A 57,671-nucleotide genomic window follows, 5' to 3' on the forward strand; every position below is an offset into this window, starting at 1 on the left:
TCAATAACCACTTTTAATAACTAACTTTGAAAACGCTTTTACAGCTCTCGCTGCTATCGTTCGCCAGCTAATCGCCTGGTCACTTTGCCACGGAATTAGGTGGTCAACATCCCCGGAATATCAACTAAAGCGCTTAAATCAATGATTTAGGCGCTTTTTCTTTTTCCAAAGAAACGGTTAGTATCTGGTTAGCATCTGAGACCACAAAATATGCTCACCAAAAACCTTATAATAATCTGTATTAAAAGTGTTTAAATCATTAAACATCTTGACCGAAAATGACGGAACTAACACTTTTGTTTCACTTTTTAAATCATGTGTCATTAGAACCAACATGAATTTGCTTTTCTACCTGAAAAAATGATCAGGTTACAAAAACGATAGGCCTGGACTTTTTTTATTTCCTAAAGCATATGGAAAAAATTCAAGTTGAAGTTAGCAACGATTACGCTAATACTAATTACGGTAAATTGTCACACTTATTGGGCCCAACAACATTTGACAGATCCGAGCATAATGAATGTATAAAGGCTAGCAATATGAAAAGCAGAATAGAAACATCTAACTACTATTCGGCTGGCTTGAGTTCGTGGCGCTCAAATTCACTTATAAAGTAAGTAACATCGCTCCTGTTTGATTAGCAAGGGTAAGTGAAAGACGAATGCTTTATAAATGATTCAAGTTTACTTCGTCTGCTGCGATACGTCCCTAATCAAAAACTGTTCAAATTCGTTATCCAGATCTATGCAACTTTGAACAAGCTTTTCAGCGATTGTTCTTACTTGCTCATTTTCTTCTCCTAATATGGTCAATACTTCCGCTAATCCCATAATGTTCGCCAAAGGACGCCGGATATCATGGGATTGTTGTTGAGCGATGTTGCTTAACGTTTTAGTTAAAAAGCGGATATGTTCTGCACGGGACTCGAAAGCTGTAATATCGTAACCGACGCCGATCACGCCATCTATGTTGCCGTGAGCATCAAAATGTGCTTTGTATTCCCAGTAGGTAATAATATATCCGCCTTTACCGTCCAACTTTCTGAGTGTAGCATTAAAAGTTTGATCGGGTTGTCCTACACATTTATTGTAAGTGATATAACTTAACTCATAATCATCTGGGTGCAGGGCAAGTGCAGCCGACCGGATCTCGGAATGGTTATAGAATGAACTGTGCCGACTGATAAAATGATCATTCATGTAGACATAGTTGGCGCTACTATCAACTTTGACAAGGTAAAAATTTTTGGAGTCAGCTAATAACTGAACTGCCTTTTCATAAGATAAATTTTTAAAATCCATGTAGTATAAGCAATAGAGATTGCTCTTCGAGCATTCAAAACAGACAATAATACAATTTTATCGCTAATCAATTTGATAAGAAAGACGTCATTGTATTATTAAAGGCTAATAGCGCTGAATACTATAGATTATATGTTATGCAACATTACCTTCTGTGGGATCATCGAGCATAAGGGCATGAGCAGGTAAAATGTACTTCCCTCGTTCTCTTTACTGGTAAACCCAATCTGACCACCTTGAATCTCCGTGAATTCTTTGCAAAGTACCAGCCCTAAACCTGCACCTTTTTCTTTCCCTGTCCCGAAGGTGGACTTTGCCGATAAAGAGAACAATCCCGGTTGCTTGAATAGTGGTATACCAGCCCCGGTATCTGTTATTGATAACAGGCAGTTGTCCTCCTTGATTTGTACATCGAAAGAGATTTTCCCACCGGGGTAAGTAAATTTAATCGCGTTGATCGCTAGATTACGGATGACGAGCTGGAGCATGTCCCTGTCGCCTAAAATGCAGATGTGATCACTAAGCTTATAGATGAACTCTATTCCTTTTTCCTCTGCTATGCCCTTCACTAGTTTAAGTGTTTGGTCAAGGGTGTCATACAATCGTAAGTTGGACAATTTGACTTTGACAACTTCCATTTGTCCTTTTGTCCAGGCCAACACATTGGTCAGCAGATAAGCAGTATCCTTCGTGCGGTTCAGCAGTTGCTTCTGGATGCTTAGGCGCTCAGATTCTTCCAGGTTATAATCAGCGAGCAGTTCTAAAAAGCCCTGGATGGATGTTAATGGTTCTTTGAGGTCATGTGCCAGTATCGATAGCAATCGATCCTTAGTTTGATTGCTCTGTTCCAGTGCGGTCTCCTTACGCGAAGATTCGTCTTTCTCGCGGTAAAAAGCATTGCGGATATAGCTAGTGATCAACATTATCATCGCAGCAATGACGATATAAGTGTAACCAAAATCAATCAGTCGGCTTGTAGGCTCAGCATAGGTATTGATTATCTGGTTGGGATAAGTATCCTCATAATACAACAAACCAAAAATTGTTATCACATTCAGCGGTAGCCAGATCCAGTACTGCCAAGCGGGAACAGTAGCCAAAGAAATTAAAAACGATAAAATGAAGATAGCATAGGTAGGACCTGAAATACCAGAATTGTAATAGTAGTTGATAACCAGCAGGGCAATATTGAGCAGTTGAAAAATGACCAAACAGATGTCGTATTTGCCTTTAAACCTGGATAAATAATAAAGTATGCAGACTAGGATAAAGACAAAGAACATCAGTATAGCCAATGCCGGCATATCCATTACATAGTTATATAGCGTATTAGACCCAAGTCCAAGTAACACGACTATGCAAACAGCATGAAAGATCCGGGATTCCAGTGTAGATGCTTCTGGATTACCAACCAAGTGAATCCAGTATTCTTTTAATCGGTGTATCATACTGTTTACCAGATCTGATGAAAAATGATAATGAGCTATTCATTTCACGTTTATTTAAGATTGAATCGTTTGATATAATTTTGATTGTAGTATTGCGCGACCATTTGTTTCAAACTGAGTTTCCTCTTTTTGAAACTTGATGCTGAAAGTGCTTCCAACCTCAGGTATACTATCTGCTTCAATTTGAGCACCCAGAGATTCAAGCTGTGTTTTAACCAGATACAACCCAACCCCTCTTGCGCCGGGATAGTTGTGAAAAGTGGTGTACAAATTAAATAGTTTGGAGCCATATTTTTCCAGGTCTATGCCTCGGCCGTTGTCCTTAAGTTCCAGTACCGTTCGTCCATCGTCGTTTATGTAAGAGTTGATCGTAAGCTGTAGCTGTTTATGGGTATTGCGGTATCGGATTGCGTTGGACACTAATTGTTCTATAATACTTTGCAGGTATACCTTAGAAAAATACACCTGCGGTATGCCTAAGTTACAGGATATTTGGATGTTAATACCATCAAATTGGGTACTTATCGCCCGTAACGATTCGCTGATCTCATAATAAAGGTTTAATATTTCCTGCTCCATAACTTGATCACGGGCTTGGATGACATCTGCCAGATCATCTAAGGTAGTAGTTAAAGCTTTAGTTACTTGTCTCGTCATAAAGAGAAGATCAAGGTTTCCTTTATCGAGGTTTTCCGTACTCACCATATCGGTTAAAGCAGATAAGTTACTGGTATGATTGCGTATGTTATGTGACAGTACGTAACTGAAGTTTTTAAGCTGCTGCTTTTTTTCTTTCGTTACTGTTAATGCTGAAGTTAAGGCAAGTTCATGACTCTTGTAACGGTCAATGTCCATAAGTATCCCTCTGAGTTTAATTACTTCACCGGTTTCATTCTTAACAGGTTCACCGGTATGCCTGACCCAAACCATTTTTCCGCCTTGTGTCAAGGTTTGTACTTCGAGGTCCCATTTTTCACCAGCTGTGATTGCTCTATTCATAGCCTGCTCCAAACTTTCTGTATAAGGGTCTGGATAATACGAAGCGATGTCATCCTCATATATATTACGGTCATAGGGAAGTTCCAGGATATCATAAACGGTTTTTGACCAGGTGCGTTTCCCGGAAACCAAATCTAGTTCCCATCCACCTACACAAGCAATTCTACCGGCCTCGGACAAAAGAAACTCATTAGCCGCTAACCGTTCTTCAGTAACCTTCCGTTTATCAATCTCTGCTTCCAGGTCGGTTAAGGAGCGCAGCCGTAAGATAGAAGGGAATACCCGGTATATCTGATATACCGTGGCTAAGGATATTACCGCGGTTGCTAAACGCAGGAGTGCACTGAAGCGGTATGCTGGCCACCAAAAAATAAGTGCATCGGCAAAGTGTGTTAAGCCGCAAAGCATAATAAAACCTATAAAGAATAAAAATATGCGATGAAAGGGAATATCCGGCCTCTTTCTAAGTAAGCGGTAAAGGAGAAAAGGAATGGCAAAGTAAGCCGCCCAAATAGCGATATCAGAGACAATATAAAGCCAGCCATGAAAGTCTGTCCAGTTCCCGCAATGCCACCGGGCAGGGAAATCAGCAGTACTAAATATCTTATTAAAGAAATCAAGTATTTGATTACTTATAGCAATATGGGGCGGGGCAGCAACAGCAGGTATTGGCTGTCCACACATTGGGCCACAGGAAGATGGGAAGTTTAGAGATGACGCGGTATTTGCCTGTATCGTAGCGTCACCGGCGATAGGAGTTGTTAACATATGTTGTGATGAAGGGAGTGCTTGAATACCCCCTTCGTGTAATTAGGGGTAGATACGTGTTTAAACTTCTTTAAGTTACGTTATGTGAAAATAAACAAACAGGTTGTATTCTTACTTGATAAATTCAAGCTTAGAATTGATAATATTAGCCTTAACAATGAAATAATATTTTCCGGATTTTTTTTATTTGTAAATTATTCGGGAAGGTTGCGAGGCATTAAGTTTTCTAATCAACGGCTGTATGTGAAGCTGTTTGTTTTCCATACTTGGGATAAATGATACATCAAATTCAAATAGCTGAATTTAAGTTCGTGTAGTATTTTTTAATAAATTAGAGCTCTTATAAACCCTGTAATGCAAGAAACTATACTTCCTAAATTAGAAGCCTCAAGAAAAGAACTTTTAGATCTTGGGATGCGCAACACTTTACTTAATTATAAGAGTCCAAAAGCAAGAGGCCTTCATATTGTACAAGAGCAGTCTAGTAGCATATTTAATATTCTTGTACGGCAAAATAAAGCCATGACATTTCTTGGTCGTCCGGGAAAAGAAGAGGATGAAACATTGTTTGAACTTCCTGCACTTAGCGAACCGGAATTGCAGGATGCTTATAATGATACCCGGCTTCAGACCAATGATACAGAACAAAAGCTGCAAACCAAAATACTCAATACCTACTATTTCGCAAAAACTAGTATTGAAGAGCAGGGATTGAACATATTGTACCTTTCGATGGGAATGCTCAATTGGTTTGAAAAGGGGAATACGGAAGAATGCAGGTTAGCACCTCTGATTTTAGTACCAGTAACTTTGGAGCGTTCAAGTGCAAACGAGCGCTTTCGCTTACGCTACTCAGGAGCGGAGATAGGAGCCAATTTGTCCTTACAGGCTAAAATGATGGTCGATTTTAACATTACCATTCCGGATCTTCCCGAGCAGGAAGAACTGGACCTTAGCAGCTACATAAATGATATAGCGCACCGCATAGGGCATCAGGAGAATTGGAAAGTAGATACAGATGCAATAGAGCTAGGCTTTTTTTCATTTGGTAAGTTCATGATTTATCACGATCTGGACAGCACTAAATGGCCCGATGCAAAAAAGCCATATAATAATACTATCCTTCAATCGCTATTCGGTGGCGGGTTTATGGAACCGCAGCCTTCAGTTGGAGAAGACCACTATCTGGATACTGAGACTAATGCTAATGAACTATTACATGTAGTTGATGCAGACAGCTCACAGGTAATTGCAATGCTTGCTGTACATGAGGGGCGAAATATGGTTATCCAGGGACCTCCCGGTACCGGCAAATCTCAGACCATAACTAACCTTATTGCTAATGCTGTGGGAAATGGTAAAAAAGTATTGTTTGTAGCTGAGAAAATGGCGGCGTTAGAAGTGGTGAAACGAAGGCTTGACAATATTAATCTTGGCGAAGCATGCTTAGAATTGCATAGCCATAAAGCAAATAAGCGAGAACTTCATGATGGGCTTAAGAAAGTCCTTGAACTGGGAAAACCCACATTAGCGCATCTTGAAGAAGAAGTAAAAATTTTAGGTTCCCTGATCAATGAATTGAATACATATTGCAGTGAAGTTAACTCCCAAATAGCACAGAGTGGACATTCAGCGCAGGAGGTAATTGGAGAACTGCTCAAAATATCAGGATCCTATAAAAATTATAAATTCCCACGATTGCTAATTGAGGATCTTTCTGCCTGGACTGTTTCTAAGATGAAAACAGCGGAGTTATTGTCCGAGCAAATACAGACGAGGCTTACAAAGATAGGCCAGCCGGAAAAGCTTTTATTTCATGGTACTTCTTTAACTATTTTTTTACCAAGGGACGAAGAAATTACAAAAGAATATTTAACTGCGGCTATTAATAGCACAACGGATTTGCTCAAATCAGGAGAGGATATAGCAGCCTCTCTGTTACTTCCTCTTCCTATAGATATAGCATCTATTGTAAAAGTAGCTGAAATAGCAACATTAGCTTCAAAAAATCCGGGTACTGCCTCAATGGCTATTAATGACAGTGCCTGGCTTAATCATCAGGCAGATATTAAAGACCTATTTGAAGCAGGTATCCGCCTATCTGAATTACGCCAAAAATACGACCCGCTGTTTATCCCCGAAGCATGGGAACAGAATGTGCTCGAAATACGGCAAAATTTAGTAGCCCATGGAGGAAAGTGGTATAAGTTTTTAATAGGCGATTATAAAAAGAGCGTTAAACAACTGGCTGGTTTGCTAAATACATCTATGCCAGATGACCTGGATAATAAACTGGTGTATGTTACAGCTTTAATGGACGGAAAGCGCTTAGCTGCTTCAATACAATCTTTAGAGCCTCTTGCACAAAGGCTTTTTGGAAACCAATGGCAAAAGTTACGCAGTAACTGGCAGGTACTTAAAGATGCATCGGTCTATCTGCAATCGGTACATCAGGCAATCCAACAGGAAAAAATACCAACGGCTTTTCTTTCTTATCTTGATAAAAATGATTCTACGGAAATAGCTGGTAAAAATGCAGTCTTATTAAAAGAAAATCTAACTAAGCAACACGAAATTATAGCAACACTTTTAAATAAGATGGGCTATAATGATCCGCTTTTTACAAATAACTCATTATTGGAACAACTCACTGTACTACAAAAATGGTTTACCGACTTACCTGAGATTCATGAGGCTGTATCATGGAATGTACTCAAAGAAAATATTGTGAAACAAGGTGCCAATTACCTTTTAACGGCGATAGAGGGTTGGCCGGACGCATCTCTTCATTTACAAACAGCGCTCAAAAAAACATGGTATGACTATCTTATAGAACAGGCTATGGTCAATAACCCTGCCTTAAGAAAATTTGAGCGTTCCAGCCATGAAGAAGTGATAGAGAAATTTAAAAAGCTGGATATCCTAAACCAATATTACAACAGGGCAAAAGTTGCACTCAAGCATTGGGAGGGCGTCCCTAAGCAAGAAGGTGGCGGCCAGATCAATATCCTCAGGAGTGAATTTAACCGTAAAGCCAGGCACATGCCTATACGAAGGTTAATGCAGGAAGCAGGATTGGCCATACAGGCGATTAAGCCGGTTATCATGATGAGCCCGATGTCTATCGCTAACTTTCTCCCTCCAGATAGTATTGAGTTTGACCTTGTGATATTCGATGAAGCGAGCCAGGTACGCCCGGTTGATGCATTAGGAGCAATATTAAGAGGCAAACAAATTGTTGTTGTAGGCGATACAAAACAAATGCCGCCAACCAGTTTCTTTGATAAGATGAACACCGAGACTGATGATGAGGAAAATGTAACGGCAGACATGCAAAGCATTTTAGGAATGTGTGATGCGCAAGGAACTCCTCAGCGCATGTTGCGCTGGCATTACCGCAGCAGGCACGAATCTTTAATCAGCTTGTCTAACCAGGAATTCTATGAGAACAAACTGGTAATTTTTCCAAGCCCGGGCTCCAAATACAGAATGGGGCTTATCTTTCACCATCTCCCGGATACATATTATGATAAAGGTAAAACACGGACTAACCCTAAAGAAGCAGAAAAAGTAGCTGATGCCGTTATTGAACATGCACTGCAGTATCCAAAGCTTAGCTTGGGCGTGGTTGCCTTTAGCACTGCCCAAATGCAGGCCATACAAAATGCTCTTGAAATAAGGAGAAGGATGAACCCTGATGTTGAAAATTTCTTCAGGAGCCATACTGATGAACCATTTTTTGTAAAAAATCTTGAGAACGTGCAGGGTGATGAAAGGGATGTAATCTTTATAAGTATAGGCTATGGAAGGTTAGAAGATGGGAAAGTCCCGATGAGTTTTGGCCCTTTAAATAATGAGGGCGGTGAACGCAGGTTAAACGTACTCATAACGAGGGCAAAAAGCCGTTGCGAGGTGTTTACCAATATAACAGCTAGCGACATTACACCGGGACCTAATGCTAAATTTGGTATTCGCTCCCTTAAAAGCTTCCTATACTTTGCAGAGCATGGCAAGTTTGAAAGCGACAAAGAAGTTATTGAGGTAAAACATCAACCCTTTGAACAGGTTGTTGCAGATAGCCTTCGAAATGAAGGATATACTGTAAGGGAAAAAATAGGATCTGCAGGTTTTTATATTGATTTAACAATTGTAGATAATAATAACCCAGGAAGGTATTTGTTAGGGATAAGCTGCGATGGTAAATCGTATGCTTCGGCGAAATCAGCGCGTGACCGTGATCGCCTTAGAAATGCAGTACTGGAGGGTATGGGCTGGAAATTGTACAATGTTTGGAGTACCGATTGGTTCCGAAACCCTTCAAAAGAGTTACGCTTATTAATAGCTACTATTGAAAAAGCCAAAGTAGAGGTAGAGCACAATGATGCTATTGAAGAGGAAATGCAGGAAGAGCTAAAAAGCCTTATACGCGAAGCTCCACAAGAAATAACGATATTATTGCCTACTTATCAGTCTGCAATACTATCAAAAGAAATAGCCGGAGGTGAATTGCATTTGTTTCCTTTAGGAAAATTAAGCAAGTGGATTGAAGACGTAGTAAAGGTGGAAAGCCCTGTGCATTTTGAAGAAATGGCACGAAGGATAGCTGATTCAAATGGCATATCAAAAATAGGCAGCCGGGTACGCGCCACACTTGTAGAAGCCTGTGACTATGCTGCCAAAATGGGCATTATTGTAAAGAAAGGAGATTTCTTATGGTATCCAGAAATGCAGGTTCCTTATATAAGAGAAAGAAGCTCCCTGCCGTCCAGTGCTCGTAAAATTAGCCTTATATCTCCTGAAGAAATTAATTTAGCCATTAAAAAAGTGGTAGAAAATTCAATAGCCATACAAGCAGACAATGCAGTGCCTCTCATTGCTAAACTATTCGGATTTGGCAGGGTGACTGAAGACATGCGCAAATATCTTATTGAATCAATCGACAATGCGTTAATTAACAAGATTATAGTCAAAGAAAATGATTTTTTGAAATGTGTTTAGCGTATCTGATTAAAGAAATTCAGCAACAACAGTCACAGTTAATCAACGGCTTAAAATCTATACTATGCAGTTGTTGATCTGGGCGTTGGAACTATTGTAAACTTAATGCGAGTAATTTGGAAATCACTTTTTTCTCAAAAATTAAAATATTGAAAATAAAGGTTTTAAATGGATGGTTTGCTGTTTCGTCCGCTCCGCTAAAAGGGTGTCAAAACCTACCCAGCGCATTTAAATCATAAATTTAGGTTCTTTTTTTATACCATAAGCGCCCGTTTCATACCAAGAAAAATGATAGGGAAAATTCTAAAGGTTTTAGGTCATCTTCTGGACAAACAAAGCAAAAGCAGACAGCAATAGCTTCGTTTCCCTGTACGCAAAGGGTTACTGTAGAAGGTAAAAGAGGCGAAATACCTCTTAAAAAGAATTTGAATCTCGAAAATGGAACGCACGTACCGGTTTTATGAAAGGCAGCGGTGGCAAAGTGCGGGTTACTACATTTATATTAACGAGGTGGGCAACGAATTATGATCCGTTGGTAAGTAAAGTGCACATCACAGGAACAAGCATTTGGACTGTGATGAAAATAATAATTGCCATGTTAGCAAATGACGAAGCCCTAAAGCTTGCCATTACCAATTTTACTGAAAATAACCCCTGTGAACAGGAAAAAACTGGTAAAACTACGTGCATTTTAACCATCGAAAATATTGCTAAAACCATTTAGTAGGTCTATATTTGTTAGACGTTATAAAACCTTCCAGATGTTTTTCATAAATTCTAACAGATATATATTAGGAGCCGACATTGGCGGATCGCACATTACTGCTGCCATAATAGATGGCAAGGAGCATAAAATTGTTGATGACACAATAGTTAGAATGCCTGTTGATCCTTCTGCTGTTTCAAGCGTTATTTTAGATACGTGGGCGGAAGCCATAACACAAGTTTTACACAAAGCGGCTGATGCCAAACCTGGGTTTTTAGCGTTCGCCATGCCCGGTCCATTCAATTATAGAGACGGCATTTCATTGATTAAGGGTTTACATAAATATGATCTTTTGTATGGCATAAATGTAAAAGACTATTTGAGTGAACACTTGAATTTACCGCCTCATTGTATTGGGTTGGTTAATGATGCACAAGCTTTTTTAGAAGGTGAGATCAGAGTAAATGGCTATGATAAATTAAAAAAAACTTTAGGTGTTACACTTGGTACTGGTTTGGGTACAGCCATTAGTTATAACGGCAACACTAACGATATGAATTTTGCAATGTTGCCATTTTTAAATGGATTTGCCGAAGAATATCTATCTACCAGGTGGTTTGTGAGTAAATATAACCAGCTATCAGGTCAAACAGTGAGTAATGTTAAAGATATGCTGATGCAGGAACAGTACACTGTTATAGATGCTGTATTTGAAGAATTTACTCACAATTTCTCACAATTTCTTGTTTCTGTGATTAACCAGGAAAGTATAGAGGTTGTAATTATTGGCGGCAACATTGCTAAAGCTGAAGATAGATTTTTGACCACCTTAAAAAATGATCTGAACAAAAATGGTGTACTTACCAAACCGTGTAACATACTTATAGCTAATGTAGGCGAGTTATCGGCCATGATAGGTGCTGCCTTACAACTTAACGAGAATATTATTTAAACAAAATGATTAGTCAAAAACCTGCTTTCACCGAGAAGAAGTTTGTTATCCTTATAACCTTTGCTACCGCATTGTTCTTGCTTTGGGGCCTTCTGCATGCAATGAGTGATGTATTAAACAAACATTTTCAAAACGTGCTAAATTTATCTAAATCCAAATCGGGCCTTATACAGTTATCTGTGTTTGGCGCATACTTTCTAATGAGCGTACCAGCTGGTATGTTCATGAAGCGCTTTGGTTACAAGTATGGTATCCTGTTTGGGTTGGCGCTGTTTGCATGCGGTACATTCTTATTTGTTCCGGCGGCTAATGCCCAATCGTTTACTTATTTCCGAATCGCTTTATTTATATTGGGCTGTGGTATGGCCACGCTCGAAACGGTTGCACATCCTTTTGTTGCTTCATTGGGCGACCAGCGCACCAGCGATCAGCGTCTTAACTTTGCCCAATCATTTAACGCCGTTGGCACTATTATAGGTCCGTTTTTAGGGTCATACTTTCTACTTAAATCGGCAAGCACCGTAACAAGCAGCACTAGCCTCGATTCGGTCAAAACATTGTACATCTGCATTGGGTGCTGCATACTTTTTATTGCGGTATGCTTTGCATTCATTAAAGTGCCCGACTTAACCGACCCGCACGCCGTAACCCCAGCCGATAGCCAGGAAGCGTTGAATATAGATACCGAAAAAGAGCAGGGATTAATTCAACACCGTCATTTTATAGCAGCCGTAGTGGCCCAGTTTTTCAATGTTGCCGCACAGGCAGGTACCTGGGCTTACTTCATTAATTACGGTGTAGATGTAATGCATTATAATGATGAAAAAGCGGCAAACTTTATGGTACTTTTTATGGCATTTATGGCATTTGGACGTTTTGTAGGAACTTACTTAATGAAGTTTATTGCCCCCAATGTGTTACTGGCCATATTTTCTGTTGGAAGTATTTTGGCTTGCCTTGTTGTTGCTCAAAGTTGGGGTTGGGTATCTTATGGTGCGCTTTTCATGGTTAACTTCTTTTTTAGCATCATGTTTCCAACCATATTTAGCCTGGGATTAAAGAACCTTGGCAAACACACGCAGCAGGCGTCCTCATTTATCTCTATGGGTGTTGTTGGTGGCGCTGTATTTCCATTAATTATGGGGTTAGTAGCTAACAAAAATGTAGCGCATGCCTATTACCTACCCATCATCTGTTACAGCGTTATATTATTATTTGCCATCCGCTTTTACAAAGTGAGGCATCAGGCATAAGCACATAATTAACGTGCAATTCCGTAGGATTACAAGATCTGTAGAGTTGTTAACATAAGTAACCAAAAAGGGCCGAACTAATTAGTTCGGCCCTTTTTGGTATGGTAATTTGTGAAGTTAATTGATAGGATCGGGCGCCGAAGGGTGAGCCGGATCATATACCGCAACACCTACACGTGAGTCGGCACAGCCATAGTATAAGAACCATTTTTTCTTGAAATACACCATACCTTCAATAAATACGGTTCCGGCCGGATACTGTCCGCTTTTTTCAAAACTTTCCATAGGCCTCAAAAATGGTACATCTAACCGTGTAATAAACTTTGACGGGTCGGCTTTGTTAAACAAGGCTTGGCCGGCGCAATATGTATTTGAATTAAATCGCTTATCGCCATCGTCGCCAGCTTTATTTTTGCCGTTATAAAATAAAACAATGCCTTTCGAGGTGAGTAAGGCAGGTGGACCGCATTCTGTTAATTCACTATCGAAGTATCCTTTCCGTGGCGAAAAGAGTTCTTTGAGAGAACCGTCGTTGTTCACCACCGGCAACCAGTCTACCAGGTTCGTAGAGGTAGCCGCGTATACATGCAGTTCGCCCCAATACATCCAGTACTTGCCATTAATTTTGGTAACCACTTGTTTGCCGTTTACTACCTTAGTTAATATCGATGCCGATTTATGTGGTACGTTTACAAATTTACCTTGATAAGCATCTTCAAAAATAGGCCCATGCTTAGTCCACTTTTTTAAATCTTTAGATGTAGCAACACCTAAACGGGGCACATCACGGTTCCATTGTGTGTAAAACACCACGTAAGTACCATTGACTGTTACAGCAAGGCGCGGGTCTTCGCAGCCACCAGGCCATTCGTATTTCTTCTGATTATCATTAGCCGGATAAAAAACAGGTTTGGTGCTACGGTTAAAATGATAACCGTCTGCGCTGGAAGCATAACCTAAACGTGAGGTACGAAAACCTATGCCGATACCATAACGGTCTTCTGCACGGTATAACACCACTACTTTGTTCTTGTATAGAGCTGCCCCGGGGTTAAACGTATCATTAGCTTCCCAGGCCACCTGCTTTTGCTGAATAGGGTCGTAAAAGGTAGCTGTGGTATCGGGCTTGATGATGGGGTTAAGCCCGACGGGACGCTTAAAGCCACCCATAGCCCATTTAGGCAGTTTATTTTCCTGTGCATAAACCCCTGCCGGAATTAGCAAAGCAAGAACTGCTATTTTAACGAATATTATGATTTTTTTCATAGCGTTTAATGCATACAAGCATGCCTGCTTTTAAATAAAAAGCCCATACCAGTAGGCCTAAACAAAAACGTTCACAGGCTACCGGTATGGGGTTAATAGTTTTAATATAGCCAGCGATTATGGTTGCTCAGTGGTGTAAATAGACAACACTTCTGCATCGGTTAAAGCACGGCTGTAATAACGGATATCATCCATCGCACCTCTGAAGTACGACTGCCCTTTTAAACTTTTTGGTAAATTTTGACCAATCACCAAATTAACAGGCGTAGGCAATGTTACAGGCGTGCCGGTTACAGCAGCCGTTTTTACCAATTTATCGTTTACATAAAACTTCATCGTTCCGTTTATATAAGATACGCCAATGTATGTCCAAACATCTTGAGGAACAACACCAGGATTGCTATCTACATCACGATAACCGTCGTCAACGTGAAGGGTTAAAAACATGAAGTTGCTGCCCTGTAACTGGAACTTGAATCCGTTGTAAGAGTTTAAAGCGATCATATAGTTGTCCGGGTTAGTTTCACGGCGTTTCACCCACATGGTAATAGTAAACTCTTTCGGGTTAAGATCAGTAGTATAAGGTATTTCAATGTTAGAACCGTTTGCAAAATCGAACGCGCTGTTGGCCGCGTTGTAACGGTCGGCAACCAATTTAGGCAAAGTATTACCATCGGTGGTTGAGTTGATATAACCCGTCATTAGTATACCATTATGGCCATGACCGGATACGTCGTTTGCGTTACCTGTAAAGTCCCATTTAGCAATCAGGTTATCCGAAGATACATCCTGAATCTGTCTTGATTTAAAAACACCTAAAGCCCGGTTCAAATTGGCGGTTGCGTTATCAACTTCACGCTGACTGTATTGCGTAGCGTTTTTTGTTGCTGTAGCTAAATCAATTGCTTTCTTAAGGTCCGCACGCGAACCTACCGAATATAATCCAGCTCTTTTACCTTCAGTTGAGTTAGTGTACAAAGCAGTTGCTGCATCAATGGCTGTGCTGATCGTAGCCTTATCCGAGGCGGCCGGTTGCTGCGTATTAGCATCTTTTTTGCAGGAACTAATACAGCTAAGCAATACAATTAATATTGCCCATGTGCAAGAATATTTGATGTATGTTTTCATTACTTAAACTTTAATATGGGTTATAAACCTTTGTTTGTAGAGCGTTCGCTTGCAGGAATAGGGAAAAACCTGTTATTGTTATAATTGAAATTAGGCTTATCGCGCAGTGCGTTGCTGGCATAAGTACTACCATACCGTATAATGTCAAAATAACGCTGAAACTCCAGTGCAAGCTCTGAGCGCCTTTCACGACGTATAATATCACGCAGCTGTGTTTGGCTGGTTGTAGTTACATCCGGTAACAAGCCTGCCGGAACCGTGCCTGCGCCAGTTAGTGTATTATCATACAAATAGCTTTCCCTTGCTCTTTTTCTTACTTTGTTTAACGGAATTAATGCAGCCGTGCTATTTCCACTCTCATTAAGCGCTTCTGCTTCAATCAGCAAAACATCGGCAAAGCGTATGGCCTCTACATTAAGGTTACCATCTCCGCGGGTTGCGGCAGGAATTTCTGTAAGCGGCTGTATTTGCTTCTTGGTCACATAACCTGTTGATGTCCAGCTGGGATCGAATGGAGTGCCAAAAAATGATTGACCTGCTCTGCCCACGGTATAATCAAGCCTTGGATCAACTACGCCTGAGGCTGTTTTCTCAAAATTATCAACCAGACTTTGAGTGGGTAAAAAGAACCCGTAACCATTTAATGCACCACGTGGTGCAAAAGACTGGTTCAAGCCATTGCCTTGCTTTGGGTTTAACCCTGCAGTGTGCAGTATAGAAAATATAGCTTCCGTGTTATTTTTAGTGGTGGCACTAAAATTATCTGTAAATTTTGGAGTAAGCGAATAAATACCAAGCGCTTCTACCTGTTGTGCAGTGGCTGCGGCTTGTGCGTACTTTTGTTCAAAAAGATAGCTTTTAGCCAGTAATGCAAGAGCTGCACCTTTAGTAACCCGGCCTAAATCGGCACCCGACCAAGTACTGGGCAGTGCTGCTGAGGCCTCCGTACAGTCTTTCTCAATTTGTGCAAAAATCTGAGTCTGAGGTACTATTGGTGATTGTGTATTATCGGCTGTGGCAACGTTTAACCTCAGGGGTATATTACCGTAGCAATTAGTAAGTATAAAATAATAATACGCCCGTAAAAACTTAGCCTGAGCGGTAATAAGTGTTCTGCTGGCTTCGGGGATAGCGGTGTTGGCATTAGCAAGTCCGTTGAGCACAAAGTTGGCCTTTAATACGCCATCGTAATATCTGGCCCACACACCTTCAACAGCCGAATTGTTGTTTAATATGTTAAACACATCAATTTGATCATAATCGGCCTGGTCGCCCGGTAAGCCACCTTTAACGGCATCGTCCGAAGATACGTCACCCAACACCCATATCGGATTTCCAGTGCCGCTTACAAAAGTAAGGGGTACATAGGCTGCGTTAACTGCTGCATTGGCATTGGCAACCGAAGTAAAGTATTTGTCTTGAGGATAATCGCCAAGAACCGGTTGATCGAGTATTTTTTTACAACTCGCTGCAGAAAGCAGTATTCCTGCTGATAAAGCGATGTATATATATTTTTTTAGCATAATTGTTAAATTTAGAGGCAATTAAAAATTAGCGTTTATACCAAAGGTGATGGTGCGCGCCGATGGATAGGTACCAAAGTCTATACCTACAGCTCTTACACCATCGCCCAATGAATTGTTGTTAACGGCAATTTCTGGGTCTATACCGGTGTACTTGGTTACAGTAAACACGTTTTGTACGCTGGCAAACACCCGCATGTTAGATATTTTAAAACGGTTAATGAGCTTAGAGTTAAAGGTATAACCTGCCTGCACATTTTTAAGTCTCAAATAAGATCCGCTTTCTAAAAAGCGGGTAGAGGGCTGCTTATTGTTAACCGCACCGTTCCATGACAAACGCGGAAATTCGTTAGTGCTGCCTTCGCCGGTCCAGCTTTGTGTGGCTATACGCTCGGTAATGTTAAACGCACGGTAGAAGCCTTCAATATCTGTATTAATCTGGTTGTAAATTTTATTGCCGTTCACACCCTGAAAAAACAAGCTTACATCAAACCCACTATATGAAAAATTAGTAGTTAATCCGTAAGTGAATTTAGGAATAGGGCTGCCTACATAGCTGCGATCATTAAAATCTATAATTCCGTCAGGTACACCGTTCGGGCCGCTAATGTCTTTAAACATAACATCGCCGGGCTGTATGCCAGGGCCTTGGTAAGCATGAGTAAACACCTGTTGGGCATTTTGGAAGATCCCCTCTTGCTGTAAAAGGAAAAAAGAGCCTATAGGCTGGCCTACTCCAGTTTGTGTGGCATAATAATTATTATCGATACGGCCACCAACCAGCGGACTGCCGCCTGCTAATGAAGTTACCCGGTTTTTAATTGTTGCAAAGTTGCCAAGTACCTCATACTTAAATTTATTCATGCTGCCCCTATAACTAAGCTCAAATTCAAACCCCTCATTGCGCACACCGCCCGAATTAACATTGGCACTGCTTACGCCGCCTGCACTGGTAGGTAGCTGCGGTGGCAACAATAGGCCCTTGGTGTTTTTGCGGTAATAGTCTGCCGAAAACGATAACTTATTATTAAATAAACCTAAATCTAAGCCAATATCTGCTTGTGTCTGGGTTTCCCATTTTACCATAGGGTTGCCTAACAATACTATAGAGTTTCCCTGATTGCTTGCACCGTTAAAGGGATAAAAATTAACCTGGCGTACTAACGTAGCATAATCATAGTCGCCAATTGACTGATTACCCAGAGAGCCAAGGCCTGCACGCAATTTTAACAGCGATATTGGTTTTACATTTTTCAAGAACTCTTCCCGATCAATGCGCCAGCCTACTGAACCACCATAAAAATTACCGTAGCGGTCAGATGGGTCTAAGCGTGAGGAGCCGTCGCGTCTTACATTAAAGGCAGCTAAGTATTTATCTGAAAAGGTATAGTTAACCCTTGCAAAAAGTGAACTTAATGCCCAGTGGGTTTGACCACCACCGTTTTGTTGTATTCCTAATCCGTTACCTAAGTATTGAAACTCGCTGCTTTGATTCGGATAGTTAGTACGCGAGCCGCCTAACGAGGTAGAGTTGCTTTTTATAATTTCGGTACCTGCTAAAAATGTAAACACATGTTTTTTAGCCAGGGTTAAATTATAAGTAGCTGTGTTTGTCCAGTTATAATCAAAGTAGTTATTATTTGATTGCGCCAGGCTGTTTGGCGAGTTTAAAAAGCGATCAATACCCCAGGTAGCAAAAAATTGCTTGTAATCAACTATGCGGAAATTGGTTCCGAAATCGGTACGTATCTTTAAGTTTTTAATCGGATTAATTTCCAGGTAAACGTTTCCTAATAAGGAGTAGGTGTTAAAATTGCGGTCATAATTGTCTGCAAAGCCTACCGGGTTAAGTCCGTCTCCAAAAAATTCAGGGTTTGTAGGGATGTCTACAAATTGCCCGTTGGCATTGTAAACGGGTGTAGCCGGTGTTCTGAACAAGGCATAACGCAGAACGCTTGCACCAGGGTTACCATCGCCAAAACCATCGCCCGATGTACCTACCTGCCTGTTTTTCGAATAGCCTAAATTCATATTCACGCCTACCGTAAATATCTTAGATATGTTACTGTTTATAGCCGTGCGTAAGTTAAGACGATCGAAAGAAGAGTTTTTGATCAATCCATTTTGTTTAAAATAGTTGGCCGATACAATATAAGTAGTGTTTTCGCCGCCGCCACTTAACGAAACCTGCGCATTGGTAATAGGAGCAGGCTTTAACACCTCGCGCTGCCAGTCAACATCGGGCAACGCACCAATTATGTTGGCCGGAATAGCTGCACGACCATCGTTAGCTGCGGCAGTATTGTATGCGACTACGTATTGTTGTGTATTAGCCATCTTAACAAGGTGTTGCGAAGTTTGCACACCAGTGTACGCATTTACATTGATTTTTGGCGTACCAGTCTTGCCTTTTTTAGTGGTTACAAGAACCACCCCGCTAGCCGCACGGGCACCATATATAGCAGCCGAGGCGGCATCCTTGAGTACGCTAATGCTTTCAATGTCGTTTGGCGAAATTTGATTGATACCATTTGGTGTAGGCACCCCATCAATTACATATAAGGGATTGTTGTCACCAATGGTTCCAATTCCCCTTATGCGTACACTGATAGCATCGCCGGGTGCACCGGTTTGTTGGGTAACCGCCACGCCTGCAGCTTTACCTTGCAAAATCTGATCGGCCCCGCCAACAGGCAGGTTGGCAATATCGCTGCTTTTTACAACGGCCACTGCGCCGGTAAGGTCAACCTTGCGTTGCGTTCCATAACCTACTACCACTACATCGTTAAGCGATGTAGTAGATGCAACAAGATTGATGGTCATTTCCTTACTAAAATCGGCGGGAATACTCACCGGATCGTAACCAACGTACTTAATATCAAGTATTGCACCGTCCGGGGCGTTAATACGGAAAATACCGTTAACATCGGTAGTGGCACCACCGGTGCCGCCTTTTACCTGTACCGTAGCACCAATAATGTTTTCTTTGGTTTGGCTGTCTATTATCCGGCCGGTAACCGGTTTAGTTTGTGCCTGGCTGCGTAGCGCCAAACAGCACATGAAAAGAAAACAGCCTATGGCTATCCTCCATTCCTTTTTAAGTGTAAAAATCATCATAAGCAAATTTTAATGAAGTAAAGTGAATTATAGGGTTATTCAGATTAATAGTGATAAAGTTTATCCTGAATTGGTAAAAGGCGTTATTAAGTAACCCGCAGGTTGTCCTGATGAATTATAATAGGTAATCATATGTTGTATAATTGGTAAGTCAAACCTATGAAAACTAAACGGTTTTAGCAAAATGTAAAAAAAAAACTCTAAAGTTTTTTTGACGACGATTGCCTGATGATTAATTCGGGCTTCAAAATGATTTCAACAGGTGTAATTTGCTGATCGCCTTTGGCGTTAAGGTTCTTAAAAAGTGTTTCAATCAAGTGTTCCGAAAGTTCTTTCATGGGTTGCGCAACGGCACTGATAGGTGGATTAAAGACTTTAAAGAAAGCATGATCGTCAAAAGCAACTACACCTATTTGTTCTCCAATTACAAGCTGTTTTTGTTGAAGTGCTTCAAAGCCTCTTAATGCTAAATAATTGGTGGCAAAAAGTATAGCATCAATATTCTTGTTTTGTGTTAAGTAATCTATAATTTGTTGCACCAGTTTTTGGGGCTTTGCGCTAAACTCTACCTCAAGCAAATGCGGTATAAGTCCAGCGTCATCAATTGCTGCCTGGTAGCCTCTTAGCCGGTCGGCCATTTGTGTTTGCCCAGAATCCAGCGTTACAAAGGCAATATGCTTGTACTGTTGCTTTGCCAGGTGTTCTATGGCAGTTTTTGCACCATTATAGTTATCAATACCCACATAATTTGTTTTCAATTGCGGGAAATAACGGTCAAATAACACTGTAGGCAGGCCCTCGCTTAACAAGGAACTCACTTCATGTTCAATATCTTTAGGTGGAGTAACAATATAGCCATCTACATTACGCCCCCTCAGCATTCTTATAAGCTCTATCGTTTTTTTGGTATTGTTCTCTGTGCTGCAATAAATTATTTTATAACCTTTTTTATATGCTTTTTCTTCTATAAGGCGTGCTACACTCGCAAAAAAAACGTCTGCAATATCTTCTACCACCAAGCCTATAATTCTTGACTTACCTGTACGCAAACTTTGCCCAACGGTGTTAGGGTTATAATTCTTTTCTTTTACATAATCCAACACCCGCTGTGATAGCTTATCGCTAATACGCATCTCTTTTGCCTTACCGTTTAAAATGAATGATATTGTAGTAATTGAAATATTCAATTCCCGGGCAATATCATTCATAGAGATTTTTTTACTCATATTGGCTTATTAAGTAGATTTGTTATAGGCCTCAAATATACTTTGTTTAATGTTGTTTTTATGACAGTATGAATACGGTGTGTTTTATGTTTTAAACAACAAAAAGCCTGTCAGTATCTAATATGACTCTCTTAATTGGTAAACCTGATATGACTCGGAATCAGGAGATAGCCCTTTTATAAAATTCAATGTTTTGAGTGTAGACAGGCAAAGTGGAAAAACATAAATAGCACCTTCCTTTTAAAAAGCAGGCTGGTTAATTTGGTACAATAATTCATCCCTGCGAAATTATGGGATATACAGTAGCTTTCAGGAGCCGAGCGCTGTCCTCTACGTATAAAGCGGTAGAGTTGTATTGAGCATTGAGTAGCAAATCATTCAAACTCCCCCTCTCCCTCCCGAGGGAGGGAGAAAACTTGCTTTTCTCTATCTTTAATATCTGACAGACCATAACCCATGCCAACGCCTGCTGCGTAGGCCAGCAAATCGCTCCATAGAAAGCCCTGCCCTAAAATGAGCCTGCCGGGTAGTGTGCGGCGAAAACTGTTGATCCACGGTGCCTGGTATAGCTGGCTAAACTCAATAGCAAAGCAAAACAGCAGGCTTATAAGTGCTACTTGTTTTAATGGAGACGTAATCAATATGGCTCTTACAAGCAGGTAAACCATCAGTGCCCACAGCACATCACCTACCCATTGAGGAATAGCCGGTATCTGGCGCGACAGTAACCCTAAGGCAATTACTACAAATACGGCAATAAGGTATGGCAGGCGGGCTTTGAACATGCTTATAGTTGTTGGGTTAATTAGTTGCTACTTGTCTTTAAGTACAGAAACCTGCACCAAGATAGAAATTCTGTCAATTCTTTAATCCTGTCAATTCCGGTTCATGACTTTATGCATTAGGCTTACTACCTGCCCCTAAAACTAATCTAAACGCAAAAAAATACCAAATCCGAATTCAAAAAACTACTTTTGCAAACTTTATATACTTGGTATTATGCTTAGAACTCATACTTGTGGCGAATTAAATATCAGCCATTTAGGCCAAACCGTAACGTTATGCGGCTGGGTACAAAAATCGCGCGATTTGGGCGGAACCACGTTTATTGACGTGCGCGACCGCTATGGTTTAACACAATTGGTACTTAATACCGATACCGACGCCACGCTGCGCGAAGCCGGCCGCAACCTGGGCCGCGAGTTTGTAATTAAGGTAACGGGCAAGGTGTTAGAGCGTTCTAACAAGAACACTAAAATTCCTACCGGCGAGGTAGAAATAGCCGTCGAGGCTTTAACTATATTGAACGAAGCTAAAATACCTCCTTTCCTGATTGAGGATGAAACCGATGGCGGCGAGGAACTGCGTGCCAAATACCGTTACCTCGATCTGCGTCGTAATCCTATCCGCAACAACCTCATTATGCGTTCTAAAATAGCGCAGGAGATCCGTAAATATTTAGATGCCCAGAATTTTATTGAGGTAGAAACCCCGGTGCTTATAAAATCGACCCCAGAGGGTGCACGCGATTTTGTGGTGCCAAGCCGCATGAACCCGGGCGAATTTTACGCGCTGCCACAATCGCCACAAACTTTTAAGCAACTGCTGATGGTGAGCGGTTTCGACCGTTATTTCCAGATCGTTAAATGTTTCCGTGATGAAGATTTGCGTGCCGACCGCCAGCCGGAGTTTACGCAAATAGACTGCGAAATGTCGTTCATTGAGCAGGAAGATATCCTGAACATTTTCGAGGGCATGGCCCGCCACTTATTCAACACCGTAAAAGGTATTGAACTGGGCGATTTCCCACGTATGGATTATGCCGATGCCATGCGCCTGTACGGTTCTGATAAACCAGATATCCGTTTCGGGATGGAGTTTGTTGAACTGAACGACCTGGTTAAAGGCAAGAACTTTGGTGTGTTTGATAACGCTGAGCTGGTTATTGGCATTAACGCCAAAGGCAGCGCCGGCTATACCCGCAAACAGTTAGATGAACTGACCGAGTGGTTAAAACGTCCGCAAATTGGCGCTACCGGTTTAATTTATATGCGCCATAATGATGATGGCACCTTAAAATCATCGGTTGATAAGTTTTACAACGAAGAAGAGCTTCAAAAGTGGTCGGCTGCATTTGATACCAAGCCAGGCGATTTAATATTGATCCTGGCCGGACAAACCGACAAGGTGCGCAAGCAAATGAACGAGTTGCGCCTGGAAATGGGCACCCGCCTGGGCCTGCGCAGTAAAGATAAGTTTGCTCCGCTTTGGGTGGTAGATTTTCCACTCTTGGAGTTTGATGAAGAAAGCAACCGCTGGCATGCCATGCACCACCCTTTTACTTCGCCAAAACCCGAGGATATTGCCAAACTGGATACCGAGCCGGGCAGCGTACGCGCCAATGCTTACGATATGGTCATTAACGGTATCGAAGTAGGCGGTGGTTCTATCCGTATCCACGACCGTGAGGTGCAATCGTTGATGTTCAAACATTTGGGCTTTAGTCCGGAGGAAGCGCAAAAACAATTTGGCTTCTTATTAGATGCCTTTGAATTTGGTGCACCACCACATGGCGGTATTGCCTTAGGCTTCGACAGGTTGTGCTCTATTTTTGCCGGACTGGATTCAATCCGCGACGTGATCGCCTTCCCTAAAAATAACTCAGGTCGCGATGTCATGATCGATTCGCCATCTACCATCGCCGATGCACAGATGAAGGAATTAAATATAAAAACAACCGTATAATTCGTATAAATATGAAGAAATTACTAATGATATGCGGTTTTTTAGTGCTGGTAGCGTCGGCCTGTAAGAAAGATTCGTCGGACGATTACCCTGCACAGCAAGCCATTGTAGATGACACCCAAATACAGGCTTACATTGCCGCCAATAAAATAGTGGCTACTAAAGACCCATCGGGCGTATACTATTCTGTGCTTACACCCGGAACCGGGGCTTACCCAACCGTAAACTCTACGCTAACGGTTAATTACAGGGGAGAGTTTATCAACGGCAACGTGTTCGATAGCGGCAACCTCAGCAATTTTAACCTGAATGGCGTTATCAAAGGCTGGTATTACGGTGTTCCGCACATTAACACTGGCGGTCGTATACTGCTTATGATACCTTCTGGATTAGCCTACGGCCAACAGGGTCAGGGTACCATACCAGCCAATACTGTACTTGTATTTACCATCGATCTGCTTAGCTTTAAGTAGTAACAACATCTTTATAAAGTATCAAATGGCACCCGCCCTAAACAGAGCTTACTGGCTTTGTTTAGGGGCGGGTGTTTTTATGACAGGGTGATTTTAATTCCACTTGTTTATCAACTGGTTATGTTAAATTCGCATACATCATCAATTAAAAAGAAATGGTACAACTGCGTAATATAAATACGGTTAGTCCTGTGGAGATTCAGCAATTGGCTAACAATTATGCTGTTAAAAAGAACTTGCGCGATTTCTTTCCTTTTCCGTATGCTGTTGAAGATGCCGTAAGCTTTGTTGAATCAGCAGTAACGGGCTCCATGGGTCATGTATTTGCGCTCTACCTCGAAGAGACTTTTATTGGCATTGGTAGTTTGATTCCGAAGATGTATGAACACCGTATCAATGCCGAAATTGGCTACTGGATAGGAGAACCGTACTGGGGAAAAGGATATGCCACAGCAGCGGTTAAACAACTGACCCGGTTTGCATTTGAGGAACTTGGTCTTCTCCGCATATATGCAGGCGTATATGACTACAATAACGCCTCTATGCGGGTATTGGAAAAAGCCGGCTTTCAAAAGGAAGCAATAATGCACTCTTCCGTTATCAAGGAAGGTAAACTTCATGATGAACATGTATACAGCATCAGGAAAGTATAAAAAGCAACACAGGCAATAATGTAATTTCAAGCTTTGGCATTACCGCTTAATTATTCCCCCAAAAATCCGTATTTTTGCACCTCTTAATTTTTGTGGAAAACACTGATGTACAAGGAATATAAACAGCTCAATTTATCGCAGATAGGCAAAGACGTACTGGAGTTTTGGAAAGAAAACAGCATTTTCGAAAAAAGCATCAGCAGTCGCCCGGCCAGTAACCCTTATACTTTTTACGAAGGACCGCCATCGGCCAATGGTATGCCCGGCATTCACCACGTAATGGCGCGTTCGGTTAAAGATATTTTTTGCCGTTATAAAACGCTAAAGGGTTACCAGGTTAAGCGTAAAGGCGGCTGGGATACCCACGGCTTGCCAATTGAACTGGCGGTCGAAAAATCTTTAGGCATCACTAAAGACGATATTGGCAAAAAGATTTCCATTGAAGACTACAACGCTGCCTGCCGTAAGGAGGTTATGCGCTATACCGACATCTGGAACGACCTTACCCTGAAAATGGGCTACTGGGTTGATTTAGAGAACCCGTACGTAACTTACGAAAACGAGTATATTGAGACCCTATGGTGGATCCTGAAACAACTGCACGATAAAGACCTGCTGTACAAAGGCTATACGGTGCAGCCTTATTCACCAAAATCGGGCACGGGCTTAAGCTCGCACGAATTGAACCAGCCGGGTACCTATAAAATGGTGAAAGATACCACCATTACCGCCCAGTTTAAGGTAAAGCGCGATCAGGATTCTGAATTTTTGTTCAACGGTATAAATACCGATGTATTTATCCTGGCCTGGACCACAACCCCTTGGACTTTACCATCAAACTGCGCCCTGGCAGTAGGTGAAAACATTAATTACGCACAAATTAACACCTTTAACCCTTACACCTACAAACCTGTAAGCGTAGTATTAGCCAAAGATTTAATAGGCAAATACTTTAAAGCCGATGGTGAAAATGCATCGTTCGATGATTATAAAGACGGTGATAAAATAATACCCTGGAAAATACAGGCCGAAGTTAAAGGCGCACAGCTTTTAGGCCTGCACTACTACCAGCTGATGCCTTATGTAACCAATGAGGACCTTGAGAAAAACGCTTTCCGCGTTATCCCGGCCGATTTTGTGACCACCGATGATGGTACCGGCATTGTACACACCGCCTCAGTTTTTGGTGCGGATGACTTTAGAGCCTGTAAGGAAAACAACGTTCCCTCAGTAATGGTGTTGGATGAAACAGGCAAGGAAGTGCCACTGGTAAACAAGCAAGGCCGCTTTGTAGATGAAGTGACCGATTTTGCCGGCCGCTACGTTAAAGAAGAATACTACAGCGATGCCGAACGTGCCGCCCCTGATTTCCGCGCTACCGATGTGCAGATAGCCATCATGCTGAAAGAAGAGAACAAGGCGTTCGACGTTAAAAAATACGAGCACAGCTACCCGCACTCCTGGCGCTCTGATGAACCTATTTTATACTACCCCTTAGATAGCTGGTTTATCCGTACCACGGCGGTTAAAGAAAAGCTGATAGCCCTCAATAAAACCATTAACTGGAAACCCGAAAGTACTGGTACCGGCCGTTTTGGTAATTGGCTGGAAAACTTGGTAGACTGGAACTTGTCGCGCTCACGCTACTGGGGTACGCCGTTGCCTATCTGGCGCGAAGAGAACGGTGCCGAAGAAATTTGCATTGGCTCTATTGCCCAACTGGAGCAAGAGATAGATAGATCTATTAAAGCCGGCTTTATGCCCGAGGGCTTTAAGCTAAACGATCTGCATCGCCCATATGTGGATGATGTAATCCTGGTATCTTCTACCGGCAACAAAATGCTGCGTGAGCCTGATCTGATCGATGTTTGGTTCGATTCGGGTGCTATGCCTTATGCACAATGGCATTTTCCGTTTGAGAATAAAGAAGAATTTGGCAAAGCCTATCCGGCCGATTTTATTGCCGAAGGTGTTGATCAAACCCGTGGCTGGTTCTTTACCCTGCATGCTATAGCGGTAATGCTGAGCGAAGCCAGCGACGAGATCAAAGCCGTAAACGCTTCCATTGGCAACCAAGGTATCGCCTTTAAAAACGTAATATCTAATGGACTGGTGCTGGATAAGAACGGCAACAAGATGTCTAAACGTTTAGGCAACGGCGTTGATCCTTTTGCTACTATTGAGCAATACGGTGCCGATGCCGCCCGTTGGTATATGATCAGCAATGCATCCCCTTGGGATAACCTTAAATTTAACCTGGAAGGATTAGACGAAGTACGCCGTAAGTTTTTCGGTACGCTGTATAACACCTATTCGTTTTTTGCCCTGTATGCCAATATTGATGGTTTCAATTACAGCGAGCCGGAAGTTGAGTTAAGTCAGCGCCCCGAAATTGACCGTTGGATATTGTCGTTATTGAACACCTTAACGCAGGAGGTTGACGGCTACTTTGCCGAGTTTGAACCTACCAAGGCTGCCCGTGCCATTCAGGATTATGTGGATGCGCATTTGAGCAACTGGTATGTACGTTTAAGCCGTCGCCGTTTCTGGAAATCAGATAATTCGGCCGACAAAATTTCAGCTTACCAAACGTTATATACTTGTTTGGTGACGATCTCTAAATTGATGTCGCCTATTGCACCGTTCTTTGCCGAGCGTTTGTTTAACGATTTAAATACTGCTACCGGTAAAGAAGAATTTGCATCTGTTCACTTGGCCGATTTCCCTGTTTACCATGCCGAACTGGTAGATAAGCAACTGGAAGAACGGATGCAATTAGCGCAAGATATTTCGTCGTTAACGTTATCGCTCCGTAAAAAAGTGGGCATCAATGTGCGCCAGCCGTTGAGCAAGATCTTATTACCTATCCTCAATAAAGATTTTGAGCAGCATGTAGAGCAGGTCAAAGAGTTGATCCTTTCTGAAACCAACATCAAGGCTATTGAGTACATTACCGATACTGCCGGCTTCATCAAACGCAAGATCAAACCTAACTTTAAAGCCCTGGGCCAAAAAGTGGGTAAGGATATGAAAGCGGTGGCCGAAGTAATCAACAACTTCAGCCAGGAAGATATAGCCAAGCTGGAAGCAGATGGTCAGATCTCGATACTTGATACTAAATACTCGATACTACCATCTGAAGTAGAAATTATTGCCGAAGATGTTCCGGGTTGGCAGGTTGCAAACCTGGGCAAACTAACCGTGGCTTTAGATGTTACCCTTACCAAAGAATTGGAGCAGGAAGGTACATCGCGCGAGTTGATTAACCGGATCCAAAATTTGCGTAAGGAGAATGGCTTTGAGGTTACCGATAAGATCAATGTAAGCATCAGCGATCAGCCGGTTATCCGCCAAGCGGTTGAAAGCAATTTATCCTATATTTGCGCCGAAATTTTAGCGGTTGATATTCAGTTGGATAGCACACCATTTGACGGTACAACTGTAGTGATCAACGGAATTGAAATACAAATATCTATCAATAAAATATAATGAGCACACCACAAACAGAAAGAACAAGATATTCAGACAGCGAGCTCCAAGAGTTTAAAGATCTGATACTGGACAAGATCCGCGTAGCTCGCGAAGAGTTGAATGCCTTAGCCTCATCGTTAAGCAACCCTAACCTCAACGGCACCGATGATACCGCAGGTACTTACAAAACGCTGGAAGATGGTTCGGCCACGTTAGAAAAAGAATCAATCAATCAACTGGCTGCCCGCCAAAAGAAATTTATTGAGCAGTTAGAAGCCGCTTTGGTACGTATTGAAACCAAAAGCTACGGTGTTTGCCGCGTAACGGGTAAGCTTATTCCTAAAGAGCGCCTGCGTGCGGTACCGCATACCACCATGAGCATGGAAGCTAAACTGAAGCAGTAATACATGAAGGCATCTTACGTTAAACCTTTCCTTTTAGCCGCACTGGTGGTCCTGGCCGATCAGCTTATCAAAATTTGGGTGCGCAACAATATGTACATGGGTCAGGAAATACATTTCCTGGGCGAGCGTGGTATGTTGCTCTACACCGAAAATAACGGTATGGCCTTTGGCCTCGAACTTGGAGGCGTTGCCGGTAAGCTGGCGTTAACGCTGTTCCGTATTGTGGCGGTAGCCGGTATTGGCTACGGTTTGGTTTACTTAATAAAACATAAATATAACCGCGGCCTCATTTTGAATGTTGCTTTGATATTTGCTGGTGCGCTGGGCAATATTATCGATTCTACCTTTTACGGTATCATCTATAATTATGCCCCTATATTTCAGGGCCGCGTGGTTGATATGTTTTATTTCCCGTTGATAACAGGACATTTTCCAACATGGATGCCCATTTGGGCAGGTGAGGAGTTCAAGTTTTTCCGACCTATCTTTAACCTGGCCGATTCGGCCATTTCATTAGGCGTTATCCTTATCCTCATCTATCAAAACCATTACTTCAAAAAGCAGGAAGAAGAAGCAAGCAGCCCGCACAGTGAGGTTGTTGAAGAATAATTTTTTTTGATGTGCAAATGCGTTGATACGCAGATGTGCAAATGATATAAAAATAAGAAAGCCGCTTCGTAAAAGCGGCTTTCTTATTTTCATGCAACAACATTAATGGTTCACAGGATTTTATCTTGTGCCTTGTCTCTTGCTTCTTCTCTCTGTTTTCTTCCTTATCTTTATCCCTATGAAACCCTCGGAAATAAATGCGAAATGGAACCAGTTGCAGAAACGTATTGCCGAAGACTTTGATACCGACCTGCCCGATATGAAGGTAATGCTCTTCCTCATTGGTGTGCAGGAACTGGGGCAGGGGCCTAAAAAGTTTACCAAGCGCCAAAAAGAAGAACTGATGCACATAGCCACCTGCAAATTATTTAGCCAAATGGGCTTTTATGAACTGGAAGGTGCCGACCAGGACGGTTGGCCACATTGGAAACTGGTGAAACCTATTCCTGGCTATACCTTATTGGAACAAGAGATGATGATGAAGTCGCTCGTGATCACTTACTTTGAAGATATGGAAGGCTAAACATGAAAAAACTCTTAACCTTTTGTTTTTTACTTGCCGCAACCACCCTGCTGGCCAAACCGCCCAAAAATCAGTACGTACGCATTAAAACTGCTTACGGGCAGGTTATTATTCGCTTATACAATCAAACGCCTAAGCACCGCGATAACTTCATAAAACTCACCAAGCAGGGCTTTTACAACGGTACGCTGTTTCACCGGGTAATTCAAAACTTCATGATCCAGGGCGGCGACCCAGATTCGCGCGGGGCTAAGCCCGGGCAGGAACTGGGCGACGGCGGCCCCAAGTATACCGTACCCGCCGAGTTTAGAGACAGCCTGTTTCATAAACGTGGCGTGCTGGCCGCCGCCCGCGATGATAACCCGGCCAAGGCATCCAGCAGCAGCCAGTTCTACATTGTAGAAGGCAAACGTATTACCGATGGCCGGTTGGATACACTGGAGCAAACTCGCCTGAAAGGCTTTAAAGTACCTGCATGGCAACGCACGGTTTATAAAACTGTAGGCGGTACACCACAATTAGATCATGGCTATACAGTTTATGGCGAAGTAGTAAGCGGCATTGATATGGTAGACCTGATTGCCGCCGTGGAAAAAGACAAGAAGGACCGCCCGCTTAAAGATGTGCCCATGACGGTAGAATTGCTGAAGAAGAAAGAATGCAAGCAGCTGGATAAGTTGTTGAACTTATAGATACAAATTATGTCATTGCGAGTGATAGCGTGGCAATCGCAAGGCGACCAGTCTAAATGGGATTGCCACGCTATCACTCGCAATGACATTATGAAAATTTAACCAATGAAGATCATTACCTATAACGTGAACGGCATACGTTCGGCCATGACCAAGGGCTGGCTTAGCTGGCTGCAGGCTACCGATGCCGATGTAATATGTTTACAAGAAATTAAAGCTACCCCCGATGTACTGACCGACCTGTTTTTAGTGGAGCAAATGGGTTACCAGCATTATTGGTACCCTGCCGAAAAAAAGGGGTATAGTGGTACTGCCATCTTTACTAAGCACACACCCAAACATGTAGAATACGGCTGCGGCATTGAAGATTTTGACCGCGAAGGCCGCAATATCAGGGTAGATTTTGAAGATATATCGGTCATGAGCGTATACTTCCCTTCGGGTTCCAGCGGAGATGAACGGCAGGTATTTAAGTACCGCTTTTTAGATGAGTTTGGTGAGTATTTAAACCAGCTTAAATGGGCTTACCCTAAACTGGTAGTATGTGGCGATTACAATATTTGCCACAAGCCTATTGATATCCACAACCCAAAATCTAACGCTAACTCATCGGGTTTTTTGCCAGAGGAGCGTGCCTGGATGGATATGTTTTGCGAGTCGGGCTTTATAGATTCATTCCGTCATATGAACAAGGAGCCGCACAATTACAGCTGGTGGAGCTTCCGGGCCAATTCGCGAGCCAAGAACCTGGGCTGGCGTATTGATTACAACATGGTAACCAAAGAACTGGAACAGGCCATTAAACGCGCTGCTATTTTACCTGAGGCCCGCCATTCTGACCATTGTCCTGTGTTATTAGAATTGGATGTTGCAATTTAGCAGTTGGACGACTATGTGCATTGCCTACTAAACCTTTTCGAGGTGTGCTTGTCCATAGTTGTATAAAAACCGGCACGTGTTGCATTAGAGCACCCGGCCTCGTACTAATAACAAATGATACACACAACCATGAAAAAATTATTGCTTTTAGCTGCCCTACTTACCGTTACCATTACCGGCTTTGCCCAAAATGTAGACCTGCGCCGTAAAATTGAAGTTACCGGCAGCGCCGAACAAGAAGTTACCCCCGATATTATTTATGTAGCCATATCGCTTAAAGAATACATGAACGGCAAGAACAAGGTGGATATTAGTACGCTTGAACGCCAGCTTCAAAAAGCCGTTACCGAGGCCGGGATTAGTAAAGAGGATTTTATGATCAACAACATATCATCTTACAACTACGTTATCGACAAGAAAAAGAACCCGGACTTTTTGGCCAGCAAACAATACCGCATTAAAGTGCGCGATTTGAACGCCATTAACACCATCTTAAGTAAAGTAGATGATAAAGGCATACAGTCGACCGGGGTTGATAGTTATGATTACTCTAAATTGGCCGAACTTCGTCAAACCCTTAAAATAAAAGCACTGCAAGCCGCCCGTGAAAAAGCCACATACTTATTAAACAGCATTGGCGAAAAATTAGGCGGCGCTATAGATATTCAGGATATTGAGAATGAGCCCCTGAACCAACCTGTATACAATGTGCGCATGTTTAAAACAGCCATGGCGGCAGATATGGTCGAAAACGTAGAGCCTATTGATTTCAAGAAGATCAAATTGAATTACCAGGTGAGGGCAGTTTTCGAAATAGTGAAGTAAAGCCCCTCCTAATCCTCCCCGGGAGGGAGGACTTTTTGATATGAGCCCTTTCTTAGCCCCCTCCCTTCCGGGGAGGGCTGGGGAGGGGCTTAATATTTTTTATACACGTTGTACAACACGTTCAAATCAAGCTGCGTTAACTGCGGACTTACATCTTTTTGGATGAAATGAAGTTTGAATGCAGTAACGGCCGCCTGTAAATTCCTGGTATCGTAACCAATAACCCGTAAAGCAGCTATGTAATCAAAGTTTTCGGGGGCAAGTTCCAGCACGTCATCGCTCCAATAGCCAAAGCCATTTTTAGCCAGCGTTTGCCACGGGAAATAAGCGCTTGGATCGGTTTTACGACCGGGAGCAATATCCGAGTGACCAATAAAATTAGCAGTGGGGATATTGTAGGCTTTTTTCAGCTTTGCCAGTAACAGGATGAGGCTTTTTATTTGCGCGTCCTGAAAAGGTTCCAAGCCGTTGTTATCAATTTCAATACCAATAGAGCAACTGTTCATATCGGTAACGCTACCCCATTTGCTTACACCGGCATGCCATGAGCGCAGGTAATCGTTCAGCATGTGGTATACCTTACCGTCGCGGCTTACCACGTAATGGGCACTTACCTGGGTACGCACCAGCGTAAAGGTGTTCAACGTTTGCTTAACCGAATCTTGCGCCGTATGGTGTATGATAACGTAATTAGGTTTACGCAGATTAAAATTCACCGTACTCACAAACTCCGAAGGAATACGTTTCCCCGCACTATCGGTCAAGGCTACCGTATCCTGTATTTTGGCAATATCCAGCAGGCTATCTATCTGGCTTTTGTAAACCTTGGTACTGTTATTAACAACAGTAACGGGCTTACGGGTTTTGCAGGAAGAAATTGCGATAACAGCAAAAACGACTAAAAAATAAGGCCTGAAATTCATAAAATAACTTGATTGCTTAAATAGCAATTGAAGGCCTAAGGTAAGCAATCATACAATTCTTTCAGTCGCATATTAATTCAAATCAGGGCTGTTAAACGTATCTCCCTGCTTTACATCACCGGTTTCGAAACCTTTTTTAAACCAGTAAACGCGTTGGGCGCTGGTGCCGTGTGTAAATGAGTCGGGCGATACCTGTCCCTTGGTTAACCTATCGTCGCCAATGGCGTTGGCTGCGTTCAGGGCTTCGCCTATATCGCCGGCCTCTAATAAGCCTCGTTTATTTTCATAGTAAGCCCAAACACCGGCATAGAAATCGGCTTGTAACTCCAACTTAACCGATAGCTTGTTATATTCCTCTTCGCTTAATTGCTGGCGCGCCTGATCCATTTTGTCGGATACACCTAAAAGCTTTTGCACATGGTGACCTACCTCGTGCGCTATTACGTAAGCACGGGCAAAATCGCCGGCGGCACCAAAGCGTTGCTCCAATTCGGTAAAAAATGAAAGATCTAAAAATACTTTTTGGTCGCCCGGGCAATAGAAAGGGCCTGTAGCCGAACCTGCAAAGCCGCAGCCGCTGGTTTCTACACCTTCTTCAAAAAAGTGAATGGTGGGTTCTTTATAGGTACGGCCCATATCTTTAAAAAGCTGGTTCCAGGTATCTTCGGTATCGGCCAGCACCACACGGGCAAACTTTTGCTCATCGCTTTTAGATTGGGTAAGCTTGGTATTTTGCTGCGTGCCCTGGCTTTGTCCACTGTTACCACCCTGCAACATTTCGGTAGGGTTTACGCCGGTGAACATATAGATCACAAAGCCAATAATTCCTAAAACACCGCCGCCTAAGGCCATACGGCCTCCGCCACCACTGCTGCTGCCTTCTTCGGCGTTACTGCTTTCGCGTCTGCCCATCCATTGCATAGTATCTGTAATTTAAAGTGTTCACAAGTAACAGCAAAGCACAGCTATTGTTTAAGGATAGTAAGATTGACAGAGCTGCTGCGTAAGCATCATTTTATAGTTAAATTTTAAACAAACAACCGCATAACGCTTACAAGTTATGCGGTTGCTACAATATTCAATAAAATCTTATTATACTATAAACTCCACTGCTTCATAGTTTGGGTAATATGAGCCAGGTGGTGGTTGCTATGCCAGGCGTACATGGCCGCAGTTCTTTGTAAATCGGGGGTTCCCGGCCTTTCAGGGTGCACGTAGGTGCGCTGCCACTCGGTTTCGGTAAAACTCTCCAACAAAGCTACCATGTGCAGGTGCAGGCCTTCCAGCGTTTTTAACGAACACTCAATGGGCAGGCGATAATCAACCTGTAGGGCCCAACCAGCCTCATCATAAGGTTTAATGGTAGGGTTTTCCTCAGTTAAGGCCAGCTTAAAACGCATCAGGGCATTCATGTGGCTATCGGCCAGGTGGTGAACCACCTGCTTTAACGTCCACCCACCGGGGCGATAAGTGGTGTTCATTTGAGCGTCCGTTAGTTGGATAACGGCCTGGCGCAAACGGCCGGGCAAGGTTTTAATGGTTTCTATATAGCCACGCAAATCTTCATCGGTAAACGTAGCCGGAGGTTGAAATTTACCTGTAGGGTAGCGCAGTTGTTCGTCGGTTATGGTAGTATCCATGATTTTATATATTGTTAGATAGGTGATTTGTCGGTCTGAGCTTGTCGAAGACTTAGCAAGGCGGCTAATGCTTCGACAAGCTCAGCATGACAATAGTATTATTATAAAGCCCTCCCTTCCCAGAGGAGGGGTTGCCTTAATTCAGATTAGGATGCTTTTTATGAAAATCGGTAGCATCCTGGTAAACCTTAGCCGCTTGCAGCATTTTGCCCTCGCCAAACAACTGGCCCATAAAGGTAATACTCATGGGGCGGCCACGCTGGTTAAAGCCATTAGGTAAAACCACACAAGGGTTACCGGTAAGGTTGGTCATGCTCAGGTTAGTGCTTGATGAAGGGGTAATATACAAGTCTAAACCTTTCAGCTTCTCGTACCAGGCTTGAATCAGCAACGTACGGGCACGGTTAGCCTGAATATATTCAGCGGCCGAAATAAACTGCGAGGCACGGAAAATATTAGGCCAGGCATTTTTATGCTGCTGCACCAGCAGATCGTCTTTATGGTTCAATACAAGTTCCTGGAAAGCAGCTCCAGCTTCGGCATCCAGTATAAAGGTCATGGCGCCAATTGGCATTTGCGGGTAATCAATCGGTACCAATTCGGCACCTAAATCTTTCAACTTGGCCAGGGTGGCCGAGTCTGTTGCATGGTTAGGGATAGCGCGTTTATTTGCACCAGTTCCGTAATAAGCACGGTCAAAATCTGCTTTTACATATCCTATTTTATACCCTTTTAAACTTTTAACCGAGCCATCGTAGTTAAACGGTGCGGCAATGGTGCTTAAATCTTTATCGTCGGGGCCTTGTATGGTGTTAAACACAATAGCCGCATCTTCTACGCTGCGAGCAATAGGGCCCAGCTTATCCATACTCCAGCTTAAAGCCATAGCACCGTATTTACTTACCCGGCCAAATGAGGGGCGCAGGCCGGTATCACCACACTCTGTAGAGGGCGACACGATAGAGCCCAGCGTTTCGGACCCGATGGCATAAGGCAAACAACCGGCACTCACTGCCGAAGCCGAGCCTGCCGATGAACCGCTGGAACCGCGGGTAATATCCCAGGGGTTCTTGGTTTTGCCGCCAAACCAAACATCGCCCATGGCTAATTCGCCCAGGGTGGTTTTTACAATCAGGATGCCCCCGGCGGCTTCCAGCTTGCTTACCACGGTAGCATCTACATTTAATTGCTGGTCTTTATAGGCGTTAGAACCAAAGGTGGTTTTATAGTCTTTTTGTGCCAGCAAGTCTTTCACCCCAAAAGGGATGCCGTGTAATACGCCCTTATAGCGGCCTGCCTTAATTTCGGCATCGGCCTCAGCTGCTTTTTTCAGCGCGCGCTCTTCGGTTATGGTAATGGCAAACTGTAGTTTAGGGTTATACTTTTTAAGCCGGTCTATAAAAAACTGCGTTAGCTCTACACTGCTGATCTGTTTGGTTTTGATGAGATCGGCCAACTGCCGGATGGTGTAAAAAGCCATCTCGCTTTTATCGGCAGGTAGTTTAGTGTCAGCCGTTTTATCCTGCTTAAAGCCGCTTTTAGCATCGGGGTTAGCAAAGCCAACCGGCACCGGGTTAAAGGTAAGTGCCGGTACTATGCTATTAGGCATATTGAGCTTGTGCAGCGCATCATAAGAATTATTGAAGCCCTCAAGCATATTCAGCATTGAGTCGGCCTGAGCGGGGGTGAAGCTTTGGCCGATAATTTTTTCGGCTTCCTGAACAATGCCTACCGTTAAGGGCACACTTTCAAATCTCCTGATCATAAAAGCGCCCGACGCAAAGCTTAAAACACCAACGGTAGCCAACGTGAGGTATTTTGTTACACTATTATTCATTTATAGTAAAAGGTTTGCCCTAATTTAGCGTTTATAACCTATTTATACATTCCATGTTAAAAAAGTTACTTGTTGGCCTGCTTTGCCTGGGCTTTACCCATACCTATGCCGATACTATTAAAACCGACGTACTCGTCATAGGCGGCAGCGCCAGCGGTACGGCCGCGGCTTTGCAATGCGCACGCAGTAAAGTAAAGACCATATTGGTAGAACCAGGACCATGGCTGGGTGGCGAAATGACCTCGGGCGGTATGTGTGTACTGGATGGTAACCGCAACCTGCCGTCGGGTATTTGGGGTGAGTTTCGTAAGCATGTGCGCGATTTTTATTTAAAGTCGCCCGGGTTTGATACCACGCAAAATGCCGTACTACGGTTTGAGCCTTATACCGGGGCGGCCATCCTCCGTAAAATGACCGACACGGTGAAAAACCTTACCCTCAAAATGAACACCCCTTATACCACCGTTAAAAAGAACGGCACGGGTTGGGAGGTAACCATTACCGAAAAAGGAAAAATTAATATTATTAAAGCGCAGGTACTCATAGATGCCACCGGTACCGGCGATGTAGCCGCTATGGCAGGTGTACCGTTCAGCACCGGTTTTGACAGCCGTAAAGATACCGGCGAACAACTGGCTCCCGAAAATGCCATTCCTGTTATACAAGATATTACCTGGTGTGCCGTGTTAAAAGATTATGGTAAGGGTACCGATAAAACTATTGCACAACCTGCCGGCTACAACGCTGCTGCTTACGAAAGTTTAAAGGGTAAAGACCTGTTGAAAATGGTGTTGGGCGGTAAGCTTCCCAACAATAAATACATGATTAAATGGAGCGATGGTAACTCTTACAAAGCGTCTGTAGAGCAGCTCGACCCCAAGAATCGTGCACAATATTATAAGGAGACCCGCCTTAAAGTATTAGGACTGATCTACTTTTTACAAACCGTTGGCGGCTTAAAAAACTTTAGTGTAACCGATGAGTTTGGAACCCCTGATGGTTTGCCGCCCATCCCCTACATGCGTGAGTACCGCCGGGCTAAAGGACAAATTCGTATGGTGCTGGACGATATTATGACGCCTTACAACCGCAGTTCTAAATTGTACCGTACGTCTATTGCCGTGGGCGATGCCTCGCCAGGGCAGCATTTTGTAGATAAACGCGGCCCGCAAACGGCTTACCCGCCATTTCCAGGCTATAGCGTGCCTATGGGGGCCTTAGTGGTAAAAGATTTTGATAATTTACTGGTGACCGAAAAGGCCATGAGCACCACCCACCTGGTAAATGCCAGCACATTTTACCCGTCGGTGCAAATGGTAGTAGGGCAAGGCGCAGGTACGGTAGCCGCCTTTTGTGCGTTTTACAAAACCACTACCAGCAAGCTCAATGTTCGTTCGGTTCAGGGTGAATTACTTGATTTTAAAGGTTACCTGCTGCCATTTACAGATGTGCCTCTGACAGATCCAAACTTTCGTGCTATACAGCAAGTGGGCGCTACAGGTTTGCTACAAGGAATTGCCAAAGTTAATGGTAAAAATGCGGCTATCCTGTTTAAGCCGGATACCACTGTAAGTACCGCCGAAGTAGAGCCGGTAATTAAAGAAATTTACACCCGTGCCTTTTTATGGTTTAACAAAACTAAGCCCGGCACCCAATTCACGGTAGGCAACCTGCTCTCTTTCATCAGCGAAATTACGCTGAGCGATCCGGAAACATTGCAAAAAACGTTAGAAAAGCAATGGCAAGCCAATTATAAGTTTACACAGGCTTATGATTTGAACCGCCCCATTACCCGCAGGGAGTTTGCGGTATTGACCAATAAATATTTAAACCCCTTTGCACGCACTGTAGATTTGACGGGGAAGCTGGTGAATTAAAGGAGACCCTGCCAAACCCTCCCCGGGAGGGAGGGCTTTAAATTTTAGATAAAAAACTTGTCATTTCGAGCGATAGCGAGAAATCCTGTTTATCCATGGTTGTTGCAAACCTTGCATTTTGAACAAGAGCTCTCGTTATCGTTCGGGATGACACAGCGTTTATTGTAGACACTTGCAATTATCGAGGTTGTCTTTCGCGCAAAACGAAGCAAATCGTGCATTGAAATATGGCAGTTTGCCTGTCGTGCAGAGATTGCTTTGCTACCGCTCGCAATGACGATATCTTAAATTAATACCTTTCTCGTGAGATGTTGAAACAAGTCTTACATGACGGTAGTTCCTACTACAGACTACAGACTACAGACTACAGACTACAGACTACAGACCACTTACTTCGGCTTACTCAATAAATTCACAAATAGCCTATATGCACCCGGCACACCTGCAGGCAACTGGCGAAAAAATGCCAGCGAGGTGTACACAAAACGTCCCTTACCGTAATTGGCAGTAATTAACGAACCTTTGTTAGGGGCTTCGCCGGCGTCGTTCATTTCCAATACGGTTTGATATTCGGGGGCAATGCTGCTTACAAAATAAAGGCCGCGTTCCTGTATCCAGCCGTCAAAGTCGGTTTGGGTAATTTTGTTGGGATAGTTTAACAGCGGACTTTGCGGGCTGGTTACCGTCACTTTGGCAAACTCGTCGGTCACGCGCTCGTTAACTACACGGAAAGGATATGGGCCAATTTGCTGCACCACCAAACCTGCAAAGTTATTATACTGAACCACTAGATTACCTCCATTTTTTACATAATCCATCAGCTTAGGCTGTTCAAATACCAGGCGCTGGTCTACATTGTAGGCACGCACGCCGGTTACAATGGCATCATAAACCGAGAGGTCGCTGCTCATGATCTCGGCCTCGGTGAGTAGGTGCACCTCATAGCCCACCTGGCGCAGAGCCTCCGCTACGAAATCTCCGGCACCGGGCAGGTAGCCTATCTTTTTGCCGGTGGTCTTCAGATCAAGGTTAACCAATTTGGCCTGGGCGGGCGGAAACAAGGTAATGTTTGGAATATGCTCATAGCGGATGCGCTGTAAACCCATAGTATATGTTTTACCGTTGACCTTAACAGCAGCTTCGGCCAATGCATTTTTAGCATTGGCGGTTGGCGTAACGGTGAAGTCGGCCGTCCACTCGTCGCCTTTGCGTTTGTTGGTAAAGCTGGTAGCAGCCGGGCTAATTTGCCAGCCCGCTATCGGTTTAAGGCTAACGCTGCCACTGCCGTTCATAAAACTTTTGAGTTTTACCTGAAGGTTTTGCGGTTGCGTACCGTTATATATGTATACTTTATTCTCTATAGTAGCCGTAACCGGTGGTGCTACCTCAATAGGCTGGTACACTTCCCCGCGCACAGGGTCTACATATTTGTAAACCAGGCGGCGGGTATAATGAAGCAGTTTTCCTTCTATGGCGAAATCATAGGTAACGGTGAGCAGATCAGGGTTTTCGGGGTTACCTGCAAGCTTGTCATCAGGCAGGTTATAGGCTCCTATATTGTGCGGCGATTCGAGCCAGTAAGGTTGGGTAATTTTATCGGCCAGGGCTTTAATAGTGTATTGCTGCACCTGGTTGGCTGGTATTACCAAACCGGGACTGCCAAAATCTTGTGTTTTGTTTTGAATACTAATGCTGTGCAGTTTTACCTTGTTGCTGTAACGGTTCAACACCTGCGAGCGGATGGCAATACTATCGCCCAGGGCATAGGTAGGCTCGGTAGCATAGCTTTCAAACCATAGGCCCGCGCAGGTAGCGATCAGGTTATCCATTTCTTTCAGCTTTTGCGTGCGCCAGTAAGCATCGGTTACTTTTTCAATTTTGGTGCGCAACTGTATCAACGCAGGTACCGAAGCTTCGGGGCGGTCGGCATCAAAGGCTTTGCTAATGATGGAAAGATTGGTGGCAATATCCTCGCCGCCTTTTATACGTTTCCAGTTGGTTGTGGTACCATCAAGCAGGTCGGTTGCCGGAGCATCGCCCAACAAAGTCTTAAAATATTCTAATGATTCGCCACGTTGCCTGGCCGTACCAAAGCCCTGCGATTTATGGTTAGAGCGGCTTTCGGCAGCAATTTCGCCGTAGCCTTTGCCCAAAACAGGGTTATAAACGCCTACATCTATCTTGAACTGATCGTTAGCGGTGGTGTTGGTGCTGCCAAAGTTAAAGGTGTTCCACAGTAAGCGTTTGGCTTGCCATGGTTGTACATATTTTAATTGCTCGGGGTAGCGCTTAGGGTCGGCAGCGGCGGTAAAGGCTTCCTGCGCTAATATGGCCGATGAGGTGTGGTGGCCGTGACCGCCCTCGCCCGTGGTAGGAAAACGGCAGATCATTACATCGGGTTTAAACTGGCGTATTACCCAAACCATATCACCCAAAATTTTATCACGATCCCATATTTTTAAAGTTTCATCCGGTCCTTTTGAAAATCCAAAATCGTTGGCACGGGTAAAAAACTGTTCGGCACCATCGGCGCGGCGGGCGGCCAGCAGTTCCTGCGTACGAATAAGACCCAGCAGTTCGGCCTGTTCGTTACCTATAAGGTTTTGTCCGCCATCGCCGCGGGTTAATGCCAGGTAGCCGGTGCGGTAACCTTTTTCCTGCGCCAGGTAAGCCAGCAGGCGGGTGTTCTCATCGTCGGGATGGGCGGCAACATAAAGTACACTGCCCAGCACGCCCAATTTCTTAAACTGCTGCCTTATAGTGCTTGCATCTGCCGGAGGCGATGTTTGCGCCCAGGTACAGTTAATCAGGAGTTGAAGGATGATAAAAAGTCTGAAGAATTTCATGGAATGGCAAACCGTGTTTGATCAGGTTAATGTACAAATATTAAAAACAATTCAACAAAGCCTTGCATTTAATTAAATCAGTCTTCACATATATTAATAATTCCGCATCCCATATTAAAATATCTTTCAATACTATGACACAAACATTTTAAGTTAATCAATCGTTTGATTAATTTTGCAGAACGAAAGAATGGAAAAGGAAAAGATTGATAAAAAAGACCATATACTGGATGTAGCCGAAAGGGTATTTGCAGAGCATGGTTTTGACGGCGCTTCTACCCGTTTAATTTCGGGCGAAGCCGGCGTGAACATGGCGATGCTTAATTACTACTTCGGGTCGAAGGAGGGTTTACTGCTATCCATATTTGAGCGCAGAACGGCCACCTTTCGTGATTTGATCCACGTTATTGGCAAAAACGAAAGTATTAGCTCCTGGCAAAAAGTAGTAGAATATATTGAAGCCTATATAGGCAGGGTTTTTAATAATAACTGCTTCCAGAAAATGATACACCAAGAAATGAGTGTACGCCGTACCGGAGAACTTGCCGATAAGATCACCAACATGATTATGCTGAATGTGAACGAGTTTCGCAAGATATTGCACGAAGGGATTGAGAAGGGTGAGTTTAAGCGCGACATTGATACCGACATGGTAGTAGCTACCGTATTTGGTGTAAAAAGCCAGTTGCTTAATGCACCGCAAATTTGCTCGCTCATGTTAGGCTACGATACCCAGGATCCTCAAAATATGGAAGAAAAGTTGAAACCCCGCGTTATTGACTATCTCAAAAAACTACTTAAGTCTTATTTACTCATTGAAAATGACAACGCTAAATAATAAAATCACACCTATGTTAAAAAGGCTGTTGCCCGGGCAATTAAGCTTTGGTATTACCGTAGCGCTTGCAGGCCTGCTGTTGGGTAGCACCGCTTATGCGCAGGAAAGGCCCATTACCTTACAAGAAGCCATTAAGCTGGGCTTAGATAACAGCAAAACCCTTAAACTATCGCAAAGCCGGATAGATGAGGCGGTATCGCGCTACAACCAGGCTAAAGATCGTGCTCTACCTACGGGTAATGCGAGTTTTGCCTACAGCCGTGCGCAAATACCGGCCAACACGCTTAATTTGGGCGAAGAGTCTATTACTTTACCTAAAAGTGCCAATGCCAACTTAGGCATCGTTTCGGTAGAGGAAGTAATTTACGGCGGTGGCCGTTACCGTTACGCCAAAGAGTCTACCGATTTATTGGTTCAGGTAGCCAAACTCGATGTAGATGTAAACCGCGAGCAAATTGCTTACAATATTGTAAACTCTTACTATAACCTTTACCGGGTGCTGCAAAGCAAAACCATTGTAGAGCAAAACCTCAAGGCTATTGATCAGCAAATACACCAGTCACAACGTTTTTTTGAACAAGGCCTGGTAACCAAAAATGATGTTTTGCGTTTCCAACTGCAACGCGCTAACGTGGAGCTTAACGGTATAGACCTGGAGAACAATCGCAAGATCATTAACTACAACCTGCTTATTTTATTAGGTTTGCCCGAAAGTACGCAACTTACCATTGCACAAGTGAACGAAGGCGAACGCGCTATTGCACCTTTAAACAGCTATATTGACAGTGCCCTTGCCCAGCGCCAGGAAGTAAGACAACAGGAACTGCGCACCAAGGTTGCCGAAACTAACATTAAAGATATACGCGCCCAAAAGCTGCCTACCCTGGCTGCTACCGCAGGTTTATATTATGTAGACGTATCGGCCAACCCGCTGCCTACCAGCGGTCATTACATAACCCCGCTTACAGCTGGCCTTTCGCTGTCATGGAACTTTGGCTCGCTTTGGAACAACAAGAACCGTGTAACCGAAGCCCGTATACAGCGCGATGAAACCGTTATTAACAAAGGTATTATTACCGATAATGTTAAGAACGAGGTAAACGAAAGTTATCAGAACTACCTAAAATCTATACAGCGTATTAAACTGCTCGAAACCTCTATTGCACAGGCCACTGAGAATAACCGTATTCAAAGTTCAAAATATGCCAATGCAACCGCTTCGGCTACAGACCGCGCCGATGCCGAAACATTATTGTACCAGGCGCAAATTAACCTTGAACTGGCCCGTGCCGATGCAGGGCTGGCTTACTACAACCTGTTAAAAGCAACCGGAAAACTCACTAAATTAAACTAAACATCTCCCACAGCAATACTACAATGGCACAAGAACAAGAAGTACAACAAGAAGAAAAGAAGAAACCAAACCGCGTTATCCCTATCATATTAGCTATAGTGGTTATTGGCGGCTTAATTTTCGGTGTGAAAGAATACATTTATTCTACCAAGCACGAAGATACCGACGATGCGCAGATTGATGCCGACATTAGCCCCGTGGTTGCCCGCGTAGGTGGTTATGTTGACAGTATATTTTTTGAAGATAACCAGCACGTTGAAAAAAACCAGGAACTGGTGAAGATTGACGACCGCGACTATAACGTAAAGTTAGAGCAGGCACAAGCAGCTCAGCAAGGTGCAGGTGCTAACGTTGGCGTAGGCGAATCGCAAATTTATACTAACCAGGCCAACTCTGCCAGTGCCCGTGCAGAAGTAACTTCGGCACGCGCCAGGCTCGAAAAAATGCAAAAAGATTATGCGCGTTACGCTAACCTGATCAAAGACGGCTCAATTACGCAGCAGCAATTTGACCAGGCTAAATCTGACCTGGATGTAGCACGAGCCAATTACCAGGCATCACAGGATAAATATGCTGCAGCGCAGCGCCAGGTAGGTACTACCCGCAGCCAGTTAAAGGTAACTAATACAGGTGTTGACCAAAGGCAGGCTGATGTTGATTTTGCCAAGTTGCAGTTAACCTACACTACCATTAAAGCACCAGCCAGTGGTATTACCTCTAAAAAGAGCGTACAGTTAGGCCAATTGGTACAAGCCGGACAAACCTTGTTTTCTGTAGTGAACGATAACAGTTTATACATTACAGCAAACTTTAAAGAAACGCAGTTAGAGCACTTACGCAACGGACAAAAAGTGAAAGTTGAAGTGGATGCTTTCCCTGACCTTGACCTAGAAGGAACCGTTTATAATTTCTCTCCGGCCACTGGTGCGCGTTTCTCTTTATTACCGCCCGATAATGCTACCGGCAACTTTGTTAAAGTAGTACAACGTGTGCCTGTAAAGATCAAATTAAATGCTAAAAAAGAAGTTTTAGACAAGCTGCGCGCAGGTATGAGCGTAAACGTGTCTGTTTCTATAAAAGATTAAATTAAATGGCCGAAGTAGGATTTAAAAAGTGGATCATTACCATTACGGTAATTACAGCTTCGTTACTGGAGCTTATTGATACCACCATTGTTAACGTATCCTTGCCAACCATACAAGGTAACCTGGGTGCCACGTTAGAAGACGTGGCCTGGATTACCACCGGCTACGCTGTAGCCAACGTAATTATCTTACCTATGTCGGGTTGGCTGGGTAGCTTTTTTGGGCGAAAAAATTACTTTTTAGCCTCCATTGTTATATTCACTATCGCTTCTTTTTTATGCGGTAATGCCACCTCCTTAACAGAGCTTATTCTGTTCCGTATTTTACAGGGTATGGCCGGCGGTGGTTTAATATCTACCTCTCAGGCTATATTGTTAGAAACCTGGCCGCGCGAGCAGGTAGGTACGGCAACGGCTTTGTTTGGTTTAGGTGCCGTGGTAGGCCCTACTGTAGGCCCAACCATTGGCGGTTACATTACCGACCATTTTTCGTGGCCATGGATATTTTATGTGAACATACCCGTAGGTATACTGGCGGCTATATTCACGGTGATGTACATAAGGCCCACGGAGAAAACGGGGCGAAACAATCCAATTGACTGGTGGGGCATTGCCTTGCTGGCCGTAGCAGTAGGCAGTTTGCAAACTATATTAGAAAAGGGCGAATCGGAAGATTGGTTTGCCACGCCTTACATTACCTTTTTAACAGCAACCTCTGTAATTGGCGTATTGCTGTTTGTTTGGCGCGAGTTAAGCACCGACCATCCTATTGTGAATTTTAGCATTATGCGGCACCGGAGCTTCTCCATAGGGATGTTTACTTCTTTTATATTAGGCTTTGGTTTGTATGGGTCGGTATTCGTGTTCCCTGTATTTTGCCAGGCCCTGTTAGGCTTCTCGGCGCAGCAAACGGGCGAGCTCTTGTTTCCAGGTGGGTTGTTTACCATAGCGATGATGCCTTTTGTAGGTAAAATGCTTAATAAGGGCGTCCCGGCGCAGTTTATGGCTACCATTGGCATGTTCCTGTTCTTTGTATTTACCCACATGCTGGCAGGCTCTACCCTGCAAACCGGCCGTAACGACTTTTTCTGGCCGCTGGCTATCCGCGGTATAGGTATGGCCTTATTGTTTGTTCCTCTAACCACGCTGGCTATATCCGACTTGAAAGGGGCCGAAATTGGCCAGGGTGCAGGTTTGAATAACATGATGCGCCAACTGGGCGGATCGTTCGGTATTGCGGCTTTAACCACGTTGATACACATCCGTCAGCAAGGGCACCGTAACAACCTGCTGGTAAATGTTAACCAGTACAACCCCGCGTTTAATGACAGGCTGCAAGGCATGATCCATAACTTTATGGCACATGGCAAAAGCATGATAGATGCTACCAAGATGGCTTATGCTTCTATGGATGGTATTATTACCCGGCAGGCTATGCTGTTAACTTACGATGATGCTTACTGGCTTACCGGTTTGGTGATGCTGTTTTCGATACCGTTATTGTATCTGCAGCCTTTCAAAAAGAACCTGAAGGCAGCAGCCGATGTACACTAAAAAACAAAAGCCGTTCTGGAGTCAACAGAACGGCTTTAAAGTAAAATCAAATTGTTTTTTATTTACCCGGCAAGCTTGTATTTTGTGGATTTAAGACAAATATACCGTAGCCCGAAAGGCGTTTAATCTTGCTCTAATCTACTCCGCTTTTTAATTAAAAGCAAATTATTAAAATAAAAATTCATAAAAAAGGAGCGTGAAATTGTTCACGCTCCTTTTTTATAGCTAAAATGTGGAAAACTTAAAAGATGATTTTTCCGGTAGCGGTAACCAATGAGGCTATTCTTACCGCGTCAAAAATACGTTCTTCAGTAGTTCCCAATTTAATCAATGAATCTTCGTGGGCATTAACACACATTTCGCAACCGTTAACGGCCGAAATGGCTAAACTCATTAATTCAAAAAACTCTTTACCGGTTACGGGTTTCATCATTAACTGCATGCGTATACGGGCAGGTATTTGTGTATACTTTTCCTTTTGTGTAAAGTGACGGAAACGGTAAAATATATTGTTTGAAGCCAGTAAAGATGCACAACCTGCCGCCTCACCAATTTCGGCGGCGGTAGCGCCCTGCTCTTCGGCGTATTTGGTAAAGTAAATGGTTAACGGCTTGTTGTTATTGTTTATAGCCGTGCTTAAACCTAATAAGGCACATTCCTTAGTGCTTAAATGCTCTGAGGTAAGTGTACTGGTCAGGTTCAGCTTTAAATCGCGCAGGTAGCGCGATTCACCTTTTTCCAGCAGGGTTAAACTTTCGGTACGGTAATCTTTGTCAACAGCAACGCTTTGCAGCAGTTCCTGTACTATTTCGGTGCTTTCGCTCATGGTAGTGAATTAATCCCTCCCAACCCTCCCCAAAGGGGAGGGCTTTGAAGAGAATATTTTAGATTTCCCTCTATTGTAAAATTTTGAGAGATATGTTTCGAAGAGATTATATAACTCCCTCTCCTTTGTAGAGGGTTGGGGAGAGGTTATACGTTGATAGTTTCTTCACCTTTTTCCCAGTTACATGGGCAAAGCTCGTCGGTTTGTAAACCATCTAACACACGTAAAACTTCTTTAACGTTACGGCCAACGTTCAGGTCATTTACACACACCCAACGTACAACACCTGTAGGATCGATGATGAAAGTAGCACGGTAAGCAATTTTTTCGGTAGGCTCTAAAATACCCAGGTCTTCAGCCAATGATTTTGAAGTATCAGCCAGCATCGGGAATTTCAGATCGCGCAGGTCATCATGGTTTTTTCTCCAGGCAGCGTGAACGAATTCAGAATCTGTAGAAGCGCCAATTAAACGAGAATCGCGGTCACGGAACTCACCATAGTTTTTGTTGAACTCAGCAATTTCGGTAGGGCACACAAAAGTGAAATCTTTTGGCCACCAAAACATTACGGTCCAAACGTTATCATCATTTACTAAAAAGTCAGAAGTTATATCTTCAAACTCTTTACCTTTTTCAATGCTAACTACAGCTTTTTTATTAAACGACGGAAATTTTTCACCAACTGTTATCATAATGTATGTTTTGTTATAATTTTTACAAATATAAACAACGAGATGTTTTTACCACATTCTATTAATTGATGTGCTATAGTTTTTATCTATATAGATAATTTATAATATAGACATTAAAAGCACGCGCAATTACTTTTAATATTTGTAATACAACCATATTCTCTATCTTGCATTACTATGAAAACCAAGCCGATAATCATTGGGGTAATAACCGGTATTGTTATTTTAGGATTAGCCTTTTTTGTAAAGGCCAAATACTTTGATAAACCGCCCGTTGCCAAATACGACCAATTTATGCAGGATTTTAACAGGCATGTGGTTAATAAAAATACCGACTCGCTGGCTACTTATTTTGATTTGGTTTGGCAACTTGATATGGTTTGGCAACCCGAAATGTTGAATCATTTCTTAAAGGTATTAACCAACCAATCGAGCGTAAACATGGGCAATGCGGCCGTGCTAAAACTGACCTTGAATATTAAGGGCTGTACTTATACCTATCTTGAAAATGGCGACGCCAAAATTAAGGTACCGGTTAAGCTAATGGACCGTACACTGCCCGCTCAATGGACCGCTATTACCTTTACTGTGCATAAGAAAGCTAATAAATATGTAATTACCAATGTGGATAACCTTCGTTTTATTGAAGATTACCTGGCCTACGAAAACAAGGTGAATACTAAGTCATTGACTGACAAAGACATTTATAGCCCCATTACCTTACAAGCCTTCAAATCAGCCGAAAAATTAAAAACGAAGTATGATAGCGTGCTTTGGTTTTCGCACATTAATAAGCAAACTTATTTTTATGTAGTAAAAGGTAAATGGGATTATTACGATGTAGATTCGGCCAAGACCTATAAAATGGGGTTGGTTAATCCGCAGCTACAGGAAATTATACCTGCCGAGTACGATCTTATCTATAATATTAACGGCAGTATAAATGGGCTGGTAGAAGTAGAGAAAGATCGTAAGCGAGGCTTTTACGACTTAAACGGAAAGATCGTAGTTCCGGTTGAATACGACCAGATCTTCCCGCTGGTTAACAGCGAACATCTGGGAGCGTTGCGAAAGGGTAATAGCTATTACTGGCTTGAAAAGAATTATAGTGTAAGTGAAGAAACCACTGTTAACATCAAGGAGCTGATGGCCCAGCTGCCACGGGTTAACTGGACTAACCTGAGCCATTTAAGCAAGACAGATGTTATGGAAATGAACTCGCGCGATAACCACAGCAGCGTGCTCATTAGTCCCTCCTATTTAACCGATTTAAACTTAGTTTCCGCCATTAAATATTTAAAAAACCCGTTGCGCCGCAATGTGGAGTTTTTTGATGCCAGCAGTGCTTACAAAGTAACCGAAGCCGAAGACTTGGCAAGGGCAGATACAGGCCGTTTCCAGGCGTTAGTATATTCCATCCGCGATTATTTTATAGGTGGCCGAAGCGAGTTTTACGACGTTAAAAATGTAGTGTTAGTTGACAAGAAAGAGAACAGGACTTTCAGCAGCGACATCCTGGCAGATTATTCAAACTCTGATGGTGGCGAAGCCCCGGCTAAATGCGATGGCTACAGTTTCAAAGCGCTTAATGACACCTTGTTTGAGCTAAGAGCTGGTGCAACGGTAGACCTTTCGCTGCCTGATGAGCACTTTGTTAAAGAAATGCTGGTTTACCAATATTTATACCTGCATAACAATAAATTAGTTCAGAAACCTACCAACCGCCTGTTTGCCTTCACCAAGTTTGTAAAGATGGATGAATCATATATTAGGGGTTGTTACCTGTATAATGGAAAAACGGTTTCAGAATTGCCTCCTGTTGTACTTCGTTATATGAAAAACGAGATCTATGCCGATTATAATTACATTTTTAAAGATAAACAGTGGAAGTCTGTATTTGAAGGTAGTATATTAGATTATAAAGCCGAAAACGCAAACGTTGACGACCGCTTAACAGACATAGACCGCTATAACCTTAACTGGATCAACCAGCGGTTAAATGGACAAGCGGCCACTAAGCTGGCTGCGCGGTAACCTTATGTGGATACGTTTATTGCGGATAATTGCTCTGTTTTGGATACTTATTTTGAGCCTGAGTACCCTCGAGTATTTGAGCTTTAAAAACGATACCGATTTTTTAAGGTTCAAAGCCGAGGCTGTAAAAAGCGGGTGGTACCTGCCCGCCTTTTACAGCCATATTTTTGGCAGCAGCGTTATACTATTGTTGGGCTTCTTCCAGTTTATAAAACGCTGGCATCACTATAAAACGCTGCACCGCATCTTAGGCAAAGTGTATATACTGGGCATCTTGTTTTTTGCCGCGCCCGGCGCTTACCTCATGACTTTTTTTATTAACCGTGGTGCAGGTGTGTTTGCTTCATTTATTATCCAGAATACGCTGTGGATAACATTTACCATTATGGCGTGGGCCTATATCCGCAAGGGCGATGTGAACAACCATATTTTCATGATGCGCCGGAGCTATGCGCTGGCATTTGCCGCAGTTACCTTGCGGTTTTATATCTGGCTGTTCTCGGTTTTAGGAAATGGGGTAGCATTTGAAAACAATTATCTCATCATTGCCTTTTTAAGCTGGGTACCCAACTTATTACTGGTAGAATGGATGAATTACCGCGATAAGCAAAGGGTGCCCGCCATGCAAGCACCCGCACCATGAATGAAGAAGAATTTTTAGCGCTCCGCCTCCAGCATAAACCCGAAAAAGTACAGGCCCTATTTATTGCCGATGGCCTGCCCGTAAATAACCGCTACTTTTATCTCAAAAATTCCAGCATGTTCAGAGCAGTTAAAGATGCCTACACCCAGGTGTTTGGTGACTTTAAGGATAACGACGAATTTTTGAAGTTTTTTAAAGAAATGGGAGGCTACTTTGAAAGTTTAACTATACTACCCATCAAATACCTACCTCCCAAAGAACAGGCAAAAGCCCGTGAAGAAGGTATAGAACCATTAGCCAAAAAACTTGCCGAAATGCAGCCCCGCCTGATCGTGATCTCGCTCAAAACCATTGAAAAGTATGCGCGCGAAGCTATTCAGTTATCGGGCATTACTTCGGTCGAACACATCGCCGTAACACCCTTCCCGGTGAAGAGTATGGTAAATGTAAATAACTGCATTAATGGTATCGTTACAGCGTTAAAAGCTGTGGAGTGGGAAGAGTAAACCCCTCCCAAACCTCCCCGGAAGGGAGGGCTTTTGAAAAATATGGCTGTTATTCCATTAAAATCTTATTTAAAGTCTCCCCTCCCGGGGGAGATTTAGAGGGGGCCTACTTCTTATTCAACGTTTCTTCAAATAGCTTGTAAATGCGTTTATATTCGTCGGTCCAGCTGCTGGGTTGTAAAAAACCGTGGTCTTCCACCGGGTATGAGGCAAGTTCCCAGTTCTCTTTATGCAGTTCTATGAGTTTTTGCGACAGACGGATAATATCCTGGTAGTTCACATTCACATCAACCATACCATGCGCCATCAGCAGGCGGCCTTTTAAACCTTTGGCAAAATTGATGGGCGAACTTTGCTGGTAAGCCATCTCATCATTGTAGGGCTCGTTTAAAATATTAGCAGTATAGCCGTGGTTATAATGCGCCCAATCGGTTACCGAACGCAAGCCTGCACCGGCGGCAAATACATCAGGTTGGGTAAACAGGCCCATCAGCGTCATAAATCCACCGTAAGAGCCCCCGTACATGCCCACATTTTTAGGATTAACACCGTATTTTTCTACCAGGAACTTTACACCATCAACCTGGTCGTCCAAATCTTTACCACCCATATGGCGGTAAATGCCCGTGCGCCAGTTACGGCCATACCCCGAGCTGCCGGTATAGTCAATATCAATAACGGTATAGCCATTATCGGCTAACATATTGTTGAACATAAACTCGCGGAAGTATGAACTCCACCAGTAATGCACATTTTGTAAATAACCTGCGCCATGCACAAACACTACGGCAGGCTTGTTTGGGCTGGCTACTTTTGGCGTGTATACACGCGCATAAACATCGCTGCCGTAGCGGTTTTTAAAGGTCACCATTTCGGGGTCGCGCCAGGCGTAAGACTTAAACTCAGCCGTAACAGAGTTGGTTACCTGTACGGCTTTAGCACCTGGTTTATTGGGTTGCAGGTAAAGCTCCCATGGTTTGTTAGAATAAGAGTAGCGAATAGCCAGCCACCTTTCATCGGGCGAGAGGTCTACTTCGTTACCACCTTTCATGCTGGTTAGCCTAACGGGAGTACCACCGCTTACCTGCAGGCGGTAATAATGGTTAATGCCCGGATGCTCCATATTGCCGATGAAGTAAAACGACTTTTTATCGTTAGATAGTTTGAGATCAGATACCTCCCATTTGCCACTGGTCAGCTGCTTTTTAGTGCCTGTGGTTACATCAACCACATAAATGTGCGAGTAACCGCTGGCCTCGCTTTGGAAGTAGAAATGCGTATTATCCAGCCAGCCGGTATTGCCCGATACAAAGCCGCCGCCACTGATGCCGGGGCCGCCAATCCAGGCCTCGTCGCGCTGGCGGTCTAAAAGGTTTAACTGACCGGTAGCCGGGTCAAGCTTCATTACCCAGCGGTCTTTATTGTCTTGTGCCGTTACAATGGCTATGGCGTTTTGGCCATCGGGGCTCCAAATGGGGCCTTGTATTACTACCTTGCGGTCTTCGTTGCGCTTGGTGCGCTCTTCTAATTGCTTAGGGTAATCTTTTACATAATCGGGCAAATCTTTAATGCCGGGTATTTCTTTGGTGGAAATGGCATACACCGTATCGCGCTTAGTATCATACACGAAAGATTGCGAGGTAGATTGTGCCGCGCCCACCTTGGTACGGTTAGGAATATCCTCGGTAAAGCCCGTAGCGGTCACGTAGCTGGGTACAATGGTTGTTTTGGCTCCCTCGGCTTGTTTAATTAAACGGTAGGTGATATAGCGGCCACCCGGGCTTAGTTGTAAAAAGCTGAGCGACTGATCTCCAATGGAAATATCTTTCAAACGTTTGGCGGGTTGCAGGGCTTTACGCTCCGCAGCATCCAGCTTTTCGTCTTTAGCTTTCTCGCGTATTACCTCAAAAAGTTCGGTTTGCTCATTACGCAGCCAGCGTTCCTGCAGGTTTGCGGTTTCGGCACTGCCTTGGCGTGTAGGTATACCGGCTAAACGCCCACCTGCACCGCCGCCGCGCTGCCCGGCACCTGTAGCAACCGGGTTTGCAACTGCGGCTGCACGGGTAAAATTGGTTAACTGCATAAGTTCGCCGCCTTTGAGGTTTAGAGCAAACAGGTTATCGTTACGGGTAAAAAGCACCTGCGTTTCGCTGCTGTTAAAAGCGGGGTTGCTTTCGCGGTCGGTAGTTAGCGCTATGGGTGTAATTGCACCGGTTTTTAAGTTTGATAGAAAAATATCGCCATTGCTTTCAAACAGTTTTATGGTGTGGGCTTTATTCCAGGTGCCGCCGTTGGTGAGTGTTTTACGCTCATCGATACCTGTTTTTTGCGGCTTGGTATTGCCGGTGGTAATGCTGTAAAGGCTGGGCCTGTCGGCGTTTTCGGGGTTCCAGGTAAAATAAACTTTTTTGCTATCGTCGCTCCACCTTATACCATCGGGCGAGGTCCCCATCCACTTTGGGTCGCTCATGATTTTTTCGATGGTTAGTTTTTCAATTTTTTGAGCGTAAACGCCCGTTGCAGATGCAATTAGGAACAGGGTAAAAAGTTTTTTCATGTATTAAGCCTTGCTGTGCCTAAATATAGCATCAATAAGCACAAGTAGCATAAACTTAACCTAAATGCAAGATGTTTTTTACATTGCAGCCTACGGCGGGCATTAAAAATAAAACGGCTCTGGCATTAAAACATAACCCAACAAAAAACCCGCTTTAACTTAGTTAAAGCGGGTTCATATTTGCTACTGTTTAATGTTAGAATAAATCCGGATTAGAAATAGGTCCGTGTTGCTCATTACCCATAAAGCCCATCACTATGAAAATGGCCGCAAAAGCCAGTAATGAGTGAATAAGGTCGGTGGCATTATACATAAATACACTTACGGCCCAGCCTGCTAAACAAAGCAATGCAGTCAAAAAAAATAATGTTCTCATCATAATAACCCCCTTCTGTTTTTAAAGATCGTATGCTGGTTTTTACGTAACTGATCTTTAAATGGTTATTATTATTTTGAATTAAATTTTAAGCCACTTTTTTCTAACGGTCATTTGGCTGGCGGTAGGCTCGGTTACGCTTTCAATGTGATACTTTTTAAGCGTCACTTTTAGCAGCGTTACGGGCAGGGTTAATTGGCGGCCATCGCGCATAACTACCACTTGTATTTTATCGCCCACCTGCTTACCGTCTATCAGTGTTTTAGGGTCGGTAGCTGGTACACCATCTACAGATACCAGTTCATCGTTCACGTTAATACCGTCAACCCAGGCGCTGGTGCCGCGCAATACGGCAGCAACTTTAAGCTTACCCGCAACGGTAGTGGTGCGTAGGCCCAAATCGGGGGCGTTCAAACCTTCATACTCATCCACTACTTTATATCCGGCGTAGCCTAAATATTTGTTGTAGTCAATATCGTCTACCCCATTAATATATTTAGCATAAAAATCATCCAGGTTTTTACCGGCAAATTTTTCAACACCGGCTTTAAACTCGGCATCGGTATAGCCACGTTTTTTAACCTTGTAGTATTCGTTATACATGTAACGCATTACATCGTCTAACGATTTTGCTCCTTTCGTATCATTGATGATTTCCAGATCCATCAGCATGCCCACTACGGAACCCTTGTTGTAATAGGAAATGCTGGTATTAATGGTGTTTTCGTCGGGGCGGTAGCTCTTGATCCAGGCATCAAAGCTGGCTTGCGATAATGGCTGAACCTTGGTGCCCGGCGTGTTATCTACAATATTAAAATCGGCCGCTAAGGCTTTCAGGTAATTTTCTACCGGGAACAAGTTGGTACGGCGTACCGACAGGTTATCGTAGTAAGCCGTAAAACCTTCGGCTATCCATAAGTTGGTCGTGTAATTCTCGTTCTCATAATCAAACGGACCTAAAGCAATTGGGCGCAAACGCTTTACGTTCCACAGGTGAAAATGCTCATGTGCTACCAAGCCCAAAAAGCCTTCGTAACCAGCTTCGGTGGCATAACCATCGCGTGCGGCACCTAATACAGTAGAGCTCAAGTGCTCTAAACCGCCGCCGCCTTTCAGGTAATTATGAACAATGAATACATAACGTTTATTAGGATTCTCGCCGTAAATGGCAGTTTCTACCTCAATAATTTTGGCCATGTCTTTCTTCAGGCGTTCTTTATCATAGTTGCCGCCACCATACATGGCCACTTCGTAATCAACACCTGCGGCTTTGAAACCAAAAATATCCTGGTTACCTACTTCAATAGGCGAGTCGTATAAAATGTCGTAGTTAGGTGCCGTAACGGTAAAGTCGTTAGTACCCACTTTGGCCAAACTGGTAGATACCTTGTCCCAGCCTTTGTAAGGAATAATTTTGATGGTAGATGGCAGATTCAAACCACCTTCGGGATAAAAGAACATACCTGAGGTAGACAGGAACGCATGGGTAACATCAATAAACGCCGTACGCACCGATATTTCGAACGCGTAAAAACGATATTTCACTTTTACTGACGATAGACCCTGGGTATTAACCTCCCAGGTGTTTTTGCGGGTTTTTACCACGCTAACCGCTTTACCGCCGCTTTGCGCCGTAAACGACTCCACGTTTTTAGAAAACTCGCGCACGAGGTAAGAGCCGGGAGTCCAAACGGGGAGCTTTAGGTCCAGCTTATTTTGAGCCAAGCCCTTGATATCCATTTCAATATCGGCGTAATGGGCCTGCGCTTCGGGAAAACTAACGGTATAAGATATTTGCAACGCACCCGCCGCCTGACTCATAGAACTCATTATTAACAGATTAAATAAAACTATAATGCTTAAATGCCACTTTTTCATCCGGCTAATTTAATTTTTTTTACCGGGTAACTTAAACTTCGGCAGGGTTGTTAAGGTTGTAAAATGGTTGATACATACAAAACTGCTCAGTAATAACCTCTTATTTTGCCTGTTAGTTAATGGTCGGCCAAATTTAAACCCAAAACATGCTGCAGCTAAAGCATTCAGCACTTCATATTTAAACGCCTGAAATTGGTATGTTTACCGTTGAAGCTACGTATGGATTAAATGGATGCGGCAGCGATGACAAACTAATGCACCCAGGCAGAAGCCATTGACGTAAAAAGCAACTTTTAACACGCAAATGAAGATACGATACATTGTTTATATAGTTATAGCACTGCTCATAGCTTTCCTGGTTTACAATAAGCTACACGGCGACAGCAAAAAAGAAGGCATGGGCCAGGGCGGCGGCGGTGGCAAGGGCGGCAAAAAGGGCGGCCCCGTACCGGTAATGGTGCAAATTGTAAAAGATACGGTTATGAATAACACCATTGATATTACCGGCACCGTTGACCCTAACGAGCGTGTAAACTTGATTAGTCAAACAGCAGGTAACATTACCGACATCTACTTTAGTGAGGGAACTCATGTAAACAAAGGCCAGGTATTGGTTAAGGTGTATGACCAAGATTTACAGGCTACCTTAAAGCAAACCCAGTATCAAATTGCGCTGGCTAAAGAAAACGAGTACCGCAACCGTGTTTTATTGCAAAAAGAAGCGGTAAGCCGCCAGGAGTATGATACTTCTTTATCCTCATATAATACGTTAAAGGCGCAGGCCGATGTAATAAGAGCGCAAATTTCGCGCACTGTGGTTAGGGCTCCGTTTAGCGGGGTAATTGGTTTGCGTAACGTGAGTCCTGGTGGTTATTTATCGCCCTCTACAGCTATAGCTACACTGGTAAGCACCAACCCCATGAAGGTTACTTTCAATATTCCGGAGCGCTACCGCTCGTTGGTAAAGGACGGCAGCAAGATCACGTTCAACATTGCCAGTTCGCGTAAAAACTTCACGGCTACGGTTTATGCCATTGACCCTGCGGTAGACCCGGCCTCGCGTACAGTTACGGTTAGAGCGAGGGCAGCCAATCCTGATAATGAAATCAACGCAGGGGGCTTTGCCAAAATCAATTTGATCTTAGAGCAAACGCCGCGTACCATTATGGTACCTACGCAATGCGTGGTACCAGATCTGAAATCAAGCAAGGTATTCATTGCCCGCAACGATACCGCTTATGCAAGGCCTGTAAAAACCGACAACCGCACCGCTACCCAAATTGAGGTAATTGAAGGATTAAAGCCGGGCGACAGCCTCATTGTATCGGGCATTATTCAAATGCGCCCTAAAGTGCCGTTAAAGATTGTTAAAGTTCTTCACTAAAATATTCAATGAGTTTATCCTCAATAAGTATAAAAAGGCCGGTGCTGGCTACGGTAATGTCGGTCATTATTGTGGTGTTTGGCGTTATTGGCTATAAGTTTTTAGGTATCCGCGATTTCCCTTCGGTCGATCCGCCTATTATCAGCGTAAGCACCAGTTACTCGGGTGCCAATGCCGATGTAATTGAGTCGCAGATTACCGAGCCGCTCGAAAAAGCTATTAACGGGGTACAGGGTATTCGTAATATCTCGTCTACCAGTTCTGTAGGGTCGAGCAATATTACGGTAGAGTTTGATTTGGATGCCGACCTGGAAACGGCTGCTAACGATGTACGCGACAAGGTATCGCAAGCACAGCGCCAGTTACCACAAGATATTAACGCCCCGCCGGTAGTGAGCAAGGCTGATGCCAACGCCGATAATATTATTACCCTCACCGTAAGCAGTAACACCCGAAACATTACCCAGATTAACGATTACGCCGAAAACGTATTGCAGGAAGCCTTGCAAACCATACCCGGCGTAAGCCAGATCAACTTACAGGGTCAGCGCCAGTACGCCATGCGTTTATGGATTGACCCCAACAAGCTATCGGCATTAGGGGTAACCGCTACCGACATCAGCGCGGCATTGGCCCAAGAGAACGTGGAGTTACCGGCCGGTAAAATATCGGGTAACAATACCGAGGTTACCGTGCGTGCCCTGGGTAAACTGGTTACCGAAAAAGATTTTAACAACCTCATTATCCGTGCCGATAGCAACCGCGTTATCCGTTTGAGCGATGTGGGTTATGCCATATTAGGTTCGGCAAATGAGGAAACTGCCTTTAAAGAATCGGGCGTACCGCAGGTTGGTTTGGCCGTG

At 43.5% G+C, this 57,671-nt stretch carries 43 protein-coding genes (1 of these 43 running past the window's edge); 24 read left to right on the top strand and 19 right to left on the bottom strand.

What is annotated here, in order from left to right; translation table 11 throughout:
• Positions 1–683: 683 nt before the first annotated feature.
• The 3 genes from IEV61_RS05160 to IEV61_RS05170 form a co-directional block, all read right to left on the bottom strand.
• Positions 684–1,301, bottom strand: a complete 618-nt coding sequence (locus tag IEV61_RS05160) for a hypothetical protein (RefSeq protein ID WP_188414466.1) — start codon at positions 1,299–1,301, stop codon at positions 684–686.
• Positions 1,302–1,429: 128 nt separating this feature from the next.
• Positions 1,430–2,749: a sensor histidine kinase gene (locus IEV61_RS05165; RefSeq protein WP_188414468.1), complete on the bottom strand. Its 1,320-nt coding sequence runs from the start codon at positions 2,747–2,749 to the stop codon at positions 1,430–1,432.
• A gap of 54 nt (positions 2,750–2,803) precedes the next feature.
• Entirely contained in the window at positions 2,804–4,516 is a 1,713-nt protein-coding gene (locus IEV61_RS05170) for a sensor histidine kinase (protein ID WP_188414470.1), read from the bottom strand.
• 354 nt (positions 4,517–4,870) lie between these two features.
• Here IEV61_RS05170 and proA point away from each other — a divergent pair, with 354 nt between their 5' ends.
• The 4 genes from proA (at position 4,871) to fucP (ending at position 12,425) form a co-directional block, all read left to right on the top strand.
• A complete protein-coding gene (gene proA / locus IEV61_RS05175) occupies positions 4,871–9,514 on the top strand; it encodes an anti-phage protein ProA (protein ID WP_188414472.1) in 4,644 nt (1,547 codons plus the stop codon).
• A 460-nt stretch (positions 9,515–9,974) separates the two neighbouring features.
• Positions 9,975–10,238 (top strand): hypothetical protein, encoded by a 264-nt coding sequence (locus tag IEV61_RS05180; protein ID WP_188414474.1) that lies wholly within the window; start codon positions 9,975–9,977, stop codon positions 10,236–10,238.
• A 37-nt stretch (positions 10,239–10,275) separates the two neighbouring features.
• Positions 10,276–11,172 (top strand): ROK family protein, encoded by an 897-nt coding sequence (locus IEV61_RS05185; protein WP_188414476.1) that lies wholly within the window; start codon positions 10,276–10,278, stop codon positions 11,170–11,172.
• An 8-nt stretch (positions 11,173–11,180) separates the two neighbouring features.
• Positions 11,181–12,425, top strand: coding sequence for an L-fucose:H+ symporter permease (fucP, locus tag IEV61_RS05190; RefSeq protein ID WP_229747059.1), 1,245 nt, complete (start codon positions 11,181–11,183; stop codon positions 12,423–12,425).
• Between the two features lie 117 nt (positions 12,426–12,542).
• Here fucP and IEV61_RS05195 read toward each other — a convergent pair whose 3' ends face one another.
• The 6 genes from IEV61_RS05195 to IEV61_RS05220 form a co-directional block, all read right to left on the bottom strand.
• Positions 12,543–13,691, bottom strand: a complete 1,149-nt coding sequence (locus tag IEV61_RS05195; RefSeq protein WP_188414480.1) for a beta-1,2-mannosidase — start codon at positions 13,689–13,691, stop codon at positions 12,543–12,545.
• A 117-nt stretch (positions 13,692–13,808) separates the two neighbouring features.
• Complete coding sequence (locus IEV61_RS05200) at positions 13,809–14,819, bottom strand: LamG-like jellyroll fold domain-containing protein (RefSeq protein WP_188414482.1); 1,011 nt, start codon at positions 14,817–14,819, stop codon at positions 13,809–13,811.
• Between the two features lie 20 nt (positions 14,820–14,839).
• The gene (locus IEV61_RS05205) at positions 14,840–16,342 is read right to left on the bottom strand and encodes a RagB/SusD family nutrient uptake outer membrane protein (RefSeq protein WP_188414484.1); all 1,503 of its coding nucleotides are present in this window, start codon (positions 16,340–16,342) and stop codon (positions 14,840–14,842) included.
• Between the two features lie 21 nt (positions 16,343–16,363).
• A complete protein-coding gene (locus IEV61_RS05210; RefSeq protein WP_188414486.1) occupies positions 16,364–19,459 on the bottom strand; it encodes a SusC/RagA family TonB-linked outer membrane protein in 3,096 nt (1,031 codons plus the stop codon).
• Positions 19,460–19,659: 200 nt separating this feature from the next.
• Positions 19,660–20,685, bottom strand: a complete 1,026-nt coding sequence (locus IEV61_RS05215; RefSeq protein ID WP_188414488.1) for a LacI family DNA-binding transcriptional regulator — start codon at positions 20,683–20,685, stop codon at positions 19,660–19,662.
• A gap of 374 nt (positions 20,686–21,059) precedes the next feature.
• Positions 21,060–21,470 (bottom strand): ribosomal maturation YjgA family protein, encoded by a 411-nt coding sequence (locus IEV61_RS05220; RefSeq protein WP_188414490.1) that lies wholly within the window; start codon positions 21,468–21,470, stop codon positions 21,060–21,062.
• Between the two features lie 214 nt (positions 21,471–21,684).
• Between IEV61_RS05220 and aspS the strand changes: the two genes are divergently transcribed.
• The 10 genes from aspS to IEV61_RS05270 all read left to right on the top strand — a co-directional run bounded on the left by aspS (position 21,685) and on the right by IEV61_RS05270 (position 31,959).
• Positions 21,685–23,430 (top strand): aspartate--tRNA ligase, encoded by a 1,746-nt coding sequence (gene aspS, locus IEV61_RS05225; protein WP_188414492.1) that lies wholly within the window; start codon positions 21,685–21,687, stop codon positions 23,428–23,430.
• A gap of 11 nt (positions 23,431–23,441) precedes the next feature.
• Positions 23,442–23,903, top strand: a complete 462-nt coding sequence (locus IEV61_RS05230) for an FKBP-type peptidyl-prolyl cis-trans isomerase (RefSeq protein ID WP_188414493.1) — start codon at positions 23,442–23,444, stop codon at positions 23,901–23,903.
• 155 nt (positions 23,904–24,058) lie between these two features.
• A complete protein-coding gene (locus IEV61_RS05235; RefSeq protein ID WP_188414495.1) occupies positions 24,059–24,556 on the top strand; it encodes a GNAT family N-acetyltransferase in 498 nt (165 codons plus the stop codon).
• A gap of 105 nt (positions 24,557–24,661) precedes the next feature.
• Positions 24,662–28,045, top strand: coding sequence for an isoleucine--tRNA ligase (gene ileS / locus IEV61_RS05240; RefSeq protein WP_188414497.1), 3,384 nt, complete (start codon positions 24,662–24,664; stop codon positions 28,043–28,045).
• Complete coding sequence (locus IEV61_RS05245; protein WP_188414499.1) at positions 28,045–28,431, top strand: TraR/DksA family transcriptional regulator; 387 nt, start codon at positions 28,045–28,047, stop codon at positions 28,429–28,431. The genes ileS and IEV61_RS05245 overlap by 1 nt, the downstream gene beginning before the upstream one ends.
• Before the next feature lie 3 nt (positions 28,432–28,434).
• The gene (locus IEV61_RS05250; protein ID WP_188414501.1) at positions 28,435–29,040 is read left to right on the top strand and encodes a lipoprotein signal peptidase; all 606 of its coding nucleotides are present in this window, start codon (positions 28,435–28,437) and stop codon (positions 29,038–29,040) included.
• Between the two features lie 178 nt (positions 29,041–29,218).
• Positions 29,219–29,563, top strand: coding sequence for a hypothetical protein (locus tag IEV61_RS05255; RefSeq protein WP_188414502.1), 345 nt, complete (start codon positions 29,219–29,221; stop codon positions 29,561–29,563).
• A gap of 2 nt (positions 29,564–29,565) precedes the next feature.
• Positions 29,566–30,255, top strand: a complete 690-nt coding sequence (locus IEV61_RS05260; protein WP_188414504.1) for a peptidylprolyl isomerase — start codon at positions 29,566–29,568, stop codon at positions 30,253–30,255.
• 105 nt (positions 30,256–30,360) lie between these two features.
• Positions 30,361–31,134: an exodeoxyribonuclease III gene (locus IEV61_RS05265; RefSeq protein ID WP_188414506.1), complete on the top strand. Its 774-nt coding sequence runs from the start codon at positions 30,361–30,363 to the stop codon at positions 31,132–31,134.
• 129 nt (positions 31,135–31,263) lie between these two features.
• Complete coding sequence (locus IEV61_RS05270; RefSeq protein WP_188414508.1) at positions 31,264–31,959, top strand: SIMPL domain-containing protein; 696 nt, start codon at positions 31,264–31,266, stop codon at positions 31,957–31,959.
• A gap of 89 nt (positions 31,960–32,048) precedes the next feature.
• On the opposite strand, the gene IEV61_RS05275 is transcribed toward IEV61_RS05270, so the two are convergent.
• The 4 genes from IEV61_RS05275 to IEV61_RS05290 all read right to left on the bottom strand — a co-directional run bounded on the left by IEV61_RS05275 (position 32,049) and on the right by IEV61_RS05290 (position 36,359).
• A complete protein-coding gene (locus tag IEV61_RS05275) occupies positions 32,049–32,882 on the bottom strand; it encodes an N-acetylmuramoyl-L-alanine amidase (protein WP_188414510.1) in 834 nt (277 codons plus the stop codon).
• 72 nt (positions 32,883–32,954) lie between these two features.
• Complete coding sequence (gene ypfJ / locus IEV61_RS05280; protein ID WP_188414512.1) at positions 32,955–33,803, bottom strand: KPN_02809 family neutral zinc metallopeptidase; 849 nt, start codon at positions 33,801–33,803, stop codon at positions 32,955–32,957.
• 176 nt (positions 33,804–33,979) lie between these two features.
• The gene (locus IEV61_RS05285; protein ID WP_188414513.1) at positions 33,980–34,522 is read right to left on the bottom strand and encodes a YfiT family bacillithiol transferase; all 543 of its coding nucleotides are present in this window, start codon (positions 34,520–34,522) and stop codon (positions 33,980–33,982) included.
• A 136-nt stretch (positions 34,523–34,658) separates the two neighbouring features.
• Entirely contained in the window at positions 34,659–36,359 is a 1,701-nt protein-coding gene (locus IEV61_RS05290; RefSeq protein ID WP_188414515.1) for an amidase, read from the bottom strand.
• Between the two features lie 53 nt (positions 36,360–36,412).
• Here IEV61_RS05290 and IEV61_RS05295 point away from each other — a divergent pair, with 53 nt between their 5' ends.
• On the top strand, positions 36,413–38,236 hold the full coding sequence (locus IEV61_RS05295) for an FAD-dependent oxidoreductase (protein ID WP_188414517.1): 1,824 nt from the start codon (positions 36,413–36,415) through the stop codon (positions 38,234–38,236).
• Positions 38,237–38,625: 389 nt separating this feature from the next.
• On the opposite strand, the gene IEV61_RS05300 is transcribed toward IEV61_RS05295, so the two are convergent.
• A complete protein-coding gene (locus IEV61_RS05300; protein ID WP_188414519.1) occupies positions 38,626–41,082 on the bottom strand; it encodes a PIG-L family deacetylase in 2,457 nt (818 codons plus the stop codon).
• Between the two features lie 190 nt (positions 41,083–41,272).
• On the opposite strand from IEV61_RS05300, the gene IEV61_RS05305 reads away from it, so the two are divergent.
• The 4 genes from IEV61_RS05305 to IEV61_RS05320 are packed head-to-tail and all read left to right on the top strand — an operon-like array spanning position 41,273 to position 45,912.
• Positions 41,273–41,920, top strand: coding sequence for a TetR/AcrR family transcriptional regulator (locus IEV61_RS05305; RefSeq protein WP_188414521.1), 648 nt, complete (start codon positions 41,273–41,275; stop codon positions 41,918–41,920).
• Positions 41,921–41,933: 13 nt separating this feature from the next.
• Positions 41,934–43,274 carry a TolC family protein gene (locus IEV61_RS05310; RefSeq protein WP_188414522.1) on the top strand — a complete coding sequence of 447 codons (1,341 nt, stop codon included), beginning with the start codon at positions 41,934–41,936 and terminating at the stop codon, positions 43,272–43,274.
• Positions 43,275–43,297: 23 nt separating this feature from the next.
• Positions 43,298–44,359, top strand: coding sequence for an HlyD family secretion protein (locus IEV61_RS05315; RefSeq protein WP_188414523.1), 1,062 nt, complete (start codon positions 43,298–43,300; stop codon positions 44,357–44,359).
• A 5-nt stretch (positions 44,360–44,364) separates the two neighbouring features.
• The gene (locus IEV61_RS05320; protein WP_188414524.1) at positions 44,365–45,912 is read left to right on the top strand and encodes a DHA2 family efflux MFS transporter permease subunit; all 1,548 of its coding nucleotides are present in this window, start codon (positions 44,365–44,367) and stop codon (positions 45,910–45,912) included.
• Between the two features lie 241 nt (positions 45,913–46,153).
• On the opposite strand, the gene IEV61_RS05325 is transcribed toward IEV61_RS05320, so the two are convergent.
• Together IEV61_RS05325 and IEV61_RS05330 are read right to left on the bottom strand one after the other, a co-directional pair.
• Positions 46,154–46,738 carry a carboxymuconolactone decarboxylase family protein gene (locus IEV61_RS05325; RefSeq protein ID WP_188414525.1) on the bottom strand — a complete coding sequence of 195 codons (585 nt, stop codon included), beginning with the start codon at positions 46,736–46,738 and terminating at the stop codon, positions 46,154–46,156.
• Positions 46,739–46,884: 146 nt separating this feature from the next.
• The gene (locus IEV61_RS05330; protein WP_188414526.1) at positions 46,885–47,430 is read right to left on the bottom strand and encodes a peroxiredoxin; all 546 of its coding nucleotides are present in this window, start codon (positions 47,428–47,430) and stop codon (positions 46,885–46,887) included.
• A 177-nt stretch (positions 47,431–47,607) separates the two neighbouring features.
• Between IEV61_RS05330 and IEV61_RS05335 the strand changes: the two genes are divergently transcribed.
• Genes IEV61_RS05335 through IEV61_RS05345 form a run of 3 tightly spaced genes read left to right on the top strand, consistent with a single transcriptional unit; the run spans position 47,608 to position 50,613 of the window.
• Positions 47,608–49,464, top strand: coding sequence for a WG repeat-containing protein (locus tag IEV61_RS05335; protein ID WP_188414527.1), 1,857 nt, complete (start codon positions 47,608–47,610; stop codon positions 49,462–49,464).
• On the top strand, positions 49,430–50,107 hold the full coding sequence (locus IEV61_RS05340; RefSeq protein WP_188414529.1) for a DUF2306 domain-containing protein: 678 nt from the start codon (positions 49,430–49,432) through the stop codon (positions 50,105–50,107). Before IEV61_RS05335 ends, IEV61_RS05340 begins: the two co-directional genes overlap by 35 nt.
• On the top strand, positions 50,104–50,613 hold the full coding sequence (locus IEV61_RS05345; protein ID WP_188414531.1) for a hypothetical protein: 510 nt from the start codon (positions 50,104–50,106) through the stop codon (positions 50,611–50,613). Before IEV61_RS05340 ends, IEV61_RS05345 begins: the two co-directional genes overlap by 4 nt.
• A 106-nt stretch (positions 50,614–50,719) precedes the next feature.
• Here IEV61_RS05345 and IEV61_RS05350 read toward each other — a convergent pair whose 3' ends face one another.
• From IEV61_RS05350 to IEV61_RS05360, 3 genes are all read right to left on the bottom strand, one after another.
• The gene (locus IEV61_RS05350; RefSeq protein WP_188414532.1) at positions 50,720–53,170 is read right to left on the bottom strand and encodes a S9 family peptidase; all 2,451 of its coding nucleotides are present in this window, start codon (positions 53,168–53,170) and stop codon (positions 50,720–50,722) included.
• Positions 53,171–53,366: 196 nt separating this feature from the next.
• Complete coding sequence (locus tag IEV61_RS05355; RefSeq protein ID WP_188414533.1) at positions 53,367–53,549, bottom strand: hypothetical protein; 183 nt, start codon at positions 53,547–53,549, stop codon at positions 53,367–53,369.
• 78 nt (positions 53,550–53,627) lie between these two features.
• The gene (locus IEV61_RS05360; RefSeq protein ID WP_188414534.1) at positions 53,628–55,376 is read right to left on the bottom strand and encodes a M61 family metallopeptidase; all 1,749 of its coding nucleotides are present in this window, start codon (positions 55,374–55,376) and stop codon (positions 53,628–53,630) included.
• A 352-nt stretch (positions 55,377–55,728) separates the two neighbouring features.
• On the opposite strand from IEV61_RS05360, the gene IEV61_RS05365 reads away from it, so the two are divergent.
• Positions 55,729–56,808: an efflux RND transporter periplasmic adaptor subunit gene (locus IEV61_RS05365; RefSeq protein ID WP_188414535.1), complete on the top strand. Its 1,080-nt coding sequence runs from the start codon at positions 55,729–55,731 to the stop codon at positions 56,806–56,808.
• 8 nt (positions 56,809–56,816) lie between these two features.
• Positions 56,817–57,671 carry the 5' end (the start) of an efflux RND transporter permease subunit gene (locus IEV61_RS05370; protein ID WP_188414536.1) on the top strand. It continues 2,265 nt past the right edge of the window, so 855 of the gene's 3,120 nt are visible here — the first part of the coding sequence; it begins with the start codon at positions 56,817–56,819; its stop codon lies off the right edge, out of view.

It is taken from the genome of Mucilaginibacter galii (genome assembly GCF_014635825.1).
GTDB lineage: Bacteria > Bacteroidota > Bacteroidia > Sphingobacteriales > Sphingobacteriaceae > Mucilaginibacter > Mucilaginibacter galii.

What these genes read in the sequence shown, in the direction of transcription:
- IEV61_RS05180 (WP_188414474.1), top strand. Translation starts at nt 9,975, where the DNA reads ATGAAAGGCAGCGGTGGCAAAGTGCGGGTTACTACATTTATATTAACG.
- IEV61_RS05275 (WP_188414510.1), bottom strand. Translation starts at nt 32,882, where the DNA reads ATGAATTTCAGGCCTTATTTTTTAGTCGTTTTTGCTGTTATCGCAATT.
- IEV61_RS05360 (WP_188414534.1), bottom strand. Translation starts at nt 55,376, where the DNA reads ATGAGTTCTATGAGTCAGGCGGCGGGTGCGTTGCAAATATCTTATACC.
- IEV61_RS05220 (WP_188414490.1), bottom strand. Translation starts at nt 21,470, where the DNA reads ATGTTCAAAGCCCGCCTGCCATACCTTATTGCCGTATTTGTAGTAATT.
- IEV61_RS05260 (WP_188414504.1), top strand. Translation starts at nt 29,566, where the DNA reads ATGAAAAAACTCTTAACCTTTTGTTTTTTACTTGCCGCAACCACCCTG.
- IEV61_RS05245 (WP_188414499.1), top strand. Translation starts at nt 28,045, where the DNA reads ATGAGCACACCACAAACAGAAAGAACAAGATATTCAGACAGCGAGCTC.
- IEV61_RS05340 (WP_188414529.1), top strand. Translation starts at nt 49,430, where the DNA reads ATGGACAAGCGGCCACTAAGCTGGCTGCGCGGTAACCTTATGTGGATA.
- IEV61_RS05290 (WP_188414515.1), bottom strand. Translation starts at nt 36,359, where the DNA reads ATGAATAATAGTGTAACAAAATACCTCACGTTGGCTACCGTTGGTGTT.
- aspS (WP_188414492.1), top strand. Translation starts at nt 21,685, where the DNA reads ATGCTTAGAACTCATACTTGTGGCGAATTAAATATCAGCCATTTAGGC.
- IEV61_RS05205 (WP_188414484.1), bottom strand. Translation starts at nt 16,342, where the DNA reads ATGCTAAAAAAATATATATACATCGCTTTATCAGCAGGAATACTGCTT.
- IEV61_RS05315 (WP_188414523.1), top strand. Translation starts at nt 43,298, where the DNA reads ATGGCACAAGAACAAGAAGTACAACAAGAAGAAAAGAAGAAACCAAAC.
- IEV61_RS05265 (WP_188414506.1), top strand. Translation starts at nt 30,361, where the DNA reads ATGAAGATCATTACCTATAACGTGAACGGCATACGTTCGGCCATGACC.
- IEV61_RS05160 (WP_188414466.1), bottom strand. Translation starts at nt 1,301, where the DNA reads ATGGATTTTAAAAATTTATCTTATGAAAAGGCAGTTCAGTTATTAGCT.
- ypfJ (WP_188414512.1), bottom strand. Translation starts at nt 33,803, where the DNA reads ATGCAATGGATGGGCAGACGCGAAAGCAGTAACGCCGAAGAAGGCAGC.
- IEV61_RS05170 (WP_188414470.1), bottom strand. Translation starts at nt 4,516, where the DNA reads ATGTTAACAACTCCTATCGCCGGTGACGCTACGATACAGGCAAATACC.
- ileS (WP_188414497.1), top strand. Translation starts at nt 24,662, where the DNA reads ATGTACAAGGAATATAAACAGCTCAATTTATCGCAGATAGGCAAAGAC.
- proA (WP_188414472.1), top strand. Translation starts at nt 4,871, where the DNA reads ATGCAAGAAACTATACTTCCTAAATTAGAAGCCTCAAGAAAAGAACTT.
- IEV61_RS05300 (WP_188414519.1), bottom strand. Translation starts at nt 41,082, where the DNA reads ATGAAATTCTTCAGACTTTTTATCATCCTTCAACTCCTGATTAACTGT.
- IEV61_RS05295 (WP_188414517.1), top strand. Translation starts at nt 36,413, where the DNA reads ATGTTAAAAAAGTTACTTGTTGGCCTGCTTTGCCTGGGCTTTACCCAT.
- IEV61_RS05195 (WP_188414480.1), bottom strand. Translation starts at nt 13,691, where the DNA reads ATGAAAAAAATCATAATATTCGTTAAAATAGCAGTTCTTGCTTTGCTA.
- IEV61_RS05310 (WP_188414522.1), top strand. Translation starts at nt 41,934, where the DNA reads ATGTTAAAAAGGCTGTTGCCCGGGCAATTAAGCTTTGGTATTACCGTA.
- IEV61_RS05235 (WP_188414495.1), top strand. Translation starts at nt 24,059, where the DNA reads ATGGTACAACTGCGTAATATAAATACGGTTAGTCCTGTGGAGATTCAG.
- IEV61_RS05335 (WP_188414527.1), top strand. Translation starts at nt 47,608, where the DNA reads ATGAAAACCAAGCCGATAATCATTGGGGTAATAACCGGTATTGTTATT.
- IEV61_RS05250 (WP_188414501.1), top strand. Translation starts at nt 28,435, where the DNA reads ATGAAGGCATCTTACGTTAAACCTTTCCTTTTAGCCGCACTGGTGGTC.
- IEV61_RS05365 (WP_188414535.1), top strand. Translation starts at nt 55,729, where the DNA reads ATGAAGATACGATACATTGTTTATATAGTTATAGCACTGCTCATAGCT.
- IEV61_RS05215 (WP_188414488.1), bottom strand. Translation starts at nt 20,685, where the DNA reads ATGAGTAAAAAAATCTCTATGAATGATATTGCCCGGGAATTGAATATT.
- IEV61_RS05305 (WP_188414521.1), top strand. Translation starts at nt 41,273, where the DNA reads ATGGAAAAGGAAAAGATTGATAAAAAAGACCATATACTGGATGTAGCC.
- IEV61_RS05230 (WP_188414493.1), top strand. Translation starts at nt 23,442, where the DNA reads ATGAAGAAATTACTAATGATATGCGGTTTTTTAGTGCTGGTAGCGTCG.
- IEV61_RS05320 (WP_188414524.1), top strand. Translation starts at nt 44,365, where the DNA reads ATGGCCGAAGTAGGATTTAAAAAGTGGATCATTACCATTACGGTAATT.
- IEV61_RS05210 (WP_188414486.1), bottom strand. Translation starts at nt 19,459, where the DNA reads ATGATGATTTTTACACTTAAAAAGGAATGGAGGATAGCCATAGGCTGT.
- IEV61_RS05185 (WP_188414476.1), top strand. Translation starts at nt 10,276, where the DNA reads ATGTTTTTCATAAATTCTAACAGATATATATTAGGAGCCGACATTGGC.
- IEV61_RS05270 (WP_188414508.1), top strand. Translation starts at nt 31,264, where the DNA reads ATGAAAAAATTATTGCTTTTAGCTGCCCTACTTACCGTTACCATTACC.
- IEV61_RS05255 (WP_188414502.1), top strand. Translation starts at nt 29,219, where the DNA reads ATGAAACCCTCGGAAATAAATGCGAAATGGAACCAGTTGCAGAAACGT.
- IEV61_RS05355 (WP_188414533.1), bottom strand. Translation starts at nt 53,549, where the DNA reads ATGATGAGAACATTATTTTTTTTGACTGCATTGCTTTGTTTAGCAGGC.
- IEV61_RS05345 (WP_188414531.1), top strand. Translation starts at nt 50,104, where the DNA reads ATGAATGAAGAAGAATTTTTAGCGCTCCGCCTCCAGCATAAACCCGAA.
- IEV61_RS05330 (WP_188414526.1), bottom strand. Translation starts at nt 47,430, where the DNA reads ATGATAACAGTTGGTGAAAAATTTCCGTCGTTTAATAAAAAAGCTGTA.
- IEV61_RS05350 (WP_188414532.1), bottom strand. Translation starts at nt 53,170, where the DNA reads ATGAAAAAACTTTTTACCCTGTTCCTAATTGCATCTGCAACGGGCGTT.
- IEV61_RS05325 (WP_188414525.1), bottom strand. Translation starts at nt 46,738, where the DNA reads ATGAGCGAAAGCACCGAAATAGTACAGGAACTGCTGCAAAGCGTTGCT.
- IEV61_RS05200 (WP_188414482.1), bottom strand. Translation starts at nt 14,819, where the DNA reads ATGAAAACATACATCAAATATTCTTGCACATGGGCAATATTAATTGTA.
- IEV61_RS05165 (WP_188414468.1), bottom strand. Translation starts at nt 2,749, where the DNA reads ATGATACACCGATTAAAAGAATACTGGATTCACTTGGTTGGTAATCCA.
- IEV61_RS05285 (WP_188414513.1), bottom strand. Translation starts at nt 34,522, where the DNA reads ATGGATACTACCATAACCGACGAACAACTGCGCTACCCTACAGGTAAA.